Here is a 54,172-nt window from a genome sequence, read left to right as displayed (position 1 = left end):
TTCATCACCACCAGGGCATCGGTCCACGCAATGTGCTCGACCAGGGCCGCCTCCGGCAGGGTGCCCATCAGCACGGTAAGGACGTCGTCGCCCCAGGTCACCGGCCGCCCGGTGGCGGTCCAGGCGGCGGACATGCCGGTGATCCCCGGCACCACCGCCACCGGCACCCGCCCCTGAAGGCGGGTATAGAGGTGCATAAAGGAGCCGTAGAAGAAGGGGTCGCCCTCGCAGAGCACCACCACGTCCTGGCCCGCCGCGGCGATCTCGGTGAGCTGCGCAACCTGCTTGTCGTAGAAGGCCGCCAGCAACTCGTTGTAGCGGGGGTCGTCGACGGGGATCTCGGTGGTGACCGGATACTCCAGTGGGATCTCGATCGCGTCGGGCGCCAGCAGGCCCTCGACGATGCTGCGGGCATGGCCGCGGCGCCCCTTCTTGCGGAAATAGGCGACGTGGGTGGCCCCACGAATCAGCCGGTCGGCGCGCACGCTCATCAGGTCCTGGCTGCCGGGGCCGAGGCCGACGCCATGGATGGTGCCCGGTGTGATGGTTGCTTGGCTCATTCGCTGCGATCCGCCATGGCATTGAGGGCAGCCACCGTCACCGCGCTGCCGCCGAGGCGACCTTCGACGATCACGCAGGGGGCCGCGGCGCTCTCCCACAGGGCCTGCTTGGATTCGGCGGCCCCCACGAAGCCTACCGGGCAGCCGATGATCGCCGCCGGACGCGGGCAGGCCGGCTCTTCCAGCATGTTGAGCAGATGGAACAGCGCGGTGGGCGCATTGCCGATCGCCACCACCGCCCCATCCAGTTGGGGGCGCCACAGCTCCAGCGCCGCCGCCGAGCGGGTGTTGCCCAGCTCCCGGGCCAGCTCGGGCACCCGCGCGTCGTGCAGGGTGCAGACGATGGCGTTGTCCGCCGGCAGGCGCGTGCGGGTGATGCCCTCGGCGACCATGCGCGCGTCGCAGAGGATCGGCGCCCCCGCCTCCAGCGCCGCCCGGGCGCGATTCACCGCATCGCCGCGGAAATGAATGTAGGGGGCAAGCGCCACCAGCCCGGCGGCATGGATCATGCGCACGGCCACCGGCTCCTCCTCCGGCGCGAAGCGCGCCAATTCGGCCTCGCGCCGGATCGTGGCAAAGGACTCCCGGTAGATGGCCGGGCCGTCCGTTTCATAGACGTAAGGCATTGCGATTCTTCTCTAGGTATTCGATCACATCGGATTCACTGAGGCCGGTGGCGGCCGGCGTGCCATCGGCGCGACCGCCGATGATCAGGTCATAGCGCCCTGCCCGCCCGGTCAGGCAGAGGTCGGTCGGTTGCCGGCAGGCGCAGCCCTTGGCGCAGCCGGAGAGATGCAGGGAGCCCGCGATCAGTCGGCGTTCGGCCAGTGCCCGCGCCAGGCCCAGGGTCGCCACGCTGGCCTGCTCTCAGTGGGGGGCCCCGGGGCAGGCCTGCATGGCCAGGCGCGGATCGCCCTCGCTCTCCACTAGCCCCGGCGGCACCTGTTCCTGGAAAGTCTCACTCGTGGGAACCCCCTCGACCAGCAGGCGCCGCCAGGGGGTGACCCGCACGGCGCTGACCGAACCCGCATCAACTGACTCCGCCCCGATCAGGGCCCGCAGGGTCGCGGCCGACGCCCGGCCGAAGGGCAGGCCCAGGACCCGCCCCGTAGGGTGGCGCCCCAGCGCCATGGGCTGGCCGGCCCTGATTGGCAATGTAGAAGCCGGCGGCGTGGAGGCCGGCGCCCAGGGCGGCAGCGGCGCCTCGTGCCGGCGCATCCGCCCGGCGTGGATGCCGCCGCTGGCGACGAACCAGTGGGCCAGCCGAATCAGCAGCTCGACGGCGGCGGTGGGAGAGTCCACCGGGGTGCCCCGGGCGCGGCCATCGGCACGGACTAATAGGGCGTCCGAAGCCGCCCGCTCGATACGCAGGTCCGCCGAGGCCTCGCTTAGCAGCGGCGCGGCCCCGGCATCGATGGCCAGGCCCCACTTGGCCGGCAGCGCCGGAAGCTCATTGATCCGGGCCTCCAGCAGGCGCCCCACCTGATTGGTGGCGTCGCCGGCACGCCAGTCGGGGGCCAGCAGCAACTGGGGGCGGCGCTCGGCCTCGGGGTCCGCCGCGACCAGGCCGTGCTCGACGAGGGCCTCCATCAGCCCGGGCCAGGACGCCTCGGAGACGCCGCGCAATTGCAGGTTGGCGCGGCTGGTCAGCTCGATCAGGCCGCTGCCGTAGGTCTCCGCCGCGTCGCATAGCGCCAGCAGCTGGTCCCGGGTCAGCCGGCCGAACCGCGGCCGCACCCGCACCAGGAGCCCATCGCCGCTGGCCATGGGGTGCCAGGCCCCGGGGCACCAGCCTTTAATACTTGGCTGATTCGCCTTGGCCGCCGTATCCCGCTGATCCACCATCAGGGCGCCAGCTCCCGGGTCTCGTCGATCTCCAGCAGCAGGTCCTGCAGCGCCTCGCCCTGCTCGCCGGGCGCCCGCCACAGGTCGCGCTGGGCGGCCTCCAGCAGCCGCTCCGCCATCTCCTCCAGGGCCGAGGGGTTATGCTCGCGCAAAAACGCCTGGTTGCGCGGGTCCAGCACCAGCGCCTCGGTGACCTGGGCGTACTGGTAGTCGGCCACCAGGTCGGTGGTGGCGTCGTAGGCGAACAGGTAGTCCACCGTCGCCGCCATCTCGGCGGCGCCCTTGTAGCCGTGCTCGCGCATCGCCTCGATCCACTTGGGATTGAGCACCCGGGAGCGGATCACCCGGGCCAGTTCCTGCTCGAGGGTGCGCATCCGCGGCCGCGCCGGGTCGGCGTGATCGGCGTGGTAGATGGCCGGGGCCTGGCCGGCCAGCGCCCGGCTGGCGTTGGCCATGCCGCCCTGGAAGGCGTAGTAGGCGTTGGAGTCGAGGATATCGTGCTCGCGGTTGTCCTGGTTGTGCATTACCGCCTCCAGCCCCTCGAGCTGGTGCTCGAAGGCGGCCCGGGCGGCGACGCCGGACTCCGGGAACTGGCCGTAGGCGTAGGCCCCGGCCCCCAGGTAGGCCTCGGCCAGGTCGTCGGCGTCCTCCCAGGCGCGGCTGTCGAGGAGGCGGTTCAGGCCGGCGCCATACTCGCCGGGCTTGCTGCCGAAGATCCGGTAGCCGGCCTCCCGGGCCGCCGCCTCCGGGGAAAGCCCCTGGGCCTCGAGCTCGTCCCGGCGCGCCAGCACCGCCGTGCGAATGGTGTTGGCATCCCCCGGCTCCTGGTATTCCGCCACCGCCCGCACCGCCCGGTCGAAGAGGCGGATCACGTTGGCGAAGGCGTCGCGGAAGAAGCCGGAGACCCGCAGGGTGACGTCCACCCGGGGCCGCTGCAGCAGCATGGCGGGAATCACCTCGATATCGATCACCCGCCGGGAGCCCAGCGACCAGATCGGCCGCACGCCCATCAGCGCGAAGGCCTGGGCGATATCGTCGCCGCCGGTGCGCATGGTGGCGGTGCCCCAGATCGACAGGCCCAGGCGGCGCGGGTAGTCGCCGTGATCCTGCAGGTAGCGCTCGACAAAGGCCTGGGCCGAGGCCTCGCCCAGGGACCAGGCGGCCGGCGACGGAATGGCGCGGTTGTCGACGCCGAAGAAGTTGCGCCCGGTGGGCAGCACGTCGAGGCGCCCGCGGCTGGGGGCGCCGCTCGGCCCGGGGGGCACGAAGCGCCCCGCCAGGCCATCCAGCAGCGACTGGAGCTCCATCTCGGCGCCGCGTTGCATATCGGCCCAGAGCCGCTCCCGGGCATGGCGGCACTGTTCGGCGGTGGCCGGGTAGTCGCGGGCCAGGGTCGCCAGGCAGCCCTCCTCCAGAACGTGTGTCTCCACCAGCCGATGGGCGAGGCGCTCCAGGCGCTCGCGGGTATCGGCGGCGCTGCGCCAGGGGGCATCGGCCAGCGCGGCCAGGGCCGGCGGCCGTGGCCCCTGCCAGGGCTCGGCCCCGGCCGCCAGGGGGTCGAACTCCGGCGGCAGCCCCAGGTCGGCGGCCAGGTTATGCAGCAGGCCGCGCTGGGCCGGCGATTCACCCCGCGGCAGGCGCAGGATGGCGACCAGGGTCCCGGCCCGCTTATCCCGTGGCGGCAGGCTGCCCAGCACATGGAGGCCGTGGCGGATCTGCGCCTCCTTGATATCGCACAGGTAGGTATCCAGCTCGTTAAGCAGGCGCTCGTTATCCGTGTCACCCTCGGTGCCATCCCCGCCCTGGGCCAGCTCCCGGTCGATCCCGGTGTCGCGCAGATGGGCCAGGATCCGCTCGCGCAGCAGGGTCTCGCGGCGCGGGTCCATGCCGAGTGCCTGGTAGTACTCGTCGGTCAGCGCCTCGAGTTCGGCCATGGCGCCGTAGAGCTCGGCGCGGGCCAGCGGCGGCATCAGGTGATCGATGATCACCGCCTGGCTGCGGCGCTTGGCCTGGGCGCCCTCCCCCGGGTCGTCGACGATAAAGGGATAGAAGTGCGGCAGCGGCCCCAAGGCGACCTCCGGCCAGCAGTCGGCGGAGAGCGCCGTGCTCTTGCCCGGCAGCCACTCCAGGTTGCCGTGCTTGCCGACATGGATCACCGCGTCCACCCGGTAGTGCTCGCGCAGCCAGAGATAGAAGGCCAGGTAGCTATGGGGCGGCGCCAGCTCGCTATCGTGGTAGCTCTTGGTGAGGTCAGCTCCAGGCCCTTCACTGATGTCGCGCTCCGGCTGGATACCGACGAAGGTCTCCCCCAGGCGGATCCCGGCGATCATCAGCCGGCCCTGGCGGTACTTGGGGTCCGCGCCGGGCGGCCCCCAGCGCGTCCACACCGTCTCTTGAAGGGCCTCCGGCAGGGTCCGGAACCAGGCCAGGTAGTCGTCGACGGCGATACTCTGCCAGCAGGGGCGCCCGTCCAGGGCCTCGCGAGCATTGGTGACGCCGCCCTGCAGCCACCGGGTCAGGGCGTCGCCGTCCTCCGGCACCTCACTCACCGGATAGCCCGCCCCGGCCAGGGCCCGCAGGATGGCGACCGTCGAGGCCGGGGTATCCAGGCCGACGCCGTTGCCGATGCGCCCGTCGCGGTTGGGGTAGTTGGCCAGCACCAGCGCCAGGCGTTTCTCTCGGTTCGGCCTGTGTCGCAGGTCACAGAAGCGCCGCGCCAGCCGGGCGACGAAGGCGGCGCGCTCCGGATGCAGGGCGTGGCGCACCACCGACAGCTGACAGCGCTCGCTGTAGTGGGCCTCGCTCTTGAAGCCCACCGCCCGGGTCAGGATGCGGCCATCCATCTCCGGCAGCACCACCTGCATGGCCAGGTCGCGGCTGCGCAGGCCGCCGGCCTCGGCCCGCCAGTCCTCTTCGGTGCTGCTGGCCAGGATCGCCTGCAGCACCACCGGCCGGCCGACGAAGAGTCCCGCGAGCTCCTGTTCGAGCTCCGCCTCGCCGAGGGCCTCGCCGTCGTCCGTATGACGATTGACGGAGAAGCCGGTGGTATTGATCACCAGGCCCGCACCGGTCGCCTCGATCAGGTGATTGACGAAGGCCAGGCAGGCCGACTCCTTGAGCGAGGCCACGGCCACCGCCAGGGGCGCCAGGCCCTGGGCCTCGAGCGCCGCGATCAGGCCATCCAGCACATCGATATTGGCGCCCTGCAGATGGCTGCGATAGAAGAGCAGCAGGCAGACCGGGCGCTCGGGAACCTGGCGTTTCCGCCATTCGCTCAGGGTCGCCTCCTGCCGGCCCACCGTGTGGGGGTCGTAGAGCAGCGCCGCGGGAAGGGGCCTGGGTTCGCGCCACGCCAGGGGCAGCCCCAGACATTCCGCACCGACACAACGCAGCAGTTGCTCGGCGTTGTCCACGCCCCCCTCCCGAAGGTAGCGCCAGACCCGGTGGGCCAAGGCGACGGGGACGCTGGAGGCCGCCAGCAGATCGTCGTCCGGGGCATCGCAGCCCGGCACCAGGATCAACTGGCGGCGCTTATCGGCGGCCGCCCAGGCCTGCAGCCGCTCGAAGCCGTAGCGCCAGTAGCCGCTGCCGCCCAGCAGCGAGACGATCACCAGCCGCGCCTCGTCCAGCACCCGATCCTCGTAGAGGTCATAGGCGGCGGGCTTGACCAGGTTCATCCAGTTGGCCAGGCGCAGAGAGGGAAAGTCCTCGCCGCCCGCCCCATCCAGGCGCTCCACCGCCTGGGCCAGGGCCGACAGGCTGCTGTCGGCGGCGGACAGGATGACGACCTCGGCGGGGCTCTGCTGCAGGTCGACGATGCCCTCGTCGTCGACGAAGCCCCCGGGCTTGGCGGCGAAGAGGTGCATCAGGGCGCCGTCGCGATCTCGGCGCCCGCCAGGGCGGCATGCAGGGCCTCGCTATTCAGCCCCTTGCCGATGATCACCAGCTGGGTCTCCCGCGGCTCATCCGGCGTCCAGAGGCGGTCGAAGTAGCCGTCGAGGCGCTCGCCCACGGCCTGGATCACTCGCCGCATGGGCTTGCCCGGCAGGGCCGCGAAGCCCTTGGCCCGGTAGATCTCGTGGCCCTGCAGCAGCGCCTGGAGGCGCGCCGCCAGGGCCTCGCCGTCCACCTCGCCCAGGCGGATCACGCAGGAGTCGAAGTGATCGTGGGCGTGGTCGTGGTGGGCCCCCTCGGCGTGGTGGCGATCGTGGTGGTTGTCGATGCGGTCGATATGCTCTTCGCTGGCCGCGCCGATGCCCATCAGGGCCTCCAGCTGGGCCCGCGTGTCGCCGTTGCCATCGCCGTTACCGTTGCCATAGGCACGCTGGTCGATAAACAGGGTCTTGACCGAGGCCGGCACCCGCTGGGCGACCAGCGCCTCCACCCGGGCCCGCTCATCCGGGGCGAGCAGGTCGGTCTTGGTGACCAGCACCAGGTCGGCGGCGCTGAGCTGGTCGTCGAGCAGCTCGCGCAGGCTGGGGTCGTGATCCAGGCTCTCGTCGGCCCGGCGCTGGGCCTCCACCTTGTCGACGTCGCTGGCGTAGCGGCCGGCGGCCACCGCCGGGCCGTCGATCACGGTGATGATGGCGTCCACGGTGCAGTGCTGGCGCACCTCCGGCCAGTTGAAGGCCTGCACCAGCGGCTTGGGCAGGGCCAGGCCGCTGGTCTCGATGAGGATATGGTCGATATCGTCGCGGCGGGCCACCAGCTGCTTCATCACCGGCAAGAACTCCTCCTCCACGGTGCAGCAGATGCAGCCGTTGGCCAGCTCATAGATGCCGCGCTCGAGCTCCACGGGGGCGCCTTCCCCCTCCTCGTCACAACCCAGGGCGCAGCCGCGCAGCAGGCTGGAGTCGATATCCTGCTCGCCGAACTCGTTGACAATAACGGCGATGCGCTTGCCGGTGACCTGGCGCAGCAGGCCGGCCAGCAGGGTCGTCTTGCCGCTGCCCAGGAAGCCGGTCACCACCGTGGCGGGGATCTTGTTCAGGTTCATCCGTGGGACTCCTCGGTTTCTATGATCGCGCATGCCGGCCGCCCGCTCGCCGTTAACAGTCGGGCCAGGGCATCGGGGTTATCGGGGAAGTAGAGGTGCAGATAGGTGGCCGTGAGGCCACGCTCACGATAGATGGCCTCCCCCGGCGCGGGGTGGCGCTGGCGCCGGCCGAAGGCGATGGGCGCAGGCGTGCCTTCCGCCACCGAGCGGTGGTGGGCGTGGCCGCGCACCGGCCCCTCCGGCAGCTCGGCGGTCTGCATGCCCTGGCAGCCACGCCGCCCGCGCATGGCGCCCCGGCCGGGCAGTAGCCCCAGCATGGCGTGGGTCTCGCCGTCCACGTCGGTCAGGCTCTCCAGGCAGTAGAGCAGGCCGCCGCATTCGGCGAGGATCGGCTTGTCGGCGGCGAAGAAGCCCTGGATCGCCTCGCGCATCGGCGCGTTCGCCGCCAGCCGCGCGGCGTGCAGCTCCGGGTAGCCCCCCGGCAGCCAGAGCGCATCGCAGGGCGGCAAGCGGCTATCGGTGAGCGGCGAGAAGAAGCGCAGGCTCGCGCCCATGCGCTCCAGCAGCTCCAGGTTGGCCTGGTAGATGAAACTGAAGGCCGCGTCCCGGGCCACGCCAATGATCCGGCCCCGCAACGACGGCAGGGGCGCCGCGGCGGCCTCAGGCGGCGCCGCGAAGGTGACCGGCGGCAGCGCCAGCAGCGCCTCCGCCAGCCCCTCGGCCTCCAGCGCCGCGGCGCCGGCCTCGAAGCGGGCCTCCAGGTCGTCGCGGATCTCCTCGGCCTGGACCAGCCCCAGGTGGCGCTCCGGCAGGGCCAGGGCGGCATCCCGGGGCACCGCGGCCAGCAGCGGAATCTCGGCCGGCAGCGCGGCCTCGATCAACTCCCGGTGGCGCGGCGAGCCGCAGGCGTTGGCGATCAGGCCGGCGATGCGCACGTCATCGCGGAACCCCGCCAGGCCGGCCACCAGCGCCGCCGCGGTCTGGGCCATGCCCTTGACGTCCATGACGATGGCCAGCGGCAGGTCGAACAACGCCGCCAGGTCGGCGCTGGAGGGCTCGCCATCGAACAGGCCCATGGCGCCCTCCACCAGGATCAGGTCCGCCTCCCGGGCGGCCTCGTACAGGCGCCGGCGGCAATCGGCCTCGCCGGCCATCCACAGGTCGAGGGGGTCCACCGGCCGCCCGGAGGCCTGGGCCAGCACCCGCGGGTCCAGGTAGTCGGGGCCGGTCTTGAAGACCCGCACCACCTGGCCCCGGTTGCGCAGCAGCCGGGCCAGGGATGCGGTCACCGTGGTCTTACCCTGCCCCGAGGCCGGGGCGGCGATAAAGAGGGCGGGACAGGCGGCGCTCGCCGCCTCGCTTGGCTTAGCCATGGGCCGACTCTCCAAGGGACTCTCTACTGGACGCTCCACCGCAGGACAGGGGGTGATAACGGGCGCCCAGTTGCGCGGCGATTAGCGCGCCGCGGCCGCGCTTGACGGCGGCCGCTTCGGTATCCACGACCACGCACTCCCCCAGCGACGGCAGGCCGTCGAGGGGCTGGCGGGTGCGCCCGTCGGTGATCAGGTAGGTGCGCACCCGCAGGCCGGCGTCCTGCCGGCGCCACCGGCGAATCAGCCGCGCCGCGTGCTGGATCGCCTCGCGCAGCGGCGTGCCGCCGCCACCGCCGGCGGCCTCGAGCCGCCCGGGCAGCGCCTTGGGGGCACGACGCCGCGACACCAGCTCCGTGACGCCGTCGTTGCCGAAGCCCAGCACCGCCAGTTGCTCCCGGGCGGCGTAGGCCTCGCGCCCCAGCCGCTCCACCAGCCCCTTGGCGCGGCCCAGCCGCCGGCCACCCAGGGTGGAGGCGGAGGTGTCCAGCAGCACCAGGTGCACCAGCGGCCGGCCGCCGCGGCCCCGGCGATAGCGCAGTTCCCGCCAGGGCCAGTGGCCACGGTTGGCGACCAGGGTGGCGAACCAGTCCGGCCGGCGCGGCCTGGCCTCGCCACCGGAACGCTGCCGACCCGGCCCGCCCTGCGGCCAGGTCCCCCGCGGCGCTGTCGCCACTGGCGACGTAGCGGCATCGCGGGCCGGCGCCTCGGTCGCCGGCAACGCCTGGGCCGGAACGCCGACGCTCGGCTGGGCCAGCGGTGGCATGGCGCCCCACTGCCCGTCTCCGGCCGGACCGCCCTGGCCGTCGCCGGGCGCGGCGCCTCCGTCCGCCCCGCCATCGGAGCCGCCCTGCCCGCCCGGGCCACCGGACGGCGGCGTGTGATCGGGCCGGGGCTCCCGGGTACGGCGATGGGCCAGCACCCAGGGCGCGACGGTGTCCAGGTCCTCCCGGGTCACCGTGGTCGCGCCGCGCCAGGCGGCATGGGCCCGGGCCGCCCGATGCCAGGTCACGTCCGCGCGCAGGCCCTCGACGCCGGCGGCCTCGCAACCCCGGGCGATATGCTCGTAGCCCCAGGCGTCGGTGGTCACCTCGGCAAGCCTCTGCTGCGCCTGGCTCAGGCGGTGGGTCAGCGCCGCCTGGGCCTCGGCATGGCTCGCCAACACGCTCTCGGGGTCGCGGTCGAAGGCCTCCCGCTGGCGCAGGATGGCGATGCGCTCCTCGACACCCACCGTCGCCTCGAGCTCGAGGCAGAGGCCGAAGCGGTCGAGCAACTGGGGGCGCAGCTCCCCCTCGTCCGGGTTCATGGTGCCGATCAGGGCGAAGCGGGCGGGATGGCGGTGGCTGATGCCGTCGCGTTCGACGCTGTTGACGCCGCTGGCCGCCGCGTCGAGCAGCAGGTCCACCAGGGCGTCCGGCAGCAGGTTGACCTCGTCGACGTAAAGCACCCCGCCGTCCGCCCTGGCCAGCAGCCCCGGCTGGAAGGCCGCCTCGCGCTCGGACAGCACCCGCTGCAGGTCCAGGCTGCCGGTCAGGCGCTCCTCGCTGGCGCCCAGCGGCAGGGTGACGAAGGGCGGCCGGCGCCCCTCGGCGGTATCGGGGAGGATCGCCGCCAGCGCCCGGGCCAGGGTGGACTTGGCGCTGCCGCGGGGGCCGCTGATCAGCACACCCCCCCCCCGGGGGTCGATGGCGTTGAGCAGCAGGGCGGTCTTGAGGGCCGGCTGGCCGACCACGGCGACGAAGGGGAACTCGGCCACGGGGGTCATGGCACCACCGCCCGACCGGGCATCGGGGCCTGGCACACGACCAGCCGCGGCCCCCGACGGGGAGCTAGGAAAGGAATCACAGGCAGACTATCCCCGGTGCCCACCGCACCGTTACCGGATGAACGAAATAATGGGCCGGTCTCCGGGCTCGAGGAGGGCCTGGCGCAGATCGTCTCGGCGCCGTGCCGTCGCCTGCACCTTCCCGGCGGATGCCAGTGGTCGTCGCAGGCGTTTCACTCATTACCGTTGCGGGGGCAGCGATGGGATCGGCGCGAGGCCTCACCATACTTCCCGATTATCCCCTGGCCAACTTCCTCCAGGACAGGGGCACCCATTCTCAGTCGGGCCATCCTAAAGCAAGAACCACACCGGCGGGAACCGGGCTTGTTTTCTTGTGCCGACTTCCTCCATGATCTTCGCCGCTTGCACCGACTCCCCGGCGAGAGCGGCGGGATCCATCACGGCATGACCATAACACTGGCGGATGACTTATCGGTTTTTCGCCAATAATTAGCGAAATACCAACGATCAGTATCCAAACATTATCGGACTCAATCTCATGAAAATAGCTCGCCATCTACTGTCCATATTATCGATAATTCCCGCCTCTCACGCCCTGTCGAATGACACCCATTATCCGCTGACACTGACCAACTGCGGCATGGAGATCAGCCTCCCCTCCGCACCGCAAAGCACGGTTACCGTCGGGCAATCGGCCACCGAAATCCTCTATGCCCTGGGACTGGCCGAGCGGGTCGCCGGCACCTCGGTCTGGTTCACTCCGGTGCTGCCGGAATTCCGCGAGATCAATGCCGATATCGAGCGCCTGGCCGACAACGATCCGAGCTTCGAGGCCGTGGTCAACCGCCGCCCCGAGCTCGTCGCCGCCCAGTATGAGTGGCATGTCGGCCCCACCGGCAGCGTGGCGACCCGCGAGCAGTTTCACGAGCTGGGCATCGCCACCTATGTGATGCCGGCGGATTGCGATACCAAGGACAACAGCACCGGCGGCGACGGCACCCGGACCGCCGCCTTCTCCCCCGAATCGGTCTACAAGGGCATCCGCGAGCTGGCCACCATCTTCGATGTCCAGGAGGCCGGTAACGCCCTGGTGGCCGAGCTGGAAACGCGCGAGGCGACTGCCATCGCCGCTGCCGAGGCCCTGGAACTGCCGGACGATCTGTCGGCGGTATTCTGGTTCTCTTCCCCCGACCGCTCCGCCGCCCCTTATGTCGCCGGCCGCCTCGGCGCGCCGGGCTATATGATGGACGCCTTGGGCATCCGCAACGTGGTGGAATCCGACGAGGAGTGGCCTACCGTCGGCTGGGAATCCATCGCCCGGGCCGACCCGGATATCATCGTGGTGGCCCGCATGGATCGTCGCCGCTTCGCCGCCGACGATATCGCCGAAAAGCTCGACTTTCTGCATAGCGATCCGGTGACCCGGGAGATGTCGGCGGTACGCAACGGCCGCATCATCGAGATGGATGCCCATGCAATGAGCGCCACCATGCGCACCCTCGTCGGCCTCGAAACCCTGGTCGACGCCTTGCCGACCCTCGCCTTCGACCGATGAATGCGTCGATAGCCCTGTCTCCAGCGGTGCGCTTGCCATGGCGCTGGGCCTGGCTGGCGCCACCGATCCTGTTTGTCGCCATCATGGCGGGTACCGCCATCGGCGAGACCGCGATCCCGGTGGAGACCATCCTCAAGGTACTGGCCAACCAGCTCTGGGGGGCGGACTATGCCGTCGATCGCATCGATGCCGGCATCGTCTGGAACTATCGGCTCAGCCGCACCCTGCTCGCCGCCGGTTGCGGCGCCGGGCTGGCCCTGGCCGGCGTGGTCCTGCAGGCGCTGCTGCGCAACCCCCTGGCCGACCCCTTCCTGATGGGGATCTCCGCCGGCGCCTCTACCGGCGCCGTGGCGGTGACCATCGCCGGGCTCGGCGCCGGCACCCTGACGCTCTCCCTCGGCGCCTTCGCCGGGGCGGGACTGGCCTTCGGCCTGGTGGTGCTGCTCGCCCAGGCCGCCGGCAGCGGCACCGGGGGCGGACGCGGTGCCCAGGCCGCGGGGGCCATCATCCTCGCCGGTATCGCCGGCTCGCAGCTCTTCAATGCCCTCACCGCCTTTATCATTGCCAGGTCGGCGAGTGCCGAGCAGGCGCGGGGGATCATGTTCTGGCTGATGGGCAACCTCTCCGGCGTGCGCTGGGACGACGTGGTCCTGGGACTGCCAGTGGCGCTGGGCGGCCTGCTGGTCTGCCTGTGGTACCGGCAGGCGCTGGACGCCTTTACCTTCGGTGCCGACGGCGCCGCCTCGCTGGGCATCGCCGTGAACCGGGTACGCGGCGTGCTGATCGGCGCCATGGCCCTGGTCACCGCGGTGATGGTCTCCATGGTCGGCGCCATCGGATTCGTGGGCCTGGTGATTCCCCATGCCATGCGTTTCCTGGTCGGCAGCCGCCACACCCGGCTGGTGCCGGCCTCGGCGCTGGCCGGCGCGGTCTTCCTGATCGGCGCGGATATCCTCTCCCGGGTCCTGGTGCCGGGGCAGGTGCTGCCGATCGGCGTGGTCACGGCGCTGATCGGCGCCCCGGCCTTCGCCATCATCCTGATTCGCGGGGCGCGGACCTCATGAGACTGACCGCCGAAAACATCGACTGGACGGTCCAGGGGCACCGCTTGCTGAACGACGTCAGCCTCGCGGTGGCCCCCGGGGAGACCTTCGGGTTGATCGGCCCGAATGGCTCGGGCAAGAGCACCCTGCTGCGGGTCCTGGCCGGGCTGCGCCGGCCGAAGCGCGGGCGCGTGCTGGTAGATGACCGGCCGATGCGGCGGATGCGCCAGCGGGAGATCGCCCGCGCCATCGCCTTCGTCGAACAGCAGGCGGAGACCCTCGACCGGGTGGTGGTTCGCCAGGTGGTCGCCCTGGGCCGAACGCCCTTCCTCTCGCCGCTGCGCCCCTGGTCCGACGAAGATGATGCCATCGTCGGCCAGGCCCTCGACGACGTCGATATGGGGCACCTGGCGGGGCGTCTCTGGCACACCCTCTCCGGCGGCGAGCGCCAGCGGGTGCATATCGCCCGGGCCCTGGCCCAGCGGCCGAGGATCCTGCTGCTCGACGAGCCCACCAACCACCTGGATATCCGCCACCAGCTGTCGATCCTGCAACTGGTCGGGCGGCTACCGGTCACGGTGGTGATCGCCCTGCACGACCTCAACCAGGCCATGTCCTGTGATCGCATCGGGGTGATGGAGGCCGGCCGCCTGGTGGATATCGGCCCACCCGAGCGGGTCCTCACCGTCGAGCGGCTGCGCCGCACCTTCGGCGTGCAGGCGGACTTTCTCGATGACCCCGGGGACCAGGGCCGGATCCTGCGTTTTCGCCACGCCCTCTGAGATAGCCAGGGGTTACCTGGCGGGCACAAAAACCGGGGCGCCATCGACCCAGGCGGTGGCCAGGCGCTGGCCATAGAGCCGCTCCAGAGCCGCGGGCTCCAGCATGGTGTCCGCCGGGCCCCAGCAGGCCTCGCCGTCGGGATAGAGCAGCAGCAGGTGGTCACACCAGCGCGCCGCCAGGTTGAGGTCGTGCAGGCACATCATCACCGCGCGGCCGGCGGCGGCCTCGCCGGCGAGCAGCGCCATGACCTCGGTCTGATGGTGCAGGTCGAGATGGTTGGTGGGCTCGTCGGCCAGCCATAGGTGCGGCGCCTGGGTCAGCACCGTGGCGATGGTCAGGCGCTGGCGCTCGCCGCCGGAGAGGGTGCTGACCAGGCGGTCGGCCAGGTGGTCGACATCGAGCCGCGCCAGCGCCGCCTCGGCCAGGCGCAGGTCTTCACCGCCCTCCATCTGCCAGGGCGACAGCCAGGGGTGGCGGCCGATCAGGGCGGTCTCGCGCACCGTGGCGGGAAAGCCATCGTGGCGCTCCTGGAATACCAGCCCCAGCCGCTGGGCGACCCGGCGGCGGCCCAGGGTGGCGAGGGGTCGGCCGTCGAGCAGCACCTCCCCTCGGCGCGGCGTCCTGAGCCCGGCCAGGGTATGCAGCAGGGTGGTCTTGCCGGCTCCGTTGGGCCCCAGCACGCCCCACACCTGGCCGGGTTCGACGCAGAGCGTCAGCGCCCGTCCATCGGCGCGCCCGGGGACGTCGACAACCAGCTCTCGAATATCGAGACGGCTCATCAGCGGCTCCGATAGAGCAGGTAGAGGAAGGTGGGGACGCCAAGCAGCGCGGTGATCACCCCTACCGGCAGCTGTTCCGGGGCGATCAGGGTGCGCGCCAGGGTATCGGCCAGCACCAGCAGGGTGCCGCCGGCCAGGGCGCAGGCCGGCAGGATCAGGCGCTGGTCGTTGCCCAGCACCAGGCGCAGCATATGCGGCACCACCAGCCCCACGAAGCCGATGCTGCCGGCGGTGGTCACCGCCATGGCGGTGAGCAGGCTGGCGGCCACATAGATGACCCACTCCAGCGGCCGCACCGCCACGCCGAGCGCCGCCGCCTGGAGCGGCCCACGGGCCAGCACGTTGAGGCTGCGCCCCATGGGCACCACCAGCAGACAGATCGCCAGCAGCATGGCGAGCGCCGGCCAGGGGGTGCGCGCGTAGGAGAGATCCCCCATCAGCCAGTAGAGCATGCCGGGCAGACGATCGGCGGGGCTCACCGCCAGCATCAAGGTGATCACTGCCCCCCAGCCGGCGGCCACCACCACCCCGGTGAGCAGCAGCCGCGACGGCGTCCAGCTGCCGGTGCCATGGGCCAGGCCGAACACCAGCAGGGTCGAGGCCAGCGCGCCCCCGAAGGCCGAACCGGAGATCATAAGCCCCCCCATGCCGCCCAGCATGGCGGCGAGCGCCCCCACCGAGGCGCCGCCGGAGAGTCCCAGTACATAGGGGTCGGCCAGGGGGTTGCGCAGCAGCACCTGCATCAGCGCACCGGCTACCGCCAGCAGGCCGCCGACGGCGAAGGCCGCAAGCGAGCGCGGCACCCGCAGCTCGAGGATGAGGGTGCGCGGCAGGACCTCGCCGCCGCCGCGGAGCACCGCCCACAGCTCGCCAGGCGCCACGCCGACACTGCCGACGCTGACCGACAGCGCCAGCGCCGCCAGCGCCGCCGCCAGCAGCAGGCCCAGGGGCAGGCTCAGCTGTCGCATCGAGTGGGGCTACCGTCTGGCACGCGCGACCTCCAGCTTGTCGCAGAGAATGCGGCTGCCCTCCAGCAGGCGCGGGGTCGGCCGCTGGATCAGCGAGGGCGGCACGAAGAAGAGATTGTCGCTGGCGACCGCAGTCAGGCCCGGATACTGCTCCCAGTGGGCGAGCCAGTGGCGGTTCTCCTCGCCCATACCGCCGGCGATGATCGCCTCGGGGTCGGCGGCCAGCACCGACTCGTCGTCGAGGCGCGGCACCAGCCGCGAGAGCTCACCGAAGACATTGACGCCACCGCACAGGGTCACCACCTGGCCGATCAGGTGCTCGTCGTTGACGCTCATCAGGGGCTCGTCCCACACCTGATAGAAGACCGACACCGGCTCGGCCTCGGCGTGGCGCTCGGCGAGCTCCGCCATGCCCTCGCGGAAGCGGGCGGCCTCGGCGTCGCCCGCCGCCTCGCTGCCGGCCAGGCGTGCCAGCCGCTCGATGGCAGTGGCGACCCCCTCGACGGTGCGCGGCTCGATCATGAACACCGGCAGCCCCAGCGCCTCGAGTGTCTCGAGCTGCTCCGCCGGGTTGCCGGTGATCCAGCCGATCACCAGATCCGGCGCGAGCGACAGCAGGGTTTCCAGGTCCATGCGGGTGTGGCTGCCGACCGATTGGACCTCCCGGGCCTCAGGCGGATAGTCGCTGTAGGCCACCACCGCTACCACCTTCTCCCCTGCCCCGGCGGCCCAGGTCAGCTCGGTGGCCCCGGGCGAGAGCGCGGCGATACGGCTGGCCGGCGCGTCCAGGCAGACCTCGCGGCCGCGGTCATCGACGGCACAGGGGGAGTCGGCGCGCGCCTCGCTCGCGCCCAGCCCCGCGAGGGCGAGGCCAAGCGAGGCGCAGAAGACGGCAGCGGGGCCAAGGGCCCCGCCGAGCTGGCCGCTACTGGCCAAAGTGAACGCTCACGAAGGCCGCACGGCCGGCGTTGATATAGTCACGCGCGGTTTCGTACTCCTTGTCCAGGGCATTCTCCACAGTCAGGCGAGCCGACCACATCGGCGCAAAGTCCCAGCCGGCGCGCAGATTGACCAGCCCGAAGCCGTTAAGGCGATCAGTATTGGCGGCATCCTCATAGCGGTAACCCTGCAGAATCCAGGAGCCTCCCAGCGTCCAGTCGCCCAGTGCGCGATCCACGTCGAAGCGGGCGCTCTGACTGGCCCGGCGCTGGATGCGATTGCCAGCATTGAGGCCACTCCGATTTTCCGGATCGGCATAGGTCAGCGCCGCCGCCAGGGTCCAGTCGTCGATTTCGGCCCCGGCAGCCAGTTCGACACCGCGGATGCGAGCCTCGTTGATATTTGTCGGGCGACTATCACCATTGATGGTTTCCGTCGCGATCAGATCATCAACATGACTCTGGTAACCCGCCAGGTCCCAGTAAAAGGCTTGGTACTGACCGCGTATACCGACTTCGACGGTGGACGAGGTCTCCGCCCGCAAGTCAGGGTTACCCTGATAGGATCCCCAATCTCCGAAGTCCTCGAATGGCCAATATAGATCGTTGAAAGTCGGCGCACGAAATGCCGTTCCGTAGCTGGCACGCAACGTATGGGAATCGTCCAGATCGTAGCCCAGCGCCAGGCTGCCGGTGACCTCATCGCCGAAGGCCTGGTTATCGTCATAGCGCAGAGCGGCCTGAACGGCGAAGGGGGAGAAGTCCAGCAGCCCCTGGGCAAAGACCGCGGCGTTGTCGCGAGTCGTCTCGTCATAGGTGGTCGTGCTGCTGACCCGGTCTTCGCTGTATTCGGCACCGGCTACCAGTTCATGCACGCCAAAACCCAGGGTGTTTTCCCAGCGCGCCGTTTGGGTCCGGGTATCGAAGGTGGAGGCACCAAAGCTCTGGACAGTATCGCTTTCGTCCCTGGCTTCGCTGAGGGTGAGACGACTACGCCAGTTCCCGGTTACCGGCAGCTCACCGTAGATGCCCGCCACCTGCTGGACGAAGTCGGACTCACCGCCGTCGAACTCGGTATTGCCGCGAGCACGTAGCGCTAACAGGCCCACCTCGGCGTCGCTGTCGAAGGTATGGGCGAGCCTCACCAGGCCCGAGGTGTTGTCGTAGCCCTTGTCCTCGCCCCCGCGGCGCACAGGCGTGCCATCGGTGTCGAAGCGGCTGCCGGCGACGTAGTAGCGGGTGCCGCCGCTGCCACCGGCCAGGCTGGCGCTGTAGCGCTGGGTATTGAAGGAGCCGCCGCCCACGGAGACCCGCGGTCGGGGGTCCCCCTCCTCGCCTTCCGGGGTAAAGAGCTGCACCACGCCGCCGATGGCATCGGCGCCATAGAGGCTGCCGAGAGGACCACGCACGATCTCGGCGCGCTGGAACATCCGCGGGTCGAGGAACTGCCAGGCGGCACCGCCGGCAGTGGCGGAGCGCAGACGAATGCCGTCGATCAGCAAGACGTTCTGGTCATTGCCGGTGCCGCGGATATAGACGCTGCTGTTCTTGCCGAAGCTGCCGTTGGAGGTGACGTCTACCCCCGGCTGGCCGCGCAGCAGGTCGGGAAGGCTCGCCGGATCCTGGCGGCGCAGGGTGGCCTCGTCGAGCACGGTGACGGAGGCGAGCGTTTCATCGGCGGTGCGCGGCGCCAGGGCGGCGGTGACCACCAGGGGGTTGAGGCGTGCCGCCTCGGCGGTGGTGTCGGCCGCGCCTTCGAGCTGAGGCTCAGCGGGCTGAATGGCCAGCGGCAGGGTGGCCAGTGCGAAGGTCGCAAGGCCCCGGGAGGCAAAAGTCGTGTTCATGTCTGTCCCTTGCTTCGCCGTGCTCACCCGCACGGCGTCCAGCTTTTTTCTATGGGCCGGCGCAGAGGAACAGAAGGAAGGGAAGCGGCGCGAACGGAGCGGTCGATGCCCTGCCTGATGACCGCCCTCCGCGATTCGGCATGCGCTCTCGGGCCGGTCTCCGGACTGACGAGCGAGGGCCTGGCGTGATGCCGGAGGTCCTGCTGAACCGCCGCCTTCCCATGCCGTGGGCACAGTGGCATACCGTTGAAGATAGTGGCGGTTCTTGACTCGATCACCGTTGCGGGGGCAGCGTCGGACTGGCGGGCGGTTGAGAAGAGCACCGCGCACCGACTTCCCGTTTACCTGGCGGCACTCACTCCGCCAGCACCTGAGAGTGCGCGTACGCTAGCAACCCGCGGCCCCGGGGTCAACGTCGAAAGTCGAACGCCTGACTTAAAGCCATTCTATTTCAATTGCTTGCAAAGCCCATGGCGCACCTGCCAGACAGCTCGGCTGCGCGAAGCGACCTCCTGGGCAAGCCAGCCGTTGAGGTCGCGCAGGCGGCGTGCCTCAACGGCCATGGGCACGATGCCACACCCCATCTCATCGAGGATCAGCAGCGCCTCGCCCTGCGCCTCTCGCTCCCGCTCGTCCAGCGCCGAGAGCTGCGCCCGCCAGGCGCTGCGCACGGCCTCGTCATCGGCCGTCGCGGCCAGCAGGGCCTTGAGCCACTCCGCCCAGCCGGTGATCACCAGGACACCGCCCGACGGCGCACGGCCGGCCCAGTCCGCGGGCGGCTCTCCCGGCTCCAGCCGATGCCAGACCGCCTGCGGATAGCGCTCGGCGACTAGGGCGCGTCGGCCAGAGCAGGCACCGCCGATGATGCACAGCATTGCCAGCCTCCTCTTTCGCTCTCGATCACAAAGCGGCGCCCCTGGGCCTGGCCCACGACGCCCTCCCAGAAATCGGTCGCCTCCAGGCGGCGACGCAGCTCGCGGATGGCGCCGCCGTGGCTCACGGCCAGCACGCGGCGATGCCCCTGCTCGGCGGCCTGGGCCAGCACGCCCTCGAGCCAGGCTTTGAGGCGCGCCCAGAGATCGTCGGCGGACTCACCGCCAGGCGGCGCCTGCATGCCGGCGCTGTCGACCCAGGCGCGATAGCGCGGATCGTCCTTGAGCTCGTCCCAGGTGCGCCCCTCATAGTCCCCGAAGTCGAGCTCGCGCAGGCGCGCATCGAAGGACGCCGCCCCTTCGCTCCCCGGCAGCACATGGGCCAGGGTCTGCCGACAGCGGGTCAGGTCGCTGCAGTACAGGGCGTCGAAGGTCTCGCCCGCCAGGTGGTCACGCAAGCGGTCCATGTCCGGCACGGCATCGGGCAGCAGCAGCGGGATGTCGCGCTGGCCCTGGTAGCGCCGGTCAAGGTTCCAGCGCGTCACGCCATGACGAAACACCACCAGCTCCAGGCGATGAACAGCAGCCATAGTTCTCCTCCCTCGATGGCGGCACCGACGATATCGCCGTTGATGCCGGTGAAGGCCCGCACCATGGCGAGGCCGTAGACAAACAGAAAAAAGCACAGGGCGCCGAGCAGCCAGACACCGCCCGGCACAAAGCCGAAGACGATCAGCAGCGGCAGCAGCGCAAGCCCGAGGTCCCGCGGCGCCAGGTGCTGCCGCCAGGTCCAGGCTAGCCCCTCGCGCCGCGCCAGGGGTGCCAGGCGCAGCAGGGCGAGGGCCCCGAAGCGCGCCAGCGCCGGCAGCACCACCCACAGCCAGGGGCTCGCCCCGGCCTCGAGCAGGGCCCAGATCAACGCCCCCTTCCAGGCCAGCAGGAACACCAGGGCCAGGATCGCGAAGCTGCCCACCTGGCTGTCCTTCATGATCGCCCAACGCTTCTCCAGGGGCGCATTGCTGCCCAGCGCGTCGGCCACGTCCATGACGCGGTCCAGGTGCAGGCCGCCGGTGAGGGCCACCCACAGGCTGAGCAGCGCCAGCGCCAGCAGCGGAGTGGGCAGCCCCTGCCCCAGGGTGGCCAGAGCCGCCAGGGCGGCGCCGATCAACAGCCCCGCCAGGGGGTAGCTGCGCAGCGCCCAGCGACAGGTGCCGGCATGCCAGGGACAGGCCACGGGCAGGGGTATCCGGGTCAGGAACTGCAGGGCCAGCACGAGCCCGAAAAGGGCGTCTCTCATTGCAGGATCTCCTCGTCGAGCTCTGCGGCAGGCTTCCAGTCGATGGGCAACCCGGCCACCACCTCGATGACCCGGTCGGCCTCCCGGGCCAGCCGGCCATGCAGCCGCTGCAGAAAGGCCAGGTAACGCCAGGTCTCGGCGTCCTCGGGAGGGAGGTCCTCGTTGAGGTCGTTGGAGACCACCACCAGCGCAATATCCCTTTCCCGAGCCGCCTCGATCACCCGAACCAGCATCGCCTCCCCCTCCGCCTCGCTGCCACCGCCGGCATAGAGCCACTGGCTGGCCCACAGGGTCAGGCAGTCGAGCAGCACGCTGTCGCCCTCCCCCAGCTCGGCCAGGGCGGTCTCCAGGGCCAGGGGCGCCTCCAGGGTATGCCAGCCGTCATCGCGCTCGCGGCGGTGGCGGGCGATGCGCGCGGCCATCTCGGCGTCCGAGGCCCGCGCCGTGGCCAGGTACCAGCGCCGGCCGCCGCGCTCGGCGTGAAGCGCGCCGGCCAGCGCCTCGGCGTGGCGGCTCTTGCCGGAGCGGGCGCCACCGCTGACGAAGGCGATCATCGGCCCGCCTCCGGCCGTGCCATGTCGGCCATGGCGGCGCCCAGGGCCGCCAGCAGGCGATCGTTGGCCGCGGCGTCACTCAGGGCCAGGCGAAGCCAGCCGCCGTCGAGCCCCGCAAAGGATTCGGTATGACGCACCAGCACGCCGCGGCGCAGCAGCGCCGGCAGCAAGCAACGGGTCGCCGACCGCCCCCCCGGGTGGCGAACCAGGAAGAAGTTGGCCCGGCTCGGCACCACCTGAAGGCCGAGTGCACGCAGCCCCGCCGCCAGCCGCGGCCGCTCGGCGGCGAGCCAGGCCTCGGTGCGCCTGGCGAAGTCGCGATCCGCCAGCAGCGGCACCACCAGCGCCGCGGCCAGGCCGTTGACGCTCCAGGCGGGCTGGCAGGCGCGGGCCGCCGCCACCGTCTCGGCACCGGCCAGCAGATAGCCCAGGCGCAGCCCCGGCAGGGTGAAGTGCTTGGTCAGCGAGCGCAGCAGCACAAGGTGCGAGTGGTCGGCGAGCAGCGGAGTCAGCGCCTCGCTGTCATCCCCGATGAAATCCACGAAGGCCTCGTCCACCACCAGCCGGCAGCCCCTGGCGGCGGTCAGCGCCAGCAGCCGCTCCACGTCGGCCCGAGGCACCAGGGTAGCCGTAGGATTGTTGGGCCGGCACAGGAAGAGCAGCCGCGCCTCTTCCAGTCCCGCGGATATTGCCTCGACATCGAGGTGAAAGTCCGGCGACGCCAGGCGGAGAGACCTGACCGGCAGCCCCTGGGCCGCACAGGCCCGGGCATACTCGGCGAAGGTGGGCTGGACGATCGCCGCCGGCGCCCCGGGCCGCTCACGGGCATGGAGGGCCGCAGCCAGGAAGATCGCCTCGGCGCCGCCGTTGGTCAGCAGCACCTGCTCCGGGGCCACCCGCTCATGGGCGGCGATGGCCTCACGCGCCTCGCGGTAGTCGGGGTCGGGGTAGCGGGCCGCTTCGCTGGCCTCCCCCTGAAGCCGCTTTGCCAACCAGCCGGCCAGCCAGGCCGGCGGCCCCAGGGGGTTGAGGTTGGCGCTGGCGTCCAGCAGCGGCATGTCATCCTCAAGCCCAAAGCGCGCCAGCAGCGGACCCGGCCGCCCGCCGTGCAGGGGCCAGTCATCCGACGTCATGCCGAAGCCCTCGGGACTCATGACAACGCCTCCCCCAGCAGCACCACTGCCGCCAGCAGGACAAGGAAGCCCAGCCAGCCGCCGTGCATCAGGCGAATCGCCGCCGGAACATGGGCGGCGCCCAGCGGCTGATGGGGCACACCGAGCCGAGCCCGTTCGGAGACCTCGCCGCGGTAGCGGTTGGTGCCGCCGAGCTGGACGCCCAGCAGGTTGGCCACCATCGCCTCGGGCCAGCCGCTGTTGGGGCTCGGATGGCGCGGCGCCTCGCGGCGGGTGGCGGTCAGCGCACCCCGGGTGCGCAGGCCGCGCTCCCAGCGCGCCAGACAGAGCGCGCCCAGCCAGAGGGTCAGGGCGGTGAGCCGTGCCGGCACCCAGTTGGCGGCGTCATCCAGCCGCGCCGAGGCCCGGCCGAAGTGAAGGTAGCGCTCGCTGCGGTAGCCCACCATGGAGTCCAGGGTGTTGACCGCCTTGTAGGCCAGCGCCAGGGGGGCGCCGCCCAGCAGGGCGAAGAAGAGTGGCGCAGTGATGCCATCCACCGTGTTCTCGGCCACGGTCTCCACCGCCCCGCGGGCCACCTCCCCCTCATCGAGCCCCTCGGTGTCGCGACCGACGATCATGGAGAGCGCCCGGCGCGCGGCGGAAAGATCGCCGCTGGCCAATGGCACGGCCACCGCCAGGGCGGCATCGCGCAGGCCCCGAATGGCCAGGCAGCTGGCCAGCAGCCACCACTGCGCCAGCCAGCCCAGCCAGGGATGAAGCCGCGCCAGCAGCGCGATGGCGGCCCAGGCCAGCAGCCAGGTGCCCATTACCACCAGGGCCGTCATCAGCGCGCCGCGGATTCGGCGCGCCCGGGGGGGGGGGGGGCCATGGTTCCAGGCCCGCTCCAGCCGGGCGATCACCGCCCCCATGCCCACCACCGGATGCGGCAGGCGGCGCGGGTCGCCGATGGCGAGGTCCAGCGCCACGGCGGCCAGCACCAGAACCAGCAGCGCCAGGGAGAAGGCGTCAGCCATCGACACTCGCCGTTTCGATCCCGGCGTCATCGAAAGTGGCCCTCTCCGCCAGCAGGCGGCAGGCCGAGTCGAGCAGGGGGAAGGCAAGTGCCGCCCCGGTGCCCTCGCCCAGGCGCAGCTCGAAGTCGAGCAGCGGGCGGGCATCGAGGGCCTGAAGCGCCAGCTCGTGTCCGGGCTCCCGGGAGCGGTGGCCGAAGATCAGGAAATCGCGCAGGCTCGGCTGGAGTCGACAGGCCACGAGGGCCGCCACCGTGGCGATAAAGCCGTCGACGATCAGTGGCAGACGGTGGCTCGCGCCGACCAGCAGGGCACCCGCCATGGCGGCGATCTCGAGGCCGCCCACCGTGGCCAGCGCCCCCAGGGGGTCGGCCGGGTCGGGCTGCCGAGCCGCCAGGGCGCGCTCGATTACCGCCCGCTTGTGGGCGAGTCGTTCGTCGTCGATGCCGGTGCCCGGCCCCACCAGACCGGCGACCGGCTTGCCGGTCAGCGCCGCCAGCAGGGCGCTGCTGGCGGTGGTATTGGCGATGCCCATCTCGCCGACGATCAGGCTGCGGCAGCCGGCCGCGGCGGCACGCTCGGCGGCGCGCCCACCCGCCGCCATGGCCTGCTGTGCCTCGTCGCGGCTCATGGCATCGCCCTCGAGCATGTTGGCCGTGCCGAGGCGAACCCTCTCGCTCACCAGCAGCGGGTGGTCGGCCGTGCCATCGGGCAGGGGCGTGGCCACGCCGACGTCGATGACCTCCAGCCGCGCCCCGTGCTGGCGGGCGAAGACGTTGATGGCCGCACCGCCCGCGGTGAAATTGGCCACCATCTGGGCGGTCACCGCCTGGGGAAAGGCCGAGACGCCCTCGGCCGCCACCCCGTGATCGGCGGCAAACACCAGCATGGCGGGCGGCGAGACCCGCGGCAGCGCCTCTGCCTGGATCGCCGCCAGCTCCACGGCCAGCCGCTCCAGACGCCCCAGGCTGCCCGGCGGCTTGGTCAGGCGGTCGAGGCGCCGCATGGCACGCTCGGCGGCGATGCTGTCGAGCTGGGGAAGAGGGTCGGGGATCACGCTCATGGGGCCACTTCTGGCAGGGGCATCCTGACTTGGGGCGCCCATCTTACCAGAGTCGCCAGAGGCGTCAGGGAATCAGCACCGCGGCCCCGGAGAGGCGCCCGGCGCGCAGGTCGTCGAGGGCCCGGTTGGCCTCCTCCAGCGGGTAGGCGCGTGTCTCGGTGCGGATCGGCACCTCGGGTGCCAGGGCCAGGAACTCCTCCCCGTCCTGGCGGGTGAGGTTGGCCACCGACTTCACCGCACGCTCCTCCCAGAGCAGCCGGTAGGGGAAGCTCGGGATGTCGGACATGTGAATGCCGCCGGAGACCACCGTCCCGCCGGGGCGCACATGGGAGAGCGCCGTGGGGATCAGCTCACCCACCGGGGCGAACAGCAGGGCGGCGTCCAGCGCCTCGGGGGGCATCTCGTCGCTGCCGCCGGCCCAGGCGCCAGGTGCGGTAGCCGATCAGCCCCGCGCAGAGCAGCGGTGCGGCGGCCTGGGCGTCGTCGCCCTGCACGGGAAAGCAGTAGCGGGCATCGGCCACGCAGTACTCCGCGTAGCCGCCGTCCCGGGTGTAGCCGGTGAACCGGGCGCGCTCGCAGAGGTTCTCCTCGCCGCGCCGGCAGGGCGCGCACTCGCCGCAGGTCCAGCCCAGCCAGGGCACGCCGACGCGCTGCCCGACCGCCACGCCGGTCACCCCCTCCCCCAGGGCGGTGACCTCGCCGACGATCTCGTGGCCGGGCACCAGCGGCAGGCGCGGCTCGGTAAGTTCGCCGTCCACCACGTGAAGGTCAGTGCGACAGACCCCGCAGGCGAGCACCCGCAGCTGAACCTCGCCCGGGCCCGGCTGCGGACGCGGCAGGATCTCGAGCCTAAGCGGCTCTCCCGGGGCGTGGAGGCGCATGGCGCGCATGCTCTCCGTCATGGGGGCTCTCCTGTCGGTGGTCGGGTCGCTTGCAAGGGGCCCGAATGCCGACAGGATAGCTCAGGCGGCGACCCTGACCTCGTAACCGGTGTACTTGCGCAGGTTGATCACGCCGGAGTCGAGGATCAGGTACTGGCCCTTGAGGCCGAGCAGGGTGCCACTGATCTCGGGGGTCTTGTCGAGATTGTGGGAGGCCACCTTGGTGGGGTACTCGAGCACCGGGTAGTCGAGGGTCACCGGCGGCGCGTCGAGCAGGCGGATGGCGTCCTCCCCGAAGCGTTCGCGCAGGTTGGCCAGGCCGCTCTCCAGGCGCGCCAGCAGCCGGTCGCGCTCGGCGGGCAGGTCCATCTCGACGGTGTCGCCCTTGAGCATGGCGCGCCAGTTGGTGCGGTCGGAGACCTCCTCCTTGAAGAGGGTCTCGACGAAGCCCGACTGCTGGCGGGTCTGGACCTCGAACATCGGCAGCGCCTGCACGGCGCCCTGGTCGAGCCAGCGGGTCGGCACCTGGGTGCCGCGGGTGATGCCGACCTTGAGGCCGGAGGCGTTGGCCAGGTAGACGATATGCGGCTGGAAGCAGTGGCGCTCGGCCCACTCCGGTTCGCGGCAGGTGCCGTCGAAGAAGTGGCAGGTCCCCGGCTTCATGATGCAGGTATCGCACTGGGCAAGCTTCTTGAAGCAGGGGTAGCAGTAGCCCTGGGCGAAGCTCTTCTTGGTCGCCCGGCCGCAGTGGGTGCAGGCGATGGCACCGGTCCAGGCGAGCGTGAGCGGCCGCCCCAGGCGCTCGTTGAGATCGAGCCGCTGATCGCCGGCACACAGGGTATAGCGGGCAGGCTGCCCGGCCTCGCCCGGTGCGATGGCCATCTTGGTCAGGCAGCCCTGTACCTCGGCGGCCGCGGCGATGGACTCAGCCACGGCCGGCATCCTTGGCCAGGCCGGCCAGGGCGGGGTCCACGCCGGCACCGCTGCTGGCGCCGCCGCAGGTGCGCTGCTGCAGGTAGCCCACCCGCTGCTCCTCGGCCACGTTGTTCTCGTGCTCGTAGCGGATCACCGCCTCCAAGCAGAGCTCGGTCTGCCCGGGGCTGAGCAGGCGGCCGTCCGGCCACTTGCGCAGTTCCACCGCCTGCTTGAGGCTCTGGTAGATGGCCGGGGTCATCTGCTGGATCATGCGCTCGAAGGTCATGTCGCTCATGGGTCGTCTCTCTGTGAACATACGCGATGCCGTGACGGCGAGGTCAGCGCTGCCGGCGCGCCCGCCCGGAATAGTACCAGCCCAGCGCCAGGCCCACGACCAGCCCACCCAGGTGGGCCTCGTTGGCCACGTTGCCGAAGCCCACCGCACCGGCCATGTCGGTCATGGTGAAGACCATCCAGCCGAGCATGAAGACCACCAGCATCTGGGGCACAAAGAAGCCGCTGTGGGGCGCCCGCCGCGACATCAGCCAGACGTAGCCGAGCAGCGCGAAGTCGACGCCGGACATGCCGCCGAACAGCACCGTGCCCGCGGCGTACTGGGCCAGGTTGGCGCCGATGCCGGCGGCGAGCACGATCAGCAGCATGCGCCCGCTGCCCTGCAGCGCCTCCACCTGGCGGCCGAAGTACCACAGCCACAGCATATTGAAGATCAGGTGCATCCAGCCGAAGTGCAGGAAGGCCGGCGACAGCGGGCGCCACACCTGGCCGGCCAGCATCGCCTCCACCAGGCTGCCCACCGCCAGGCTGCCATTGATCACGCCCAGGGGCACGATGGCCAGCGCCGCGATCACGCGATCACCGAACACCGCCATGGCCGCAAACACCACCAGGCAGAGCGCCAGGGTCACGGCGGTGACCGGCGCCAGGCGCAGCGGCGTCAGCAGCGAAGCGGCCGGCAGCCCAGCCGAGCGCGGCCCCCGCTCCCTCGGCATCAGCGGTTCCCCGCGCTGCCACTGTGCCAGCAGTCCCATCATCTCCTGCTGCTGGCGAGGGTCGGCCAGCCACAGGGTCTGCCCCTCGGCGTCCTCGGTGATCCGATGGCCGATCCGGTGAGCCCAGAGCGCACGGCGCAGCTCACGGGTGTCGAGGTCGGGGGGCAGCTGCATCACCCGGTACATGGCGCCTCCTTAAGCGGGGAAACGGGGGTGTCAAACGCGCACAAAGAAAAAGTCCGGCGGAGGGGGCCGCCGGACAAGAGCAAGGGATCATTCAAGGGAACACCTACTCTGAGGGCGGGTGACGCGGAGAGTTCACGCCGTCGAGGAAAAAAAGATGTAATTTTTTGTATCCACCGCTCTGGTCATTCGAAGGTGATCTCCCAGGGCCGCGGGCGCACCTGCTCCTCGCGGGGGACTCGCAGCCAGACGAAGTGGTCCGCATTGAGCTCGCGCTCGCCGCTCCAGCGGTAGGCCACCAGGCGGCCGAACTTCACCGCACTGTAGTCCAGGCAGGCCACGTTGGGCGCCGGCAGGGCCGGGATGCCCTCGCACCAGTAGTGGCCGATGAACAGCGGCGGCTCGTCGGGCCCGTAGTGGGCCAGGCGCGTGCGCTCCTCGTCCGACAGCGGCCGCAGCTCGAGATCACCTGGCAGGTTGTCGTGCTGGAACACCACGTCGCCCCAGGTCTCGGGCGACTGTGCCCAGAAGTGGGTGCGAAAGCTGCGTCGCGTGAAGCCATCGCCGGAGTGGATCTCGACGCCCAGCGGCAGCGGCATCTGGGTGCCACGGGTCAGGCGATCGAGGATGCGAAAGGCGCCGGTGCCGGGCGCCGTGGACTCGATCAGGAAGGTCTCGTCCATGCAGCCATCCGGGCGGCGCCTGCGCAGCTCGTCGATCAGCGGCTGGTCCCAGCAGGCGTGCACCACGCGCAGGCCGCCCTCCTCCAGGCACAGCGGGATCTCCATGAACCAGGCCAGCGCCTCCTCCCACTCCTGGGGGTGGTCGCGGAACTGCTCCAGGGTCTCCTTGATGATGCGGTTGTTGCGGGGGGTATGCTCGCGCAGCCATTCGCGCCCCAGTCCCGTGGGCGCGCGATGGCAGTAGGCCAGGGCGTTGTACTCATGGTTGCCCATGACGATCCGGGCCTCGCCCTCCTCCACCATGCGACGGGCGATCTGCACCGCCAGGCGGATACGCGGCCCGCGATCGATCAGGTCGCCCAGGAAGATGACCCGGCGCCGAGGGTGGCGATAGACACCGCCGCGCTGGTGGTAGCCCATCTTCTCGAGCAGGGCCGCCAGGGTGGCGCCGCAGCCGTGCACGTCGCCGATCAGGTCATACCCCTCGAGTCTCGCCCGTGTCGTCACATCAGTCTCCCAGGCGGTTGCTCCAGCCCAGCTTGCTGCGCAGGACCTCGAAGAAGTTGTGACCGAGCGGATGCACCAGCTGAACGCACTGCGGCTTGCGGCGAATCACCAGCACATCGTCGGGCTTGGCCACGGCGCGGGTCTGGCCGTCGCAGCTGATATGCGGATAGGTCTGGTTGGTCTCGCCGATGTGGATGCGGATCTCGCTGGCCGCATCGATGACGATGGGCCGGCTGGAGAGGGTGTGCGGGAACATCGGCACCAGGGTCACCACGTCGAGCTTGGGGTGCATGATCGGGCCGCCGCCGGAGAGCGAGTAGGCGGTGGAGCCGGTGGGCGTAGCGATGATCAGGCCATCGCTGCGCTGGCTATAGACGAACTGGCCATCGATGAACAGCTCGAATTCGATCATGCGCACCGCCTTGCCGGGGTGCAGCACCACCTCGTTCAGGGCATCGCCGCTGCCCATCAGGGTGCCGTCGCGGTAGAGCTCGGCATCCAGCAGGAAGCGCTCCTCCACCTCGTAGTGGCCATCGAGCACCTCGCCCACGCGGGCCTCGAGCTCGTCTGGCGAGATGTCGGTGAGAAAACCCAGACGGCCGCGGTTGACGCCCAGCACCAGGGTACCGCTGTGGCACAGGGTGCGGGCCGCCCCCAGCAGGCTGCCGTCGCCCCCCACCACGATCACCAGGTCGCAGAGCTGCCCCATGGTGCGCCGGCTCGACTCGACATGGCCGTGGTCGAGAAGCACCGTGGCGGTGCGGTCCTCGATGATCACATGCAGGCCCCGCTCCTCCAGGAAGCGGATCAGGCGCTTCAGGGTATCGACCACCTTGGCGCTGCCCAGGCGGCCGATCAGGCCGATATTGCGGAAGGACGCCTGCTCGTCGCGTCCCTTTGGTGAACTCTTGTCGGATGACATGCACGGGCCTCTCGCATCGCAGCGGCCCATTATGGGGACTGGCCTGCGCCCCGGCAAACGGCCTTGGCGGCGGCCTCAGGCGGGCCGCGGCGTGCGACGCCTGAGCCAGCGCTCGTTGAGCCACAGCGAACCGGCGATGATCGCCCCGCCCAGCGCCAGGCGCACGAGGTCCGCGTCACGGTTCCAGATCACCAGGTTGACCACCAGGCCTGCGGGAATCAGGGCGTTGTTCATGATTGCCAGGGCCCCGGCGTCGACCCGGGTGGCGCCCAGGTTCCACAGGAAGTAGCCCACCCCGGAGGCCACCAGCCCCAGCCACAGCAGCACGCCCCACTGCACCCCGGTGGTGGGCAGCGCACTGACGTTGCCCAGCAGGGCGAAGGCCGGCAGGGCGACGGCCAGCGCCCCCAAGTAGAACCAGGCGAAGACGCTGTGGCGCGGCAGCGAGTCGGGGAGCTCCGCCGAGAGGCGTCGATAGCCCACCTGGCCTAGGGCGAAGCAGAGGTTGGCCCCCTGCACCACCAGGAAGCCCAGCCAGAAGCCGCTGTCCACGCCGTCGTAGCGGATCACCCCGGCCCCCAGCACCGCCAGCGCCGCGGTCAGCAGATAGAAGGGGGTGAAGCGGCCAAACAGGGCGTCGTCGAGCAGGGTGATATAGAGCGGCGTGAAGATGGTGAAGAGCAGCACCTCGGGGACCGAGAGCAGCAGGAAGGACTGGTAAAAGAAGATGTACATCACCCCGAGCTGCACGGCGCCGAGCCCCATTAGGGCCAGGCGCTGGCGGCCGCGCAGCAGCCCCGGGCGCAGGAAGGGCAGGAAGACCAGGGCCGCCAGCACCACCCGCATCGCCACGGCGAAGTAGCTGTCCACCTGGCCGGCCAGGTAGACGCCGATCAGCGAGAACGAGAAGGCCCACAGCACGGTAACGCCGACGAGATAGCCCACGGTCAACTCCAGAAGAAAGCCAGGTTGACGGCGATTATACGCCTACCGCCGGCCCTGCCAAGTCCCGTTCGACGCCCCTGCTGCCTGCCTCGCTCAGTGCGGGGGACGGGTCACCAGGCGCCAGGCATAGAGCACCCCCGGGACCCAGCCCAGCAGCGTCAGCAGCAGGCAGCGCCCGACCCTTCCGTCCGAGCCACGCGCAAGCCCCACCGCCAGGGGTGGCATCAGCACGGCCAGCGCCAGCAGTGCCGTGCGGGGTTCGGCCGGGGCTGGCGCCGCGGAAGACGGCGCCACACCCTTCTCGGCTGGAGGGGGTGCGCCGCGGACCTCGTGGGCGCCGATGCCCGCGGGCGGCGGGTGGTCGAGCAGCCGGCGGTGCGCCTCGCGGTCGATCTTCTGCTGCAGGGTCTCGGCGCCGTCGGCCAGCTCATCGTGGTAGCGCTCCCACTCCTCCCAGTCGTGGGGCGTACCGGAGCGCGGCCGGTGGTCACCGGCCTCGCGGGCCCGGGCCCAGGCCTTCTCCTCCAGGGTGGTGGGACGCTCGGCGTCGCGGTCGCCGTCGAGGCCCTTCCTGGCCAGGTATTCGCGGGCATCCATTGGAGCTCCTGTGTCGTCGGGGGCACACTCTCTTGGAGATCGAGGCGCCGGCTGGGGTTCCAGCCGGGCTTGCACAGCGTTGACGGTTTAACGCCCGCCGGGCTCGGCAGCGGCCGGGGGTCGACTATGCTGTAGGCGAACCGGGCTGATGATGAACCGGCACAAGGAGATACGCCATGCCCAACAAGGCCCCCACCACCGTTCGCGAGATCATGTCCCGTGACTGCTATCGGGTCACCGCCAAGACCGCCGTGTCGACCCTGGCCGAAGGGCTGTCACTGCACCGGCTGCCCGGCGTCCCGGTGGTCGACGAGCACGATCACCTGATCGGCTTCATCTCGGAGCAGGATGTGCTCGGCAAGGTGCTGGAGAGCACCTACCTCAACGAGGAGCCGCCGCTGGTGCGGGAGTTGATGCGCCACGAGGTGCTCACCGTCACGCCCAACAAGAGCATCACCGACCTGGCCCAGGAGATGCTGGGCAGCAAGCCCAAGGTCTACCCGGTGGTCGAACAGGAGCGCCTGGTAGGCATCGTCACGCGCCGCGACGTCCTCAACGCCATTCTCAGCATGCGCCACAAGCACAACCACTGAGCGACTTCCCGCGCGCCTCGCCGGCCCTCCGGCGAGGCGCGCGGCCGTCTCGGCCCCGCCACCGCCCATCCTGTGCCCAAAAAGAAGGCCGCCTCCATGGGGAAGCGGCCAAGCATCGATCGAAAAACTGCGAGCCAGAACAACAGTGTTAGCGACTGCTATCGCGCTGTTGCCTGTGCTAACTCAGACAGTGCTGCGAGAAAAAGTTCGGGAAGGGGCGAAAATTTCTGGCCGGGTCCAGCATCGTCCCGTGCTCGTCGCCCCTGGGCCTGCCGGCAACACGGTGCAAAAACAGCCACTTGCGTCATAATCGTGAAAAAGAGCGCGACGCGGCTTGCAAGGCTAAGCGGTTGGTTTTACTATCGATTCCGCCCAGCGGGTGTAGCTCAATGGTAGAGCAGAAGCTTCCCAAGCTTAAGACGAGGGTTCGATTCCCTTCACCCGCTCCACGTTATTGCAGTACTTTTTTCATTTTATACGTGGGTTCAGGAGCCCTCCCCGGGGGCACTTCTGAGATGGGATCCTTCTCTGGTGGCGCCCATGGCCCTCTTCCTGCTCGTCTTCGCTGTCTGCCTGCTGATCTTCGGCGGTATGGTGGCACTGCTGCTGCTTTCCGGCACGCCGCGCTACCGAACCGAACCCGCCCAGCTGCTCGATCTGATCGATCGCGCCCTGCACAGCCAGGTCGGCGAGACCGAGTGGAATACCATCATCGGCTACCCCATCCGCCATGACGAGACCCTCGACGGCATCCGCCGCCGCGCCCAGCGCCTCGTCGATGAGCACGGCAACCACGGCCGGGTCACCCGCGGCAAGCCGCTGCTCGACGCCACCGGCCAGGAGGAGCTCACCGCCCTGCGCGATCACCTCGCCCGGCACCTGGCCCTCCGGGAGCGTCCACACAGCGTGGAATGAACCAGCTCCGCGAAACGCGTTAAAATGGAAGTTCCTCCCGCCAGAACGGGGCCCGACATGTCGAGTGCCATCCGCCAGATCCCCCTCGATACCGCCACACGTCATCATGCCCACGACTTTCACCAGATCGTGATCGGCCTGGAGGGGCAAGCAGAGTTCGAGATCGAAGGGCTGGGCGGAGCCATCTCCGCCTTCTCCGGCTGCATCGTCCCCGCCAATCATGTGCACTACTACGCCGGCACCGGCCAGAACCGTCAGCTGATTCTCGACCTGCCGAGTGAGGCCCACTGCCTCATCGGTATTCACCACGAGCTGTCGCGACTGTTCGACGCACCGCGCTTCTTTGCCCTGGATGAACCGCTCAAGCGCTACCTGGATTTCCTGCTGCTGGAGCTCGATGTCGCTGGCGGCAGCGAGCCACAGCAGGAGCGCCTGGCGGCCACCCTGCTCGGCTGCCTGAACGACCGCCTGCCCGATGCCCCCGCTCCACCCCGCGGGCGCCGGCTCGACCTGGCCCGCCTGGACCGCTTCATCGAGCGCCATCTGGCAAGCCCCCTCAGCGTCGCCGACCTGGCCCGGGAGGCCTGTCTCAGCGAGGCCCACTTTCGCCTCTGCTTTCGCGAGCAGGCCGGCGTGACGCCCTGGCAGTACGTGCGCACTCGCCGCCTGGAAGCCGCACGGCATCTGCTCACGGGAAGCGACCTGCCGCTTTCCGAGGTCGCCGCCCGGACCGGATTCGCCAGCCAGAGCGCCCTCTCCCACGCCTGCCGGGAAGCCTTCGGCCAGCCCCCCAGCCGCCTGCGACACCCCGGTCGGCTCAACGGTCAGCGCCCCCCCTCGCTTCGATGAGACGTCTCTCGCCACGGACGATCCCCCCAGCACATAATTAGACCAACGTCTAACACCCTGAACAGTCAGGCGCCAGAAACCGCGGAATCAACACGTTCTTCCGCGGAATTCGCAAGCGGCGCCGCAGGCACGCTCCTACCCTCTTGGGCATGGCCGTACCTGCGGCTCCCTACCGCCTGACGACACCACCAGGGAACCTTTCATGCTCAACTCCAACAAGATGCTGGACAACGCCACCTGGCAGCAGGACCTCGACACCCTCTTTGCTCGCATCAGCGACCATTACGTGGTCGACGAGGAGGCCTTCGTAGCCGAGCTGATCAAGGCGCTGGACGCCGACTCCCGCGACTTCCAGCGTATTGCCGACAAGACCGGTGAGCTGGTCCGCGAGGTCCGCGAGATGGATACCGCCGTGGACTCCATCGACGAGCTGCTCCAGCAGTACAGCCTCGACACCCACGAGGGGCTGATGCTGATGTGCCTGGCCGAGGCCATGCTGCGCATTCCCGACACGGCCACCGCCGATGCACTGATCGAGGACAAGCTCGGTCCCGCCGACTGGAAATCCCACCTCGGCCAGAGCGACTCCTGGTTCGTCAACGCCTCCACCTGGGGCCTGCTGATGACCGGCCGGGTGATCAACCTGGACCACCCCAAGGATGGCCGGCCGGCCAGCTTCATCAACAAGCTGGTCAACCGCATGGGCGAGCCGGTGATCCGCCGCGCCATGCGCGAGGCGATGAAGGTGATGGGCAAGCAGTTCGTGCTGGGGCGCGATATCGACGAGGCGCTCAAGCGCTCCCGGCCGCTGTTCGACAAGGGCTACACCTACTCCTACGACATGCTCGGCGAGGCGGCGCGCACCCGCAGCGACGCGGCCAAGTACTTCAACGACTATGCCCGCGCCATCGAGCGGGTGGGCAAGACCAGCAAGGCGCTCTCCGCGAAGACCCCGGCGCCCTCGGTCTCCATCAAGCTCTCGGCCCTGCACCCCCGCTACGAGTTCGGGCGCCGCGACCAGGTCCTGCACGAGCTGGTCGACAGCGTGAAGAAGCTCGCCGCCATGGCCCGCGAGCTCGACGTGGCCCTGACCATCGACGCCGAGGAGGTCGACCGACTGGAGATCTCCCTGGAGGTGTTCCGTGCGGTCTACGAGAGCGATATCGGCAGGGGCTGGGGGCACTTCGGGCTGGTGGTGCAGGCCTACTCCAAGCGCGCCCTGCCGGTGCTGCACTACCTCAACCGGCTGGCCGACCAGCAGGGTGACGAGATCCCCCTGCGCCTGGTCAAGGGCGCCTACTGGGACAGCGAGATCAAGGAGTCCCAGCAGCTCGGCGTCGACGGCTATCCGGTCTACACCCGCAAGGCCAGCACCGACGTGGCCTACCTGGTGTGCGCGCGCTTCCTGCTCTCGGACGCCACCCGCGGGCGCATCTTCCCGCAGTTCGCCACCCACAACGCCCATACCATCAGCACCATCCTGGAGCTGGCCAACGACGCCTCCCGCCCGTTCGAGTTCCAGCGCCTGCACGGCATGGGCGAGGCGCTCTACGACGCGGCCCTGACCCGCGCGCCCAAGGGCACCTACTGCCGCATCTATGCGCCCGTGGGCGCCCACAAGGACCTGCTCCCCTACCTGGTGCGCCGACTGCTCGAGAACGGCGCCAACTCGTCGTTCGTGCACCAGCTGGTGGACCCCGACGTGCCGGTGGCGTCGCTCTGCGTGCACCCGGCCGAGACCCTGCGCCAGTACCAGACCTACGCCAACCCGCGCATTCCCCTGCCGCGTGACATCTTCGGCCCCGGCCGCCCCAACTCCCGCGGCGTGAACCTCAACGTGCGCAGCCAATACCAGCCGCTGATGGACGAGATGGCCGCCAGCATGGAGAAGGAGCACCGGGTCGGGCCGCTGCTGGCCTTCGAGGTGGCCGATGACCCGGCCAGCCAGCACGCGGTCGCAAGCCCCTACGACCGCCGCAAGCGGGTCGGGATTGTGCAGTGGACCAGCGCCGAGCAGGCCGCCCGCGCCGTGGATGCCGCCTGGGCTGCCTTCCCGCGCTGGGAGAGCACCCCGGTGGCCGAGCGCGCCGCCATCGTCCGCCGCCTCGGCGACCTGATGGAGGCCCATATGGCCGAGCTGATGACGCTCTGCTCCCGGGAGGGGGGCAAGCTGCTCACCGATGGTGTCGACGAGATCAAGGAGGCGGTGGACTTCTGCCGCTACTACGCCATGAAGGCGGAGGAGCTTTTCGGCCAGCCCATCACCCTGCCCGGCCCCACCGGCGAATCCAACCAGCTGATGCTCGCCGGCAAGGGCGTCTTTGCGGCGATCAGCCCCTGGAACTTCCCGGTGGCGATCTTCTGCGGCCAGGTGGTGGCCGCCGCCGTCGCCGGCAACACCGTGCTGGCCAAGCCCGCCGAGCAGACCTCCATCGTCGCCCACCGGGTGATCGAGCTGCTCTACGAAGCCGGCATGCCTCGCGACGTGGTCCAGCTGCTGCCCGGCGATGGGCCCACCGTGGGCAGCGTGCTGACCAGCGATCCGCGCATCACCGGCGTGGTCTTCACCGGCGGCACCGATACGGCGCAGATCATCAACCGCGCCTTGGCCGCCCGCGAGGGAGCCGCCCTGCCCACCCTGATCGCCGAGACCGGCGGCATGAACGCCATGATCGTCGACTCCACCGCCCTGCCGGAGCAGGTGGTCGCCGATGTCATCCAGTCCGCCTTCCAGAGCGCCGGCCAGCGCTGCTCGGCGCTGCGCGTGCTCTACCTCCAGGAGGAGGTGGCCGACCGGGTCATCGAGATCCTCGAGGGCGCCATGAATGAACTGCGCGTGGCAGATCCCCGCGACCTGGGCACCGACGTCGGCCCGGTGATCGACGAGGACGCCCGCCGCGGGCTCGGGGCCCATATCGAGAGGCTCAAGGCCGAGGGACGCCTGGTCGCCGAGACCCGCCTCGACCCGCGGCTCACCGGCGACGGCACCTTCGTCGCCCCGGTGGCCTTCGAGATCGACGGCATCGAGGCACTGGAGCGGGAACAGTTCGGCCCGATACTGCACATTGTGCGCTACCGGGCCAGCGAGATCGACCGGGTGATCGAGTCGATCAACGGGCGGGGTTATGGACTGACCTTCGGCGTTCATAGCCGCAATGAGTCCTTCGCCGATGAAATAGCGCAGAAGATTCGCGTTGGCAATGTGTACGTCAACCGCAATATCATCGGCGCCGTCGTGGGCGTTCAGCCCTTCGGCGGCCAGGGCCTCTCCGGGACCGGACCCAAGGCCGGCGGGCCGCACTACCTGCTGCGCTTCGCCACGGAAAAGACGGTGACCGTCAACACCGCCGCGCTGGGCGGCAACGCGTCACTGCTTGCGCTGGGAGACGAGTGAGCCCCGCTCGTCTGTAACGACAATAAACTGAAGGAACCCCCTAATGGTTCAGAACAACATGGCCATCGGCTTCACCTTCGTGGTGTACCTGGCACTGATGCTCGGCATCGGCATCGTCGCCTACAAGCGCACCACCAACCTCTCCGACTATATCCTCGGCGGCCGCTCGCTCGGCCCCTGGACCTCGGCGATCTCCGCCGGCGCCTCGGACATGTCCGGCTGGCTGCTGCTCGGCCTGCCCGGCGCGGCCTACGTCAGCGGCATCTCGGCCAGCTGGATCGCCGTGGGCCTGCTGATCGGCACCTGGCTCAACTGGCTGATCGTGGCGCGCCGCCTGCGCCTCTACAGCTTCAAGGTCAGTGACGCCCTGACCCTGCCGGAGTACTTCGCCAACCGCTTCCAGGACAAGTCGCACCTGCTGCGGGTGATCTCGGCGATCTTCATCCTGATGTTCTTCCTCTTCTACACCAGCTCGGGCCTGGTGGCCGGCGGCCGGCTGTTCGAGACCGTGTTCGGCTTCGACTACCGCATCGCCGTCACCATCGGCACCCTGACCATCATCATCTACACCTTCATCGGTGGCTTCCTGGCGGTCTCCTGGACCGACCTGATCCAGGGCCTGATGATGGCGGCGGCGCTGGCCATCGTGCCGATCATCGCCTTCAGCGATCTCGGCGGGGCGAGCGGCGCCGGCGCGGCCCTGGCCGCCGAGAGCGAGTACATGCTGGCCTGGTTCCGCGACGCCTCCACCGGCGAGGCACTCTCCGTCATCGGCATCGTCAGCTCCCTGGCCTGGGGCCTCGGCTACTTCGGCCAGCCCCATATCCTGGCCCGCTTCGCCGCCATCCGCAGCGACCGTGACATCCCCGCCGCCCGCCGCATCGCGGTGAGCTGGACCGCCATCGCGCTGGTCAGCTCCATCGCCGTGGGCCTGCTCGGCGTGGGCTTCGTGCAGCGCGACCTGGCCGACGGCGAGACGGTGTTCATGGTGATGGTCAACCTGATCTTCCATCCGGTGATCGCCGGTATCCTGCTGGCCGCCATCCTGGCCGCCATCATGTCCACCGCCGACTCCCAGCTGCTGGTCTCCTCCTCGGCGCTGACCGACGACTTCTACAAGGCGATCTTCCGCAAGGAGGCCTCGCAGTCCGAGCTGGTGTGGGTGGGCCGCTTCGCGGTGATCGGCATCGCCGTGCTGGCCTACCTGCTGGCGCTCAACCCCCATGCCACCGTGCTGGACCTGGTCGCCTACGCCTGGGCCGGCTTCGGTGCCGCCTTCGGCCCGGCGCTGATCATGTCGCTCTACTGGCGCCGCATGAACAAGTGGGGCGCCCTGGCCGGCATCGTGGTGGGCGGCATCACCGTAGTGGTGTGGGCCGAGCTCTCCGGTGGGATCTTCGACCTCTACGAGATCGTGCCCGGGGTGATCTTCGCCTATATCGCCATCGTGGCGGCGAGCCTGGCCACCGAGGAGCCGACGGACGCCATCACCGCCGACTTCGACACCTTCGACCGCACCTGAGTGCCGGGGGCCTGTCCCCTGCCACCCTGAACCGGAAAGCCGCCCCACGGGGCGGCTTTCTGCATTCCGGCGTGACCTAAAAGCAGGGGCGGGGGAAAGGCTCAGGCCAGCAACGCTCTTCCCACAAGCAGCAGGGCAAACAGCGCGAGCGCCACCAGGCTCCAGGGCGGCGACAGCAGCCGATGACCCCGGCGGCGCGGGGCCTGCAGCGCCAGCGGGCGCAGGAAGGCGGCGCCCAGGGCCCACAGCCCGAGCAGGATGGCCGGCAGCCTCAGCATGAATGGCAGTCCCTGGATCAATGCCGGCTGCAGCAGCAGCCAGACCGCCAGCCCTGCCGCCCCCAGCAGTGAGAGCCAGGGCTCCCAGCGGGCCTGTCCGACACCCAGTACAATAGGCATGACTGTTCCTCCCGAGCGGCCTCCCATCAGTCAAGACGATTTGCCGCCGATGCGCGAATCACGAATGCCACATCGCCACGGTTCCTACTGCAGCGCCCCTCTCGACGACTCCCTCTCTTCTCCTTCAGCCCCCGCCCCTGCTGCGTGATAACGATTTTCACAATTCTTGACGACTTGCTACGGGACATTTGGAAACACTGTTTCCTATAATACCTTTGTCATAGGCCACCGGACATTCCGGCCCGGCCCTAGCGTGAAGCAACAGGAGGATCCCTGACCATGCGTACCACTCGACTGATCACCGCCGCCGCCATCGCCGCCAGCTGCGCCTTCGCCAGCCAGGCCGCCTTGGCCTACAGCGCCGGCGACACCTTCGTACGCGGCGGCTTCGCCAAGTCCGACACCCGCTCCGACAACGGCGCCGCCGACGGGGTCAGCAGCGGCGAGACCGGCTTCACCTTCGGTGCCGGCTACCTGTTCCACGACAACATCGGCGTGGAGCTGAACAGCTCCGAGAAGATCGAGCATGAGATCGCGGGTGATGGCTTTGCCGGCAGCATCGACCGGATGCCGGTCAACCTGCTGGTCAACTACTACCCCCCGGGCGGCATGGACTCCCGCGTCCAGCCCTATGTGGGCGCCGGCCTCAACTACACCCGCTTCTCCGGCGAGCCGGAAGGCGTCGACGCCCGCCGCAGCTATGGCGCCGTGGGCCAGGTGGGCGTGGACCTCGCCATCACCGAGAACCTGATGCTCAACGGCTTCGCCAACTACGCCGACGTGGATTCGCGCATCTCCGTGGACGGCGAGCGCGTCGGCACCGCCAAGATGGACCCGATGACCATCGGCGGCGGTGTGACCCTGCGCTTCTGATGCCGTCCATGGCATGACGCGTGCGGCAACCAGAGACGCCGCCGGGCCCAGCCCGGCGGCGTCTTTTTTTGCCTCTCACCCTTGTGCATCGCAGCACCACTTGACCGGCGTCAAGAAAGCCCCGAGGCGGCCTGATTAAAATTGCCTTAACCCCAACAGGCCAGAGAGTGCCTGTACGACAACGCTGAAACCGGAACGTCAAGGAGCCGCCCCATGCGCAAGCACCTCCCCACCCTGCTGGCCGCCGGCCTGGCCGCCGCCGCCTTTACCACCAGCACCCAGGCCCTGGCCTACGGCGCGGGCGACTTCTTTACCCGCTTCGGCGTCGCCAAGGTCGAGCCCAAGAGTGATAACGGTGATCTTGACCTCAGCCCACTGCTGGGTGATGGCGCCATCGTAGGTACCGACGTTGATGACGATACCCGCTTCGCCTTTACCCTGGGCTATCGCTTCCACGACAAGATCGGCGTGGAGCTGCTGGCCGCAGAACAGTTCAAGCACAGTTTCACCCTGGGTGACGGTGCGGCCTCCGGCTCCACCAAGCATCTGCCGCCGACCCTGACCGTGCAGTACTACCCGCTGGGCGGCACCGCGGCCAGCGTGCAGCCCTACGTCGGCGTGGGCATCAACTACACCCGCTTCTCGAGCGAAGAAGTTGCTCTCGCTGATGGCACCGCACTCGATCTGGATCTCGACGACTCCTGGGGTGCCGCCGGCCAGGTGGGCGTCGACCTGCTGATCAACGACAACTGGGCGCTCAACGCCGCCGCCTGGTATATCGACATCGACTCTGACGCCAAGGTCGAAGGCGTGGACGTCGGCAGTGTCAAGGTCGACCCCTGGGTCATCATGGGCGGTCTCAGCTACCGCTTCTGATCGCCCCGCGCCACTCACGCGAAATGCAGGAGGCCCGCCAATGGCGGGCCTCCTGCGTTGGTCGGGAAGGGCATCGCGCCGGCTCAGCCCTCGGTGACCAGCCGGTCGATCTGCGCCACCGCCTGGCTGATCATCTGCCGCTCGCTGGCCCCGGCCCCGGACTGGGCCAGCCACGCCTCCACGGCGGGGGCCACCTCGCACTTCGCCGGCATCGGTGCCCGCGCCTCCACCAGCGCCTCCAGGCGCACGATGAAGACGAAGCGCAGCCACTGGGGCAGCGACATGGTGTCGGCACAGAAGGGCTCGACGCTCTCGAAAGCGATGGGGTCTGGCCGGGCCATTCGCCACTGGTCGGTGGCGCGCATGGTGGCTTCCAGCTCGCGCAGGGCCGCCGCCAGCTCCTGATGTACGCTCATGGTGACGTCCTCTGGTGCATGAGCCGCCATTATCCCCACCGGCTCCCTCCCCGACCACCCCGCCGCACGCTCATCGCCGGGCGTAACACCCGGCGTTGTGCACAGTTCACAGTTTTCCTGAACGGGGCTGTGGATAAACTCTGGAAAGGCGTCCAGGGGCCACGTCTCACGGGCCTCGCCGCGCATCGTTCAAGAATTGACCAGCCACCCCCTCCCGGCCGCCCCGAAGCTGCTGACAGCAAGGCACGACCAAGGTAGAGTGCACGGTTCGACGACGGGAGAGAGCATGCAGCCCATCAACACCTTACATGACTTCTTCGTGCGCAGCGGCGCCGCGGTACGGCTCTACCATCTGGGCAGACGCGTCGAGCCCTGCGAGATGGCGACCCTGGCGGCCTTCGAGGCGGGCGAGCAGGCCTGGCCGGCCCCCTGGCAGGGCCAGGCGCGTCTCGGCCTGGTGTTCCGCCTGGGTGACATGCCCGAGCCGGTCATCTGGTTCCTCGCCCTGCCCCTGGACGAACAGGGCCAGCTGGTGCCGGCGCCCCGCGACGCCTTCCTGCAGCGCCTGCTGGAGACCCTGGGGCGCAGCGTGCAAAGCGTCGGGCGCGAGGACGGCGAGGCGGTGGACAACCTGATGAAGGACAACCCGCTGGCCTTCACTCCCTCGCTGCCCTTCCAGGCCCTGCTGCATGCCCGCGCCAGCCTCGACCTGGACCTGCCGGCCAGCCAGCACCTGGAGCCGGTGGAGGCCTACCTGAGCGGCCAGCAGGCCATCGACTGGCAGGCCCTGGGCCTGCAGGGGCTGGCGGACTTCGTCGTGCGCATGGACGCCGATGAGCAGGCCCGGCTGGCCACCCGGCTGCCCGAGCTGCCCCACGAAGTGCTCACCTCGCTGTGCTACTGTCTGGAACATGTGGCCATCGGGGTTGGCCTTGTCCGGGCACTGCGCAACCGCGGTGAGGCGGCGGCCCGGGCCGGCGACATCGAAGTATTCTCCGCCTGCGTGCGCGCCGTGGCCGGCGCCGAGGGCGAGCTGGCCGGGGCCTGGTACGACGAGCTGCTGGCCGATGACGACGCCTGCGGCCCCGACCTGCTGGCGGCCATGGCCGGGCGCGGCTGGCGCCACCTGGAGGATGCTGAGCGGCTGCCCAACTTTCTCGGACGGCTGGCCGCCTGCGAGGCCGCCGACTTCATGAGCGTGGCCCGCGACCTCGCGCTGGTGCCGCGGCTGCGGCTGCCGGTGCTGATGACCCTGCGCGAGGCCGCCCCGGAGAGCCCGATCGGCCGCCGGCTGGCCGCCCTGACCCGCTGACAGGCCTGCAAGGATTCCCATGAGCATGAGAGAACTGCCCTACACCCCCAAGGCGGTGATCGGCCGTCGCGAGATGGTGGAACTGCCGGAGATGCACCTGACCCTGTGCGCCAAGGCCGACAGCGGCGCGCGCACCTCGGCGCTGCACGCCGAGGACATCGAATCCTTCGAGGAGGACGGCCACCTGTGGGTCAGCTTCACGACGCGCAGCGGCGGCCCGCACACGCCGCCCCACGTGTTCCGCATGCACCTGCATGACCGCCGCAAGGTGCGCAGCTCCAACGGCCAGGAGGAGTGGCGCTATGTGATCCGCACCACCATGCGCCTGGGCGACCTGGAGTTTCCGGTGGAGCTGACCCTGACCGACCGCCGCAACATGCGCCACCCCATGCTGCTGGGCCGCCGCGCCCTGCGCCGTCTGCTGGTGGCGCCCGGCGCCGCCTTCCTGCACGGCGAACCCTGAAGCGAACGCCACCCCGCCCCCCGGCCACTGGAGCCCCTCGATGCATATCGCGCTGCTGTCACGCAACCGCAATCTCTACTCCACCCGCCGCCTGGTGGAAGCCGCCGAACAGCGGGGCCACAGCATCCGGGTGGTGGATACCCTGCGCTGCTACATGAGCATCGCCGCCCACCACCCCTCGATCCACCTCAAGGGCGAGGAGCTCGAGCCCTTCGACGCGGTGATCCCGCGCATCGGCGCCTCGGTGACCTTCTACGGCTGCGCCGTGCTGCGCCAGTTCGAGATGATGGGCACCTACGTGATCAACGACTCGGTGGCCATCACCCGCTCCCGGGACAAGCTGCGCTCGCTGCAGCTGCTCTCCCGCAAGGGGCTGGGCCTGCCGATCACCGGCTTCGCCCACTCGCCCGACGACATCCCCGACCTGATCACCATGGTCAAGGGAGCCCCGCTGGTCATCAAGCTGCTGGAGGGCACCCAGGGCATCGGCGTGGTGCTGGCGGAGACCAACCAGGCCGCCGAGAGCGTGATCCAGGCCTTCATGGGCATGAAGGCCAACATCATGGTGCAGGAGTACATCAAGGAGGCCCGCGGCGCCGATATCCGCTGCTTCGTGATCGGCGACAAGGTGGTGGCGGCCATGAAGCGCCAGGCCGCCGAGGGCGAGTTCCGCTCCAACCTGCACCGCGCCGGCACCGCCAGCGTGATCCGCATCACGCCGGAGGAGCGCTCCACGGCGATCCGCGCCGCCAAGGCCATGGGCCTGCGAGTGGCAGGCGTCGACCTGCTGCGCTCCAACCACGGCCCGGTGATCATGGAGGTCAACTCCTCCCCCGGCCTGCAGGGCATCGAGACCGCCACCGGCAAGGACATCGCCGGCCTGATCATCGAGCATATCGAGAAGAATGCCGCCCCCAACCGCAAGGCACCGCCTAAACCCAAGGGGTAATTGCCAGAACGCCGCCGGCCAGGCCCAATAGGGGGATATTTATTCCTTCCCGGGGGTAGTAAAACAGTGTTTCCCCGGCCACAATCTGCGTCACCGGAGGAGGTGACCGCTCATGTTTCTCGACAATCGCCAGGTGGCGATGGACAGCGCCCTGGAGGCGCTGGCCGACAGCATCGACTATTTCCAGGACAATCTGGAGCGCCTGCGCCCAGCCCTGCGTGACACCCTGAAGCCTCACAACGAGGCCAGGAGCCGGTCGATGCGCGAGCTTCAGGAGCTGTCACGCAAGCATCTCAACATGCTGCCCCGCGATGCCGACGTGGAGCGCGACGACTACATGTGGCTGTGGAGCCGGCTGAAGAGCTTCGTCGGCAACGAGAGCCAGGTGGTGATCGGCGAGCTCCTCGAGCAGGAGCGGGTGCTGATGCAGGCCCTCTCGACCCTCTATACCCATCCCCTGCCCGATGCCATCGAGCCGGTGATCGAGGAGTGCTGGAAGGGCTGCCGGGCGCTGATCCGCGAACTCTACGCCCAGCAAAAGCCGCGCCGGCGCTGAGCCCGGCGCCTCAGCTTCACCGCACCTTCAGGGCCCCTCACCTTCGGGGCCCTTCACCTTTCGCGCCGTTCATTTTTCGCCCCTCCCCGTCAGCCGCCCTCGCCGGTGATGCCATCGTCTTCCGCGGGAGCCTCGCCGTCGGCAGTGAACAGCCAGGCTTCCCAGGAGCGCGGGGCAATCTCCAGCGGCTCCAGCGGTCCCAGGAAGTAGGGCTCGCGTCCCCACACATAGAGATCCCCCAGGGTGGCCACCCGCGCCACCCACTCCCGCGCCTGCAGACGCCACTCGCCACTCACCCTGCGCGAGGGCGATGGCACCGCACAGCCGGTGACCTCCAGCCCCAGCGCATCGGCGATGAACAGCGCCCTTGGCAGGTGCCAGGCCTGGGTGATCAGCAGCGCCTGCTCGACGCCGAACACCTCCCGGGCCCGGGCCAGGGTGTCGAAGGTGCTGAAGCCGGCGTAGTCCAGGGTCAGGTCGGCATCGGCCACCTGGCGGCTACGCAGGTCGCGCCACATGGTCACGGGCTCGTTGTAGAAGCGGGTACGGTTGTCGCCGGAGAGCAGCAGGTGATCGACGCGGCCCAGGCGCAGCAGCCGGGCCGAGGCGCTCATGCGCGCATCGAAGTAGGGATTGCGAACGCCGCTGCGGGTCCAGTGGGAGGTGCCGAAGACGATCCCCACCCGCTCGCCGCCGCACAGCGGCAGGGTGTGCTCGATGCGCGAGTGGGTCCGGCCCAGCACCCAGAGATTGGCCGCCACGAAAAGCAGGGCCGCCAGCAGCGCGGCGGCCCCCAGGGTCATCAGCAGCCCCCGCAGGGCCTTCCAGGCGGTTCGCTTCATGGCCCTCCCCGGGCGTGTGGCCAGGCCGCCGTCAGAACATGCCGAGTTCGAGCCGGGCCTCTTCGCTCATCATCTCACGACTCCAGGGCGGATCGAAGACGATCTCGGTATGCACCTTGCTGATCTGCGGGGCACCGAGGATCTTGTTGCGCGCGTCGGCGGCGATCACATCCCCCATGCCGCAGCCGGGGGCGGTCAGGGTCATGCGGATGGTGACGATGCGCTCCCCCGAGATCAACCGCTCGATGCGACAGCCGTAGACCAGCCCCAGATCGACGATGTTGACCGGGATCTCCGGGTCGAAGCAGGTACGCAGCTGGTCCCAGACGAACTGCTCGATCTCCTCCTCGGAGGCGTCCTCGGCCAGGGTCGGCCGCGGCAGGGCCTCCAGGCCCAGGGCGTCGAGGTTGGCGCCCTCGATCAGGTAGAGGCGACCCTCGAAGCCGACGCTGACCGTGCTGCCCTTGGCCTGCATCACGCTGACGATGCTGTCCTCGGCCAGGGTGACGGTCTTGCCGAAGGGAATGGAGATCGCCTCCACGTCACGCTGCAGCGGCAGGGTCTGCCCCTTCTCGAGGCTGGCTATCTGCTCGATTTCGCTCATGGGCGTCCTTAGCGCACCATGCCGATGACGCGGGTCAGCGCCTCGGCGAAGGTGTCGATCTCGTCCAAGGTGTTGTAGGCGGCAAACGACGCCCGGCAGGTGGCATCCACGCCGAACTGGGCCAGCAGCGGCTGGGCGCAGTGGTGGCCGGTGCGGATCGCCACGCCGAGCTGGTCGATCAGCAGGCCGATGTCCTGGGCGTGGGCGCCCTCGACCACAAACGACAGCACCCCCGCCTTGCCCGGGGCGGTGCCCAGGATGCGCAGTCCGTCGATGTGTGACACCGCGGCGGTAGCGTGCTCGAGCAGACGGTTCTCCCAGGCGCCGATGGCGCCCAGGCCAACGCCTGACACCCACTGGAGCGCCACGCCCAGGGCGATCACCTCGGCGATGGCCGGGGTGCCGGCCTCGAACTTGTGGGGGATCTCGGCGAAGGTGGTGCCGGCCTCGAAGGAGACCATCCTGATCATCTCGCCGCCGCCCTGCCAGGGCGGCATCGCCTCGAGCAGCGCCGCCTTGCCGTAGAGCACGCCCACCCCGGTCGGGCCATAGACCTTGTGGCCGGAGAAGGCATAGAAGTCGGCGTCGATGTCGCGCACGTCCACCGTCTGGTGGGGGGTGGCCTGGGCGCCATCCACCAGGATCAGCGCGCCCTGGGCGTGGGCGATGGCGGCCATCGTCTTGACCGGGTTGACGGTGCCGAAGGCATTGGAGACGTGGTTGACCGCCACCAGCCGGGTGCGCTCGGTGAAGAGTCCCCGGTAGGCGTCGAGGTCCAGCACGCCGCGCTCGTCCACCGGGATCACCTTGATGGTGAAGCCGAGCTCGGCGGCCAGGAGCTGCCAGGGCACGATATTGGAGTGGTGCTCCAGGCGCGAGATCAGCACCTCGTCGCCGGCCTTCAGGTTGGCGCGGCCCCAGCTGTTGGCCACCAGGTTGATCGCCTCGGTGGTGCCGCGGGTGAAGATGATCTCGCGATGCTCGGCCGCGTTCAGGAAGCCGCGCACCGTCTCCCGGGTGCCCTCGAAGGCCGCGGTGGCCTCATCCGCCAGGGTGTGCAGGCCGCGGTGGATGTTGGCGTTGTAGCGACTGTAGTAGTCGTCGAACGCCGCGATCACCTGCCGCGGGGTCTGGCTGGTGGCCGCGTTGTCGAGATAGACCAGCGGCCGGCCGTGCACCTGGCGGGCGAGGATCGGAAAGTCCGCGCGGATCGCCGCCACGTCCAGGACGGGCGCGTCGGCATCGCGGGTAGCCAGTTCAGTCATGGCGAGTTCCTCGTCAGGGGCGGGCTCACTCGCCGCCCAGGGCCGCGGCGGCTTCCACCAGCCCGGCCAGGTTGAAGCGCTCCGGCAGCTTGCCGGCCACCGCGAGCTCCACGCGCTCGGAAATCGCATCCAGGCCCACCGCCTCGAGCACCTCGCCGGCGAAGGCCAGGGTCAGCAGGCCACGCGCGGTCTGGCGGTCGATGCCGCGAGCGCGCAGGGCGTAGATCGCCTCCTCGTCGAGCTGGCCGGTGGTGGTGCCGTGGGAGCACTTGACGTCGTCGGCGTAGATCTCGAGCTCCGGCTTGGCGTCGATCTCGGCCCGGTCGGAGAGCAGCAGGTTGGCGTTGCTCTGGAAGCCCTCGATCTTCTGGCTGTCGCGCTTGACCACCACCCGGCCGTTGAACACGCCATGGGCGCGGTCGTCGAGGATGCCCTTGTAGTTCTCGTTGGAGTAGGTGTGGGGCGCGTTGTGGTTGGCCACGGTGTGGCTGTCCACATGCTGGCGGCCCTGCCCGTAGAAGAGGCCGTAGAAGTTGGCGGTGGCGCCCTGACCGTTGAGCTCGCTGATCAGGTCGGTGCGGACCAGGCCGCCGCCCAGGTTCAGGTTGAACGAGGTGTAGGTGCTGTCGCGGCCCTGCTCCACGTGGATGCTGGCCACGTGCAGGTCGGCCAGGGGCGCCTCCTGCAGCTTGTAATGGGTCAGGATCGCGCCGCGGTCGAGCATGATCTCCGCCACCAGGTTGGTGAAGTTGGCCGCGGCCTCCTCCCCCACGTGGTGCTCGATCAGGGTCGCATGGCTGCGCCCGCCGGCCTCCACCAGGATACGCGGATGGCTCATCACCGCCCGCTCGCCGGCCCGGGAGAGGAACTGCAGGATGATCGGCTTCTCCACCACGGTGCCCGGCGCCAGGCGCAGCACCGCGCCCTCCTCCATGAAGGCGGTATTGAGCGCCGAGAAGGGCGAGAAGTCGACGCCGGTCAGCCGGCCCAGGGGGCCACCCACCGCCTCGTGGTTCTCCTCCAGCGCCCGGGAGAGCGGCAGCAGCGCCACGCCGGCCGGCAGGCCGTCGAGCTGGCAGAGCACCGCCGAGAAGTGACCGTCGACGAAGGTCAGCCGATGGGCGTCGAGAGGCAGCGTCAGCGCCGCGGCACTGGCCTGGGAGAACTCGGCGTCCTCGGCCAGGGCGAAGTCGCCCCGGGCGATGGCGCGCACGTCGGTGTACTTCCAGGCCTCGTCGCGGCGGGTCGGAAAGCCCAGCGCCTCGAAGCGCGCGGCCCCGGCCTGGCGCCGGGCGGCGATCCAGGTCGGCTCAGGCCCGCGCCGGGCGCCGAGCTCGGCCAGGCGGTCGAGAAAGGTCTGAACATCGCTCATGCAGCGGTCTCCTCCAGCACCCAGTCATAGCCGCGGGACTCGAGCTCGAGGGCCAGGTCGGCGCCGCCGCTCTTGACGATGCGGCCGTCCACCAGCACGTGCACCTTGTCCGGCACGATGTAGTCGAGCAGGCGCTGGTAGTGGGTCACCAGCAGGATGCCGCGATCCTCGGCGCGCAGGCTGTTGACGCCGTCGGCGACCACCTTCATGGCGTCGATATCGAGGCCGGAATCGATCTCGTCGAGCATGGCGAGCTTGGGCTGCAACACCAGCATCTGCAGGATCTCGTTGCGCTTCTTCTCGCCGCCGGAGAAGCCTTCGTTGACGGAGCGCTGCAGGAAGCTGGCGTCCATCTTCATCTCGGCGATCTTCTCCTTGACCAGCTTCAGGAACTCCGGCGCCGGGATATCCTCCTGACCGTTGGCGGCCCGCTTGGCATTGAGCGCCGCCTTGAGCAGGTAGATGTTCTTCACCCCGGGGATCTCCACCGGATACTGGAAGCCCAGCAGCATGCCGGCCAGGGCCCGCTCCTCGACCTCCATCTCCAGCACGTCCTGGCCCTCGAAGGTGATCGATCCTTGCGTGACCTCGTAACCCTCCTTGCCGGCGATCACCGCGGAGAGGGTGGACTTGCCGGCGCCGTTGGGGCCCATGATGGCGTGGACTTCGCCGGCATTGATGGTCAGGGTAAGGCCCTTGAGGATTTCCTTGCCCTCGACCGTGACGTGCAGATCCTTGACTTCGAGCATCTTCATTACCTTTGAATTCTGAAAATGGGGGATTAGCCGACCGCGCCTTCCAGGGTGACACTCAGCAGCGCCTCGGCCTCCACGGCAAACTCCATCGGCAGCTCCTGGAAGACGTCCTTGCAGAAGCCGTTGACGATCATGCTCACCGCGTCCTCCTCGGAGATGCCGCGGCTCTGGCAATAGAAGAGCTGATCCTCGCCGATCTTGGAGGTGGTCGCCTCGTGCTCCACGGTGGCGGTGCTGTTGCCGATCTCCTGATAGGGGAAGGTATGGGCACCGCACTGGTCGCCGATCAGCAGGGAGTCACACTGGGTGAAGTTGCGCGCCCCCTTGGCACGGGGCCCGATCTTCACCAGGCCGCGGTAGGACTGGTTGCTGCGGCCGGCGGAGATCCCCTTGGAGATGATGCTGGAGCGGCTGCCCTCGCCGATATGGATCATCTTGGTGCCGGTGTCGGCCTGCTGGCGGCCGTTGGTCACCGCCACGGAATAGAACTCGCCGATGCTGTCCTTCCCGCGCAGCACGCAGGAGGGGTACTTCCAGGTGATGGCGGAGCCGGTCTCGACCTGGGTCCAGCTGATGCGCGAGCGGTCGCCGCGGCAGTCGCCGCGCTTGGTGACGAAGTTGTAGATGCCGCCCTTGCCGTCCTCGTCGCCCGGGTACCAGTTCTGCACCGTGGAGTACTTGATGTAGGCGTCGTCCAGGGCCACCAGCTCGACCACCGCCGCGTGCAGCTGGTTCTCGTCACGCATCGGCGCGGTGCAGCCCTCGAGGTAGGAGACCTGGGCGCCCTCCTCGCAGATGATCAGGGTGCGCTCGAACTGGCCGGTGTTGGCGGCGTTGATACGGAAGTAGGTGGAGAGCTCCATGGGGCAGGTCACGCCCTTGGGCACGAAGACGAAGGAGCCGTCGGTGAACACTGCGGAGTTGAGCGCCGCAAAATAGTTGTCGGTCACCGGCACCACGGTGCCCAGGTACTGCTTGATCAGCTCGGGATAGTCCTTCACCGCCTCGGAGATGGAGCAGAAGATCACTCCCGCCTCGTAGAGCTTCTCCTTGAAGGTGGTGGTCACCGAGACGGAGTCGAATACCGCATCCACCGCCACGCCGGCGAGTGCCGCGCGCTCGTGCAGGGGAATGCCCAGCTTCTCGTAGGTCTCGAGCAGCTTGGGGTCCACCTCATCCAGGCTCTGAGGGCGATCCTCCGGGCGCTTGGGCGCGCTGAAGTAGGAGATCGCCTGGTAGTCGATGGGCGGATAGTCGAGATGGGCCCAGGAGGGCGGCGTCATCGTCAGCCACTTGCGGTAGGCCTCCAGGCGCCACTCCAGCATCCACTCGGGCTCGCCCTTCTTCTTCGAGATGAAGGCGATGGTGCCCTCGTCGAGGCCTGGTGGCAACGTGTCGCTCTCGATGTCGGTCACGAAGCCTTCCTTGTATTCGCGACGGACAAGCTGTTCCATTTCCTGACTTGCCATGATGTCTCCCCTCCCCGGGCGGTTGGGCCGGCGAGCCAGGCTCGCCGCGTTGGATTCGGTAAGGCGACTCAGGCCGTGTCGGCGGCCAGGGTCACGCTCTGGATGGGCAGCTGCACCGGCAGCTTGATCGGCGCGGTGTCGGCCAGGTGGGCCAGGGTCACGCTGTCGAGCAGGGTACGCACGGCCAGCGACACCCGCTGCCAGTTGTCGGCGACGCCGCAGGTGGCGGCCAGGTCGCAGTCGCCCTCGGCGTGGCTGCATTCGGTCATGGCCACCGGGCCCTCGATGGCGGTGATGATGTCGATGGCGGTGATCCTGGATGCCGGGCGCGCCAGGGAGTAGCCACCCTGGGCACCGCGACGCGACTCGAGGAGACCCGCCTTGACCAGCATCTTGAGGGTCTTGGAGACCGTGGGGTGCGGCAGCTGCACCGCCTCGGCCAGCTCCCCTGCCGCATGGGAGTGCTCCGGATGACGGGCGATCTGGGCCATCACCACGGCGGCGTAGTCGGTCAGCCGCGAAAGCTTGAGCATGCGGCCCTCCTCGGTGGCGCGCGGCCCGAACGGGGCCGCGCCTCGATTGGGGACCATTTTAGTCCTGTATCGAACCGATGTGAAGAGCAGCGGAGGGTTTCGCGGGTTCGGCGGGGAAGATGCCGGCACGTTCGACGCCGATCCCATCAATAACGACAATCGTTCTCATTGGCAGGAGCTATCGGTGGGAGGCCGGCTTGACGCTTAGGCCTTCTTTACGAATTCGGACTTCAGCTTCATGGGGCCGATGCCGTCGACCTTGCAGTCGATATCGTGGTCGCCCTCCACCAGGCGGATGTTCTTGACCCGGGTGCCCACCTTCACGACCAGCGACGAGCCCTTGACCTTGAGGTCCTTGATCACGGTCACGGTGTCGCCATCGGCCAGGGGGTTGCCATTGGCGTCGCGCACCTGGGGGGCCTCGTCGGCCACGTCGGTGGCGGCTTCGCGGGACCACTCGTGACCGCACTCCGGGCAGACATACTGCAGGCCGTCGTCGTAGGTGAAGGCGGAATCACAGGCGGGACAGTGGGGAAGGTCGCTCATGGCGGGCTCCGGCAAGGATTGATGGAAGCGGCCAAGCCTACACCGCCGTGCGGGCGGGCTCCAGCCGTGACCCACCGGACATGACGCCCTACCCCGAGCCTGGCAGGATAGGGACTTTCCCGGCAGCACGAAGGACGCGACATGCAGGAGGCCCCCACCACGGTCGTCGGCGGCACCGGCTTTCTGGGCCGCGCTATCGTGCGCGAACTGGTGGAGGCCGGCCGCTCGGTGCGCATCGCGGCAAGGCGCCCGCACCTGCCCGACTGGCTGGAAGCCGGTGACCGCGTGGAGGCCGTGGCCTGCGACCTGCGCGACGAGCCCCAGGTCGCCGCTGCCCTTGCCGGCAGCGGCGCGGTGATCAACGCGGTGAGCCTCTATGTGGAACGGCCCCGTGCCGGCCTCACCTTCGAGGCGATCCACGTCGCGGGCGCCGAGCGCCTGGCGCGTCTCGCTCGGGAGGCCGGCGTGAGCCGACTGGTGCATGTCTCCGGCATCGGTGTCGCCGAGCGCTCCCCCTCCGCCTATGTGCGTGCCCGCGCCGCCGGGGAGCGTGCCATGATCGATGCCCTGCCCAAGGCGATCCTGCTGCGCCCCGCGGTGTTGTTCGGCCCCGACGACGCCTTCCTCACGGCGCTGGTGCGCCTGGCACGGCTGCCGGCCTTCCCCCTGTTTGGCCGCGGCAGCACCCGGCTGCAACCGGTGCACGTGGATGACGTGGCGCGTGCCGCGGTGCGCCTGAGCGGCGCACGTCCGCTGGAGCGCCGACTGTTCGAGCTGGGCGGCCCGGAGCAGCTCACCTACCGCCAGATCGTCGAGCAGGTCCTGGCCCACCTGGCGTGCCGGCGCCACCTGCTGCCGGTGCCCTTTGCGGCCTGGCGCCTCGTGGCTGCCCTGCTCGCCCCCCTGCCCTCGCCGCCGCTGACCCGGGACCAGGTGATCCTGATGCAGCAGGACACCCTGGTCGGCGAGGACGTGGGCACCTTCGACGACCTGGGCATCGTGCCGCGCACCTTACATGACAGCCTGCCGGCCTGCCTGGCCGCCGGCTGAGCGCACCGCGCCCCCGCATTTCCCCTCGCTCGCCTGCGGGCCGTGATAGGATGCCGCCCAAGCCCCTGCCCGCCTTCTGGAGCCCACCATGACACTGTTGCTGGCCATCCTCGATGTCGCCCTCTCGGCCGCTCCCTGGCTGCTGCTGGGCCTGGGTATCGCCGGCCTGATCAAGGGAGTGATCTCCGAGGCCGCCCTGACGCGCTGGGTAGGCGGCCAGGGGCTTGGCAGCGTGGCCCGCGCCGCGGTGATCGGTGCCCCGCTGCCGCTCTGCTCCTGCGGCGCCATTCCCACCGCCCTGGCCCTGCACCGCGGAGGGGCCGACCGCGGCCCCACCACCGCCTTCCTGATCGGCACGCCGGGCATCGGCATCGACTCCCTGACCATCAGCTACGCGCTGCTGGGCCCCTTCATGGCCCTGGCGCGAGGCGTCAGCGCGGTGCTGACCGCCATCGTCACCGGGCTGCTGGTGGGGCGCACCCACGTCGCCGAGGCAACGGCACCCGCCTCGGCGGCGAGCTGCGGGGGAGGCTGCGGCAGCGGCTGCGGAACCCGGGCCTCGCCCAGTCCGGCGCCTGCCACCCTGGGGCGCCGGCTCCGCGCCGGGCTGAGCTATGCCTTCAGCGACATCCTCGACGACATCAGCCTCTGGCTGCTGGCCGGCCTGCTGGTGGCCGGGGCGCTGATCGCCCTGGTACCGCCTCAGCAGCTTGCCGGGCTGGGCAGCGGCCTGGGTGCCATGCTGGTGATGGCTGTGATCGGCATCCCCATGTACCTGTGTGCCACCGCCGCCACGCCGATCGCCGCCGGCCTGCTGCTGGCCGGGGTCTCCCCGGGCACGGTGCTGGTCTTCCTGATCGCTGCACCGGTGACCAGCCTGGCGACCCTTGGCGTGTTCCGCCGTGAGATGGGCAACCGAGCGCTTGTGGCCTATCTGGCCGGCATCCTGGCAAGCACCGTGCTGCTGGGCCTGGGCGTGGACCTGCTGGCCGGCTGGTGGGAACTCGACATACCGCTCCAGGTGGCCCGGGTTCAGGAGCTGCTGCCCACCTGGCTGGAAGCGCTGGCGCTGATCGTGCTGGTGGTCCTTGCCGTGAGGCCACTGCGTCACCGCCTGGCCGCCCGCCTTTTCCTGCCAAACTGAACGGGGAGTCTCCATGACCCAGCCGCGCATCACGCTCGACGTCTTCAGCGACTATGTGTGTCCCTTCTGCTACCTGGAGATGCCGGAGCTCGACGCCCTGGCCGAGCGCTTCGGGGGGAAGGTGACGATCCGCTGGCGCGCCTTCGAGCTGCGTCCCGCCCCCGAGCCGACCCTCGACCCGGACGGCGACTACCTGCATGACATCTGGGGACGGGCCGTCTACCCCATGGCGACCGAACGCGGCATGACCCTGCGGCTGCCGCGGATTCAGCCGCGCTCACGGCTGGCCCACGAGGCGGCCGCCTGGGCCGAGGCACAGGCGGCCGATCACCCCGGGGCGGGCGACGCCATGCGCAGGGCGCTGTTCCGCGGTTTCTTCGAGGCGAGCCTGGACCTGGCCGACCCCCAGGCCCTCGCCCGGCTGGCCGAGACCCTGG

55 protein-coding genes, 1 tRNA gene and 2 riboswitches (2 of these 58 only partly in view) are annotated in these 54,172 nt (G+C 69.7%); of the genes, 18 read left to right on the top strand and 38 right to left on the bottom strand.

The features are described 5' to 3' along the window. From cobI to B6N23_RS15655, 8 genes are all read right to left on the bottom strand, one after another. Window positions 1–545: the 5' portion of a precorrin-2 C(20)-methyltransferase gene (gene cobI / locus B6N23_RS15685; protein WP_305503844.1), read on the bottom strand. The gene continues 181 nt to the left of window position 1, outside the view; only the first 545 of its 726 coding nucleotides appear in the window; it begins with the start codon at window positions 543–545; its stop codon lies beyond the left edge, outside the window. An 11-nt stretch (window positions 546–556) separates the two neighbouring features. Beyond that, on the bottom strand, window positions 557–1,186 hold the full coding sequence (locus B6N23_RS15680; protein ID WP_305500563.1) for a precorrin-8X methylmutase: 630 nt from the start codon (window positions 1,184–1,186) through the stop codon (window positions 557–559). Next, the gene (locus tag B6N23_RS17065; RefSeq protein ID WP_369424710.1) at window positions 1,170–1,415 is read right to left on the bottom strand and encodes a hypothetical protein; all 246 of its coding nucleotides are present in this window, start codon (window positions 1,413–1,415) and stop codon (window positions 1,170–1,172) included. The genes B6N23_RS15680 and B6N23_RS17065 overlap by 17 nt, the downstream gene beginning before the upstream one ends. Before the next feature lie 12 nt (window positions 1,416–1,427). Next, window positions 1,428–2,327, bottom strand: coding sequence for a ferredoxin-like domain-containing protein (locus tag B6N23_RS15675; RefSeq protein WP_369424709.1), 900 nt, complete (start codon window positions 2,325–2,327; stop codon window positions 1,428–1,430). Window positions 2,328–2,404: 77 nt separating this feature from the next. After that, window positions 2,405–6,271 carry a cobaltochelatase subunit CobN gene (gene cobN, locus B6N23_RS15670; protein WP_305500561.1) on the bottom strand — a complete coding sequence of 1,289 codons (3,867 nt, stop codon included), beginning with the start codon at window positions 6,269–6,271 and terminating at the stop codon, window positions 2,405–2,407. Further along, complete coding sequence (cobW, locus tag B6N23_RS15665) at window positions 6,271–7,401, bottom strand: cobalamin biosynthesis protein CobW (RefSeq protein WP_305500559.1); 1,131 nt, start codon at window positions 7,399–7,401, stop codon at window positions 6,271–6,273. Before cobW ends, cobN begins: the two co-directional genes overlap by 1 nt. Then, entirely contained in the window at window positions 7,398–8,774 is a 1,377-nt protein-coding gene (locus B6N23_RS15660; protein ID WP_305500556.1) for a cobyrinic acid a,c-diamide synthase CobB, read from the bottom strand. Before B6N23_RS15660 ends, cobW begins: the two co-directional genes overlap by 4 nt. Continuing rightward, the gene (locus B6N23_RS15655; RefSeq protein ID WP_305500554.1) at window positions 8,767–10,536 is read right to left on the bottom strand and encodes an AAA family ATPase; all 1,770 of its coding nucleotides are present in this window, start codon (window positions 10,534–10,536) and stop codon (window positions 8,767–8,769) included. The genes B6N23_RS15660 and B6N23_RS15655 overlap by 8 nt, the downstream gene beginning before the upstream one ends. Before the next feature lie 116 nt (window positions 10,537–10,652). Beyond that, a riboswitch (cobalamin riboswitch) is annotated at window positions 10,653–10,886 on the bottom strand. Window positions 10,887–11,197: 311 nt separating this feature from the next. Between B6N23_RS15655 and B6N23_RS15650 the strand changes: the two genes are divergently transcribed. From B6N23_RS15650 to B6N23_RS15640, 3 genes are read left to right on the top strand one after another with little or no spacing between them, the layout of a single operon-like run. Continuing rightward, window positions 11,198–12,112 carry an ABC transporter substrate-binding protein gene (locus B6N23_RS15650; protein ID WP_379688255.1) on the top strand — a complete coding sequence of 305 codons (915 nt, stop codon included), beginning with the start codon at window positions 11,198–11,200 and terminating at the stop codon, window positions 12,110–12,112. Then, window positions 12,109–13,176: a FecCD family ABC transporter permease gene (locus tag B6N23_RS15645; protein ID WP_305500550.1), complete on the top strand. Its 1,068-nt coding sequence runs from the start codon at window positions 12,109–12,111 to the stop codon at window positions 13,174–13,176. The genes B6N23_RS15650 and B6N23_RS15645 overlap by 4 nt, the downstream gene beginning before the upstream one ends. Continuing rightward, window positions 13,173–13,937: an ABC transporter ATP-binding protein gene (locus B6N23_RS15640; RefSeq protein WP_169958773.1), complete on the top strand. Its 765-nt coding sequence runs from the start codon at window positions 13,173–13,175 to the stop codon at window positions 13,935–13,937. Before B6N23_RS15645 ends, B6N23_RS15640 begins: the two co-directional genes overlap by 4 nt. A 12-nt stretch (window positions 13,938–13,949) precedes the next feature. On the opposite strand, the gene B6N23_RS15635 is transcribed toward B6N23_RS15640, so the two are convergent. The 20 genes from B6N23_RS15635 to B6N23_RS15540 all read right to left on the bottom strand — a co-directional run bounded on the left by B6N23_RS15635 (window position 13,950) and on the right by B6N23_RS15540 (window position 31,039). Further along, complete coding sequence (locus tag B6N23_RS15635) at window positions 13,950–14,717, bottom strand: ABC transporter ATP-binding protein (protein ID WP_305500546.1); 768 nt, start codon at window positions 14,715–14,717, stop codon at window positions 13,950–13,952. Beyond that, a complete protein-coding gene (locus B6N23_RS15630; protein ID WP_305500544.1) occupies window positions 14,717–15,685 on the bottom strand; it encodes a FecCD family ABC transporter permease in 969 nt (322 codons plus the stop codon). Before B6N23_RS15630 ends, B6N23_RS15635 begins: the two co-directional genes overlap by 1 nt. A gap of 9 nt (window positions 15,686–15,694) precedes the next feature. Beyond that, entirely contained in the window at window positions 15,695–16,621 is a 927-nt protein-coding gene (locus tag B6N23_RS15625; protein WP_305500542.1) for a cobalamin-binding protein, read from the bottom strand. Beyond that, window positions 16,611–18,467 carry a TonB-dependent receptor domain-containing protein gene (locus tag B6N23_RS15620; RefSeq protein WP_305503842.1) on the bottom strand — a complete coding sequence of 619 codons (1,857 nt, stop codon included), beginning with the start codon at window positions 18,465–18,467 and terminating at the stop codon, window positions 16,611–16,613. Before B6N23_RS15620 ends, B6N23_RS15625 begins: the two co-directional genes overlap by 11 nt. Before the next feature lie 134 nt (window positions 18,468–18,601). Continuing rightward, a riboswitch (cobalamin riboswitch) is annotated at window positions 18,602–18,856 on the bottom strand. A gap of 57 nt (window positions 18,857–18,913) precedes the next feature. Further along, window positions 18,914–19,342, bottom strand: coding sequence for a bifunctional adenosylcobinamide kinase/adenosylcobinamide-phosphate guanylyltransferase (locus tag B6N23_RS15615; RefSeq protein ID WP_305500540.1), 429 nt, complete (start codon window positions 19,340–19,342; stop codon window positions 18,914–18,916). After that, on the bottom strand, window positions 19,297–19,929 hold the full coding sequence (locus tag B6N23_RS15610) for a histidine phosphatase family protein (RefSeq protein WP_305500538.1): 633 nt from the start codon (window positions 19,927–19,929) through the stop codon (window positions 19,297–19,299). The genes B6N23_RS15615 and B6N23_RS15610 overlap by 46 nt, the downstream gene beginning before the upstream one ends. Beyond that, entirely contained in the window at window positions 19,881–20,636 is a 756-nt protein-coding gene (locus B6N23_RS15605; RefSeq protein ID WP_305500536.1) for an adenosylcobinamide-GDP ribazoletransferase, read from the bottom strand. Before B6N23_RS15605 ends, B6N23_RS15610 begins: the two co-directional genes overlap by 49 nt. Next, on the bottom strand, window positions 20,633–21,190 hold the full coding sequence (locus tag B6N23_RS15600) for a bifunctional adenosylcobinamide kinase/adenosylcobinamide-phosphate guanylyltransferase (RefSeq protein WP_110070604.1): 558 nt from the start codon (window positions 21,188–21,190) through the stop codon (window positions 20,633–20,635). Before B6N23_RS15600 ends, B6N23_RS15605 begins: the two co-directional genes overlap by 4 nt. Then, window positions 21,187–22,344: a threonine-phosphate decarboxylase CobD gene (gene cobD / locus B6N23_RS15595; RefSeq protein ID WP_305500533.1), complete on the bottom strand. Its 1,158-nt coding sequence runs from the start codon at window positions 22,342–22,344 to the stop codon at window positions 21,187–21,189. Before cobD ends, B6N23_RS15600 begins: the two co-directional genes overlap by 4 nt. Then, the gene (cbiB, locus tag B6N23_RS15590; RefSeq protein WP_305500531.1) at window positions 22,341–23,336 is read right to left on the bottom strand and encodes an adenosylcobinamide-phosphate synthase CbiB; all 996 of its coding nucleotides are present in this window, start codon (window positions 23,334–23,336) and stop codon (window positions 22,341–22,343) included. Before cbiB ends, cobD begins: the two co-directional genes overlap by 4 nt. Next, a complete protein-coding gene (gene cobT / locus B6N23_RS15585; protein ID WP_305500529.1) occupies window positions 23,329–24,396 on the bottom strand; it encodes a nicotinate-nucleotide--dimethylbenzimidazole phosphoribosyltransferase in 1,068 nt (355 codons plus the stop codon). The genes cbiB and cobT overlap by 8 nt, the downstream gene beginning before the upstream one ends. A 64-nt stretch (window positions 24,397–24,460) precedes the next feature. Next, the gene (locus B6N23_RS15580) at window positions 24,461–24,796 is read right to left on the bottom strand and encodes an MDR/zinc-dependent alcohol dehydrogenase-like family protein (RefSeq protein ID WP_305500527.1); all 336 of its coding nucleotides are present in this window, start codon (window positions 24,794–24,796) and stop codon (window positions 24,461–24,463) included. Continuing rightward, window positions 24,747–25,298, bottom strand: a complete 552-nt coding sequence (locus tag B6N23_RS15575; RefSeq protein WP_305500525.1) for an alcohol dehydrogenase catalytic domain-containing protein — start codon at window positions 25,296–25,298, stop codon at window positions 24,747–24,749. Before B6N23_RS15575 ends, B6N23_RS15580 begins: the two co-directional genes overlap by 50 nt. Window positions 25,299–25,358: 60 nt before the next feature. Beyond that, entirely contained in the window at window positions 25,359–26,219 is an 861-nt protein-coding gene (locus B6N23_RS15570; protein WP_305500523.1) for a DUF2797 domain-containing protein, read from the bottom strand. After that, window positions 26,203–26,487 (bottom strand): YeaC family protein, encoded by a 285-nt coding sequence (locus B6N23_RS15565; RefSeq protein WP_305500521.1) that lies wholly within the window; start codon window positions 26,485–26,487, stop codon window positions 26,203–26,205. The genes B6N23_RS15570 and B6N23_RS15565 overlap by 17 nt, the downstream gene beginning before the upstream one ends. Window positions 26,488–26,530: 43 nt before the next feature. Then, window positions 26,531–27,388 (bottom strand): rhomboid family intramembrane serine protease, encoded by an 858-nt coding sequence (locus B6N23_RS15560; RefSeq protein ID WP_110070608.1) that lies wholly within the window; start codon window positions 27,386–27,388, stop codon window positions 26,531–26,533. A gap of 182 nt (window positions 27,389–27,570) precedes the next feature. Then, on the bottom strand, window positions 27,571–28,575 hold the full coding sequence (locus tag B6N23_RS15555) for a metallophosphoesterase (protein ID WP_305500517.1): 1,005 nt from the start codon (window positions 28,573–28,575) through the stop codon (window positions 27,571–27,573). Window position 28,576: 1 nt separating this feature from the next. Then, complete coding sequence (locus B6N23_RS15550) at window positions 28,577–29,497, bottom strand: NAD(+) kinase (RefSeq protein WP_305500515.1); 921 nt, start codon at window positions 29,495–29,497, stop codon at window positions 28,577–28,579. A 75-nt stretch (window positions 29,498–29,572) separates the two neighbouring features. Continuing rightward, entirely contained in the window at window positions 29,573–30,442 is an 870-nt protein-coding gene (locus tag B6N23_RS15545) for a carboxylate/amino acid/amine transporter (protein WP_305500513.1), read from the bottom strand. A gap of 93 nt (window positions 30,443–30,535) precedes the next feature. Beyond that, window positions 30,536–31,039 carry a YqaE/Pmp3 family membrane protein gene (locus B6N23_RS15540; RefSeq protein ID WP_169958785.1) on the bottom strand — a complete coding sequence of 168 codons (504 nt, stop codon included), beginning with the start codon at window positions 31,037–31,039 and terminating at the stop codon, window positions 30,536–30,538. A 176-nt stretch (window positions 31,040–31,215) separates the two neighbouring features. Here B6N23_RS15540 and B6N23_RS15535 point away from each other — a divergent pair, with 176 nt between their 5' ends. The 6 genes from B6N23_RS15535 to putP all read left to right on the top strand — a co-directional run bounded on the left by B6N23_RS15535 (window position 31,216) and on the right by putP (window position 38,312). Then, on the top strand, window positions 31,216–31,632 hold the full coding sequence (locus B6N23_RS15535) for a CBS domain-containing protein (RefSeq protein WP_169958786.1): 417 nt from the start codon (window positions 31,216–31,218) through the stop codon (window positions 31,630–31,632). 375 nt (window positions 31,633–32,007) lie between these two features. Beyond that, window positions 32,008–32,081 (top strand) — tRNA-Gly (locus tag B6N23_RS15530). A 91-nt stretch (window positions 32,082–32,172) separates the two neighbouring features. After that, window positions 32,173–32,547 (top strand): hypothetical protein, encoded by a 375-nt coding sequence (locus B6N23_RS15525; RefSeq protein WP_305500510.1) that lies wholly within the window; start codon window positions 32,173–32,175, stop codon window positions 32,545–32,547. Window positions 32,548–32,604: 57 nt separating this feature from the next. Continuing rightward, window positions 32,605–33,396 (top strand): AraC family transcriptional regulator, encoded by a 792-nt coding sequence (locus B6N23_RS15520; RefSeq protein ID WP_305500508.1) that lies wholly within the window; start codon window positions 32,605–32,607, stop codon window positions 33,394–33,396. Window positions 33,397–33,598: 202 nt separating this feature from the next. Further along, window positions 33,599–36,790 (top strand): bifunctional proline dehydrogenase/L-glutamate gamma-semialdehyde dehydrogenase PutA, encoded by a 3,192-nt coding sequence (gene putA / locus B6N23_RS15515; RefSeq protein ID WP_305500506.1) that lies wholly within the window; start codon window positions 33,599–33,601, stop codon window positions 36,788–36,790. Between the two features lie 43 nt (window positions 36,791–36,833). After that, window positions 36,834–38,312 carry a sodium/proline symporter PutP gene (gene putP, locus B6N23_RS15510; RefSeq protein ID WP_305500504.1) on the top strand — a complete coding sequence of 493 codons (1,479 nt, stop codon included), beginning with the start codon at window positions 36,834–36,836 and terminating at the stop codon, window positions 38,310–38,312. Window positions 38,313–38,413: 101 nt separating this feature from the next. Here the strand turns inward: putP and B6N23_RS15505 are convergent, their stop codons facing one another. Next, complete coding sequence (locus B6N23_RS15505) at window positions 38,414–38,710, bottom strand: hypothetical protein (protein ID WP_305500502.1); 297 nt, start codon at window positions 38,708–38,710, stop codon at window positions 38,414–38,416. 279 nt (window positions 38,711–38,989) lie between these two features. Between B6N23_RS15505 and B6N23_RS15500 the strand changes: the two genes are divergently transcribed. After that, the gene (locus tag B6N23_RS15500; RefSeq protein WP_305500500.1) at window positions 38,990–39,583 is read left to right on the top strand and encodes an OmpW/AlkL family protein; all 594 of its coding nucleotides are present in this window, start codon (window positions 38,990–38,992) and stop codon (window positions 39,581–39,583) included. A 213-nt stretch (window positions 39,584–39,796) separates the two neighbouring features. Beyond that, window positions 39,797–40,459, top strand: coding sequence for an OmpW/AlkL family protein (locus tag B6N23_RS15495; RefSeq protein ID WP_305500498.1), 663 nt, complete (start codon window positions 39,797–39,799; stop codon window positions 40,457–40,459). Between the two features lie 83 nt (window positions 40,460–40,542). Here the strand turns inward: B6N23_RS15495 and B6N23_RS15490 are convergent, their stop codons facing one another. Beyond that, window positions 40,543–40,875 (bottom strand): YqcC family protein, encoded by a 333-nt coding sequence (locus B6N23_RS15490; RefSeq protein WP_305500496.1) that lies wholly within the window; start codon window positions 40,873–40,875, stop codon window positions 40,543–40,545. A gap of 286 nt (window positions 40,876–41,161) precedes the next feature. On the opposite strand from B6N23_RS15490, the gene B6N23_RS15485 reads away from it, so the two are divergent. From B6N23_RS15485 to B6N23_RS15470, 4 genes are all read left to right on the top strand, one after another. Beyond that, window positions 41,162–42,187, top strand: a complete 1,026-nt coding sequence (locus B6N23_RS15485) for a DUF3549 family protein (RefSeq protein ID WP_110070477.1) — start codon at window positions 41,162–41,164, stop codon at window positions 42,185–42,187. A 25-nt stretch (window positions 42,188–42,212) separates the two neighbouring features. Then, window positions 42,213–42,650 (top strand): ATP-dependent zinc protease family protein, encoded by a 438-nt coding sequence (locus tag B6N23_RS15480; RefSeq protein WP_110070484.1) that lies wholly within the window; start codon window positions 42,213–42,215, stop codon window positions 42,648–42,650. Window positions 42,651–42,690: 40 nt separating this feature from the next. Beyond that, a complete protein-coding gene (rimK, locus tag B6N23_RS15475) occupies window positions 42,691–43,599 on the top strand; it encodes a 30S ribosomal protein S6--L-glutamate ligase (RefSeq protein WP_305500494.1) in 909 nt (302 codons plus the stop codon). A gap of 112 nt (window positions 43,600–43,711) precedes the next feature. Beyond that, window positions 43,712–44,155 (top strand): hypothetical protein, encoded by a 444-nt coding sequence (locus tag B6N23_RS15470; protein ID WP_305500492.1) that lies wholly within the window; start codon window positions 43,712–43,714, stop codon window positions 44,153–44,155. Window positions 44,156–44,244: 89 nt separating this feature from the next. On the opposite strand, the gene B6N23_RS15465 is transcribed toward B6N23_RS15470, so the two are convergent. From B6N23_RS15465 to B6N23_RS15430, 8 genes are all read right to left on the bottom strand, one after another. Next, window positions 44,245–44,997, bottom strand: a complete 753-nt coding sequence (locus B6N23_RS15465) for a SanA/YdcF family protein (protein ID WP_305500490.1) — start codon at window positions 44,995–44,997, stop codon at window positions 44,245–44,247. A 31-nt stretch (window positions 44,998–45,028) separates the two neighbouring features. Next, window positions 45,029–45,601 carry a putative Fe-S cluster assembly protein SufT gene (gene sufT, locus B6N23_RS15460; RefSeq protein WP_110070474.1) on the bottom strand — a complete coding sequence of 191 codons (573 nt, stop codon included), beginning with the start codon at window positions 45,599–45,601 and terminating at the stop codon, window positions 45,029–45,031. 8 nt (window positions 45,602–45,609) lie between these two features. Continuing rightward, the gene (locus B6N23_RS15455; RefSeq protein WP_305500487.1) at window positions 45,610–46,866 is read right to left on the bottom strand and encodes a cysteine desulfurase; all 1,257 of its coding nucleotides are present in this window, start codon (window positions 46,864–46,866) and stop codon (window positions 45,610–45,612) included. Window positions 46,867–46,891: 25 nt separating this feature from the next. Continuing rightward, on the bottom strand, window positions 46,892–48,238 hold the full coding sequence (sufD, locus tag B6N23_RS15450; RefSeq protein WP_305500485.1) for a Fe-S cluster assembly protein SufD: 1,347 nt from the start codon (window positions 48,236–48,238) through the stop codon (window positions 46,892–46,894). After that, complete coding sequence (gene sufC, locus B6N23_RS15445; protein WP_119020589.1) at window positions 48,235–48,987, bottom strand: Fe-S cluster assembly ATPase SufC; 753 nt, start codon at window positions 48,985–48,987, stop codon at window positions 48,235–48,237. The genes sufD and sufC overlap by 4 nt, the downstream gene beginning before the upstream one ends. Window positions 48,988–49,019: 32 nt before the next feature. Continuing rightward, on the bottom strand, window positions 49,020–50,462 hold the full coding sequence (gene sufB, locus B6N23_RS15440) for a Fe-S cluster assembly protein SufB (RefSeq protein WP_169958797.1): 1,443 nt from the start codon (window positions 50,460–50,462) through the stop codon (window positions 49,020–49,022). Between the two features lie 68 nt (window positions 50,463–50,530). Further along, window positions 50,531–50,995, bottom strand: coding sequence for an SUF system Fe-S cluster assembly regulator (locus B6N23_RS15435; RefSeq protein ID WP_110070469.1), 465 nt, complete (start codon window positions 50,993–50,995; stop codon window positions 50,531–50,533). 204 nt (window positions 50,996–51,199) lie between these two features. After that, window positions 51,200–51,541: a zinc ribbon domain-containing protein YjdM gene (locus B6N23_RS15430; RefSeq protein WP_302139051.1), complete on the bottom strand. Its 342-nt coding sequence runs from the start codon at window positions 51,539–51,541 to the stop codon at window positions 51,200–51,202. Window positions 51,542–51,682: 141 nt separating this feature from the next. Between B6N23_RS15430 and B6N23_RS15425 the strand changes: the two genes are divergently transcribed. The 3 genes from B6N23_RS15425 to B6N23_RS15415 form a co-directional block, all read left to right on the top strand. After that, entirely contained in the window at window positions 51,683–52,591 is a 909-nt protein-coding gene (locus B6N23_RS15425; protein WP_305500473.1) for a complex I NDUFA9 subunit family protein, read from the top strand. Between the two features lie 88 nt (window positions 52,592–52,679). Continuing rightward, the gene (locus B6N23_RS15420) at window positions 52,680–53,735 is read left to right on the top strand and encodes an SO_0444 family Cu/Zn efflux transporter (RefSeq protein WP_119020593.1); all 1,056 of its coding nucleotides are present in this window, start codon (window positions 52,680–52,682) and stop codon (window positions 53,733–53,735) included. Window positions 53,736–53,748: 13 nt separating this feature from the next. Continuing rightward, window positions 53,749–54,172: the 5' portion of a DsbA family oxidoreductase gene (locus B6N23_RS15415; RefSeq protein ID WP_119020594.1), read on the top strand. The gene runs 215 nt beyond the window's last position; 424 of the gene's 639 nt are visible here — the first part of the coding sequence; its start codon is at window positions 53,749–53,751; the stop codon falls past the right edge of the window.

The sequence above is a fragment of the Halomonas alkalicola genome (assembly GCF_030704205.1).
Taxonomy (GTDB): Bacteria; Pseudomonadota; Gammaproteobacteria; order Pseudomonadales; family Halomonadaceae; genus Halomonas; species Halomonas alkalicola.
The sequence above is the reverse complement of the archived record's forward strand: the minus strand, read 5'-3'. Positions and strand labels throughout refer to the sequence as shown.

Excerpts from the sequence above, each read along its gene's own strand:
- B6N23_RS15680 (WP_305500563.1), bottom strand. The coding sequence starts at position 1,186 with ATGCCTTACGTCTATGAAACGGACGGCCCGGCCATCTACCGGGAGTCC.
- B6N23_RS15675 (WP_369424709.1), bottom strand. The coding sequence starts at position 2,327 with ATGGCCAGCGGCGATGGGCTCCTGGTGCGGGTGCGGCCGCGGTTCGGC.
- cobN (WP_305500561.1), bottom strand. The coding sequence starts at position 6,271 with ATGCACCTCTTCGCCGCCAAGCCCGGGGGCTTCGTCGACGACGAGGGC.
- cobW (WP_305500559.1), bottom strand. The coding sequence starts at position 7,401 with ATGAACCTGAACAAGATCCCCGCCACGGTGGTGACCGGCTTCCTGGGC.
- B6N23_RS15660 (WP_305500556.1), bottom strand. The coding sequence starts at position 8,774 with ATGGCTAAGCCAAGCGAGGCGGCGAGCGCCGCCTGTCCCGCCCTCTTT.
- B6N23_RS15655 (WP_305500554.1), bottom strand. The coding sequence starts at position 10,536 with ATGACCCCCGTGGCCGAGTTCCCCTTCGTCGCCGTGGTCGGCCAGCCG.
- B6N23_RS15650 (WP_379688255.1), top strand. The coding sequence starts at position 11,198 with ATGGAGATCAGCCTCCCCTCCGCACCGCAAAGCACGGTTACCGTCGGG.
- B6N23_RS15645 (WP_305500550.1), top strand. The coding sequence starts at position 12,109 with ATGAATGCGTCGATAGCCCTGTCTCCAGCGGTGCGCTTGCCATGGCGC.
- B6N23_RS15640 (WP_169958773.1), top strand. The coding sequence starts at position 13,173 with ATGAGACTGACCGCCGAAAACATCGACTGGACGGTCCAGGGGCACCGC.
- B6N23_RS15635 (WP_305500546.1), bottom strand. The coding sequence starts at position 14,717 with ATGAGCCGTCTCGATATTCGAGAGCTGGTTGTCGACGTCCCCGGGCGC.
- B6N23_RS15630 (WP_305500544.1), bottom strand. The coding sequence starts at position 15,685 with ATGCGACAGCTGAGCCTGCCCCTGGGCCTGCTGCTGGCGGCGGCGCTG.
- B6N23_RS15620 (WP_305503842.1), bottom strand. The coding sequence starts at position 18,467 with ATGAACACGACTTTTGCCTCCCGGGGCCTTGCGACCTTCGCACTGGCC.
- B6N23_RS15615 (WP_305500540.1), bottom strand. The coding sequence starts at position 19,342 with ATGCTGTGCATCATCGGCGGTGCCTGCTCTGGCCGACGCGCCCTAGTC.
- B6N23_RS15610 (WP_305500538.1), bottom strand. The coding sequence starts at position 19,929 with ATGGCTGCTGTTCATCGCCTGGAGCTGGTGGTGTTTCGTCATGGCGTG.
- B6N23_RS15605 (WP_305500536.1), bottom strand. The coding sequence starts at position 20,636 with ATGAGAGACGCCCTTTTCGGGCTCGTGCTGGCCCTGCAGTTCCTGACC.
- B6N23_RS15600 (WP_110070604.1), bottom strand. The coding sequence starts at position 21,190 with ATGATCGCCTTCGTCAGCGGTGGCGCCCGCTCCGGCAAGAGCCGCCAC.
- cobD (WP_305500533.1), bottom strand. The coding sequence starts at position 22,344 with ATGAGTCCCGAGGGCTTCGGCATGACGTCGGATGACTGGCCCCTGCAC.
- cbiB (WP_305500531.1), bottom strand. The coding sequence starts at position 23,336 with ATGGCTGACGCCTTCTCCCTGGCGCTGCTGGTTCTGGTGCTGGCCGCC.
- cobT (WP_305500529.1), bottom strand. The coding sequence starts at position 24,396 with ATGAGCGTGATCCCCGACCCTCTTCCCCAGCTCGACAGCATCGCCGCC.
- B6N23_RS15580 (WP_305500527.1), bottom strand. The coding sequence starts at position 24,796 with ATGCCCCCCGAGGCGCTGGACGCCGCCCTGCTGTTCGCCCCGGTGGGT.
- B6N23_RS15575 (WP_305500525.1), bottom strand. The coding sequence starts at position 25,298 with ATGACGGAGAGCATGCGCGCCATGCGCCTCCACGCCCCGGGAGAGCCG.
- B6N23_RS15570 (WP_305500523.1), bottom strand. The coding sequence starts at position 26,219 with ATGCCGGCCGTGGCTGAGTCCATCGCCGCGGCCGCCGAGGTACAGGGC.
- B6N23_RS15565 (WP_305500521.1), bottom strand. The coding sequence starts at position 26,487 with ATGAGCGACATGACCTTCGAGCGCATGATCCAGCAGATGACCCCGGCC.
- B6N23_RS15560 (WP_110070608.1), bottom strand. The coding sequence starts at position 27,388 with ATGTACCGGGTGATGCAGCTGCCCCCCGACCTCGACACCCGTGAGCTG.
- B6N23_RS15550 (WP_305500515.1), bottom strand. The coding sequence starts at position 29,497 with ATGTCATCCGACAAGAGTTCACCAAAGGGACGCGACGAGCAGGCGTCC.
- B6N23_RS15540 (WP_169958785.1), bottom strand. The coding sequence starts at position 31,039 with ATGGATGCCCGCGAATACCTGGCCAGGAAGGGCCTCGACGGCGACCGC.
- B6N23_RS15535 (WP_169958786.1), top strand. The coding sequence starts at position 31,216 with ATGCCCAACAAGGCCCCCACCACCGTTCGCGAGATCATGTCCCGTGAC.
- B6N23_RS15525 (WP_305500510.1), top strand. The coding sequence starts at position 32,173 with ATGGCCCTCTTCCTGCTCGTCTTCGCTGTCTGCCTGCTGATCTTCGGC.
- B6N23_RS15520 (WP_305500508.1), top strand. The coding sequence starts at position 32,605 with ATGTCGAGTGCCATCCGCCAGATCCCCCTCGATACCGCCACACGTCAT.
- putA (WP_305500506.1), top strand. The coding sequence starts at position 33,599 with ATGCTCAACTCCAACAAGATGCTGGACAACGCCACCTGGCAGCAGGAC.
- putP (WP_305500504.1), top strand. The coding sequence starts at position 36,834 with ATGGTTCAGAACAACATGGCCATCGGCTTCACCTTCGTGGTGTACCTG.
- B6N23_RS15505 (WP_305500502.1), bottom strand. The coding sequence starts at position 38,710 with ATGCCTATTGTACTGGGTGTCGGACAGGCCCGCTGGGAGCCCTGGCTC.
- B6N23_RS15500 (WP_305500500.1), top strand. The coding sequence starts at position 38,990 with ATGCGTACCACTCGACTGATCACCGCCGCCGCCATCGCCGCCAGCTGC.
- B6N23_RS15495 (WP_305500498.1), top strand. The coding sequence starts at position 39,797 with ATGCGCAAGCACCTCCCCACCCTGCTGGCCGCCGGCCTGGCCGCCGCC.
- B6N23_RS15490 (WP_305500496.1), bottom strand. The coding sequence starts at position 40,875 with ATGAGCGTACATCAGGAGCTGGCGGCGGCCCTGCGCGAGCTGGAAGCC.
- B6N23_RS15485 (WP_110070477.1), top strand. The coding sequence starts at position 41,162 with ATGCAGCCCATCAACACCTTACATGACTTCTTCGTGCGCAGCGGCGCC.
- B6N23_RS15480 (WP_110070484.1), top strand. The coding sequence starts at position 42,213 with ATGAGAGAACTGCCCTACACCCCCAAGGCGGTGATCGGCCGTCGCGAG.
- rimK (WP_305500494.1), top strand. The coding sequence starts at position 42,691 with ATGCATATCGCGCTGCTGTCACGCAACCGCAATCTCTACTCCACCCGC.
- B6N23_RS15470 (WP_305500492.1), top strand. The coding sequence starts at position 43,712 with ATGTTTCTCGACAATCGCCAGGTGGCGATGGACAGCGCCCTGGAGGCG.
- B6N23_RS15465 (WP_305500490.1), bottom strand. The coding sequence starts at position 44,997 with ATGAAGCGAACCGCCTGGAAGGCCCTGCGGGGGCTGCTGATGACCCTG.
- sufT (WP_110070474.1), bottom strand. The coding sequence starts at position 45,601 with ATGAGCGAAATCGAGCAGATAGCCAGCCTCGAGAAGGGGCAGACCCTG.
- B6N23_RS15455 (WP_305500487.1), bottom strand. The coding sequence starts at position 46,866 with ATGACTGAACTGGCTACCCGCGATGCCGACGCGCCCGTCCTGGACGTG.
- sufD (WP_305500485.1), bottom strand. The coding sequence starts at position 48,238 with ATGAGCGATGTTCAGACCTTTCTCGACCGCCTGGCCGAGCTCGGCGCC.
- sufC (WP_119020589.1), bottom strand. The coding sequence starts at position 48,987 with ATGCTCGAAGTCAAGGATCTGCACGTCACGGTCGAGGGCAAGGAAATC.
- sufB (WP_169958797.1), bottom strand. The coding sequence starts at position 50,462 with ATGGCAAGTCAGGAAATGGAACAGCTTGTCCGTCGCGAATACAAGGAA.
- B6N23_RS15435 (WP_110070469.1), bottom strand. The coding sequence starts at position 50,995 with ATGCTCAAGCTTTCGCGGCTGACCGACTACGCCGCCGTGGTGATGGCC.
- B6N23_RS15430 (WP_302139051.1), bottom strand. The coding sequence starts at position 51,541 with ATGAGCGACCTTCCCCACTGTCCCGCCTGTGATTCCGCCTTCACCTAC.
- B6N23_RS15425 (WP_305500473.1), top strand. The coding sequence starts at position 51,683 with ATGCAGGAGGCCCCCACCACGGTCGTCGGCGGCACCGGCTTTCTGGGC.
- B6N23_RS15420 (WP_119020593.1), top strand. The coding sequence starts at position 52,680 with ATGACACTGTTGCTGGCCATCCTCGATGTCGCCCTCTCGGCCGCTCCC.